At 30.5% G+C, this 57,671-nt stretch carries 45 protein-coding genes, 5 tRNA genes, 3 rRNA genes, 3 pseudogenes and 1 other annotated feature (1 of these 57 running past the window's edge); of the genes and pseudogenes, 10 read left to right on the top strand and 46 right to left on the bottom strand.

Annotation, left to right across the window (positions count from 1 at the left end; translation table 11 throughout):
• Nucleotides 1-98, top strand: the final stretch of a protein-coding gene (locus CLOPA_RS00290; RefSeq protein ID WP_015613486.1) for a ferredoxin hydrogenase. 1,627 nt of this gene lie to the left of the window's left edge; the window shows 98 of its 1,725 coding nt (coding positions 1,628-1,725); its start codon lies beyond the left edge, outside the window; it ends in the stop codon at nt 96-98.
• A gap of 474 nt (nt 99-572) precedes the next feature.
• Here CLOPA_RS00290 and CLOPA_RS00285 read toward each other — a convergent pair whose 3' ends face one another.
• From CLOPA_RS00285 to CLOPA_RS00255, 7 genes are all read right to left on the bottom strand, one after another.
• Nucleotides 573-782: a hypothetical protein gene (locus CLOPA_RS00285; protein WP_015613485.1), complete on the bottom strand. Its 210-nt coding sequence runs from the start codon at nt 780-782 to the stop codon at nt 573-575.
• Nucleotides 779-1,561, bottom strand: coding sequence for a COG4280 domain-containing protein (locus tag CLOPA_RS00280; protein WP_015613484.1), 783 nt, complete (start codon nt 1,559-1,561; stop codon nt 779-781). The genes CLOPA_RS00285 and CLOPA_RS00280 overlap by 4 nt, the downstream gene beginning before the upstream one ends.
• 161 nt (nt 1,562-1,722) lie before the next feature.
• Entirely contained in the window at nt 1,723-2,868 is a 1,146-nt protein-coding gene (locus tag CLOPA_RS23480; protein ID WP_015613483.1) for an ABC transporter ATP-binding protein, read from the bottom strand.
• A complete protein-coding gene (locus CLOPA_RS00270; protein WP_015613482.1) occupies nt 2,868-4,721 on the bottom strand; it encodes an ABC transporter permease in 1,854 nt (617 codons plus the stop codon). Before CLOPA_RS00270 ends, CLOPA_RS23480 begins: the two co-directional genes overlap by 1 nt.
• Nucleotides 4,678-5,739 carry an ABC transporter substrate-binding protein gene (locus CLOPA_RS00265; RefSeq protein WP_015613481.1) on the bottom strand — a complete coding sequence of 354 codons (1,062 nt, stop codon included), beginning with the start codon at nt 5,737-5,739 and terminating at the stop codon, nt 4,678-4,680. The genes CLOPA_RS00270 and CLOPA_RS00265 overlap by 44 nt, the downstream gene beginning before the upstream one ends.
• 476 nt (nt 5,740-6,215) lie before the next feature.
• Nucleotides 6,216-6,755 (bottom strand): Chromate resistance protein ChrB, encoded by a 540-nt coding sequence (locus CLOPA_RS00260; protein ID WP_015613480.1) that lies wholly within the window; start codon nt 6,753-6,755, stop codon nt 6,216-6,218.
• 121 nt (nt 6,756-6,876) lie between these two features.
• Complete coding sequence (locus CLOPA_RS00255; protein WP_015613479.1) at nt 6,877-7,767, bottom strand: fatty acid desaturase; 891 nt, start codon at nt 7,765-7,767, stop codon at nt 6,877-6,879.
• Between the two features lie 1,247 nt (nt 7,768-9,014).
• Here CLOPA_RS00255 and CLOPA_RS00250 point away from each other — a divergent pair.
• From CLOPA_RS00250 to CLOPA_RS00235, 4 genes are all read left to right on the top strand, one after another.
• Entirely contained in the window at nt 9,015-10,814 is a 1,800-nt protein-coding gene (locus tag CLOPA_RS00250) for a multicopper oxidase family protein (RefSeq protein ID WP_015613478.1), read from the top strand.
• Between the two features lie 811 nt (nt 10,815-11,625).
• Nucleotides 11,626-12,165, top strand: a complete 540-nt coding sequence (locus CLOPA_RS00245; RefSeq protein WP_015613477.1) for a sigma-70 family RNA polymerase sigma factor — start codon at nt 11,626-11,628, stop codon at nt 12,163-12,165.
• Between the two features lie 19 nt (nt 12,166-12,184).
• The gene (locus CLOPA_RS00240) at nt 12,185-12,430 is read left to right on the top strand and encodes a BhlA/UviB family holin-like peptide (protein WP_015613476.1); all 246 of its coding nucleotides are present in this window, start codon (nt 12,185-12,187) and stop codon (nt 12,428-12,430) included.
• A gap of 30 nt (nt 12,431-12,460) precedes the next feature.
• Nucleotides 12,461-12,823 (top strand): hypothetical protein, encoded by a 363-nt coding sequence (locus CLOPA_RS00235; protein WP_015613475.1) that lies wholly within the window; start codon nt 12,461-12,463, stop codon nt 12,821-12,823.
• Between the two features lie 348 nt (nt 12,824-13,171).
• Here CLOPA_RS00235 and CLOPA_RS24040 read toward each other — a convergent pair whose 3' ends face one another.
• The 13 genes and pseudogenes from CLOPA_RS24040 to CLOPA_RS00185 all read right to left on the bottom strand — a co-directional run.
• On the bottom strand, nt 13,172-13,456 hold the full coding sequence (locus CLOPA_RS24040; protein ID WP_431602561.1) for a hypothetical protein: 285 nt from the start codon (nt 13,454-13,456) through the stop codon (nt 13,172-13,174).
• On the bottom strand, nt 13,392-13,559 hold the full coding sequence (locus tag CLOPA_RS26715; protein ID WP_431602560.1) for a hypothetical protein: 168 nt from the start codon (nt 13,557-13,559) through the stop codon (nt 13,392-13,394). Before CLOPA_RS26715 ends, CLOPA_RS24040 begins: the two co-directional genes overlap by 65 nt.
• Nucleotides 13,546-13,770: a HypC/HybG/HupF family hydrogenase formation chaperone gene (locus CLOPA_RS00230; protein ID WP_015613474.1), complete on the bottom strand. Its 225-nt coding sequence runs from the start codon at nt 13,768-13,770 to the stop codon at nt 13,546-13,548. The genes CLOPA_RS26715 and CLOPA_RS00230 overlap by 14 nt, the downstream gene beginning before the upstream one ends.
• Before the next feature lie 213 nt (nt 13,771-13,983).
• Nucleotides 13,984-14,538, bottom strand: coding sequence for a twin-arginine translocase subunit TatC (tatC, locus tag CLOPA_RS00225; RefSeq protein WP_242834247.1), 555 nt, complete (start codon nt 14,536-14,538; stop codon nt 13,984-13,986).
• A gap of 23 nt (nt 14,539-14,561) precedes the next feature.
• The gene (tatC, locus tag CLOPA_RS00220; RefSeq protein WP_015613473.1) at nt 14,562-15,314 is read right to left on the bottom strand and encodes a twin-arginine translocase subunit TatC; all 753 of its coding nucleotides are present in this window, start codon (nt 15,312-15,314) and stop codon (nt 14,562-14,564) included.
• A 13-nt stretch (nt 15,315-15,327) separates the two neighbouring features.
• Complete coding sequence (locus tag CLOPA_RS00215; RefSeq protein ID WP_015613472.1) at nt 15,328-15,543, bottom strand: Sec-independent protein translocase subunit TatA/TatB; 216 nt, start codon at nt 15,541-15,543, stop codon at nt 15,328-15,330.
• Between the two features lie 43 nt (nt 15,544-15,586).
• Nucleotides 15,587-16,246: a hydrogenase nickel incorporation protein HypB gene (gene hypB, locus CLOPA_RS00210; protein ID WP_015613471.1), complete on the bottom strand. Its 660-nt coding sequence runs from the start codon at nt 16,244-16,246 to the stop codon at nt 15,587-15,589.
• A 3-nt stretch (nt 16,247-16,249) separates the two neighbouring features.
• The gene (hypA, locus tag CLOPA_RS00205; RefSeq protein ID WP_015613470.1) at nt 16,250-16,591 is read right to left on the bottom strand and encodes a hydrogenase maturation nickel metallochaperone HypA; all 342 of its coding nucleotides are present in this window, start codon (nt 16,589-16,591) and stop codon (nt 16,250-16,252) included.
• Nucleotides 16,592-16,600: 9 nt separating this feature from the next.
• Nucleotides 16,601-17,074: a HyaD/HybD family hydrogenase maturation endopeptidase gene (locus CLOPA_RS00200; RefSeq protein WP_015613469.1), complete on the bottom strand. Its 474-nt coding sequence runs from the start codon at nt 17,072-17,074 to the stop codon at nt 16,601-16,603.
• A 2-nt stretch (nt 17,075-17,076) separates the two neighbouring features.
• Complete coding sequence (locus CLOPA_RS00195; RefSeq protein ID WP_015613468.1) at nt 17,077-18,495, bottom strand: nickel-dependent hydrogenase large subunit; 1,419 nt, start codon at nt 18,493-18,495, stop codon at nt 17,077-17,079.
• Between the two features lie 39 nt (nt 18,496-18,534).
• A complete protein-coding gene (locus CLOPA_RS00190; protein ID WP_015613467.1) occupies nt 18,535-19,416 on the bottom strand; it encodes a hydrogenase small subunit in 882 nt (293 codons plus the stop codon).
• A gap of 702 nt (nt 19,417-20,118) precedes the next feature.
• Nucleotides 20,119-20,286 carry a Spo0E family sporulation regulatory protein-aspartic acid phosphatase gene (locus CLOPA_RS24035; protein WP_015613466.1) on the bottom strand — a complete coding sequence of 56 codons (168 nt, stop codon included), beginning with the start codon at nt 20,284-20,286 and terminating at the stop codon, nt 20,119-20,121.
• A 75-nt stretch (nt 20,287-20,361) separates the two neighbouring features.
• Nucleotides 20,362-21,003, bottom strand: a pseudogene (locus CLOPA_RS00185) (twin-arginine translocation signal domain-containing protein); the annotation flags it as partial.
• A gap of 366 nt (nt 21,004-21,369) precedes the next feature.
• Here CLOPA_RS00185 and CLOPA_RS24030 point away from each other — a divergent pair.
• Together CLOPA_RS24030 and CLOPA_RS24025 are read left to right on the top strand one after the other, a co-directional pair.
• Nucleotides 21,370-21,543, top strand: a pseudogene (locus CLOPA_RS24030) (DJ-1/PfpI family protein); the annotation flags it as partial.
• A gap of 115 nt (nt 21,544-21,658) precedes the next feature.
• Nucleotides 21,659-21,864: pseudogene (locus tag CLOPA_RS24025) on the top strand (PhzF family phenazine biosynthesis protein); the annotation flags it as partial.
• 214 nt (nt 21,865-22,078) lie between these two features.
• On the opposite strand, the gene CLOPA_RS00180 reads toward CLOPA_RS24025, so the two are convergent.
• From CLOPA_RS00180 to CLOPA_RS00155, 6 genes are all read right to left on the bottom strand, one after another.
• Nucleotides 22,079-22,155 (bottom strand) — tRNA-Arg (locus tag CLOPA_RS00180).
• 96 nt (nt 22,156-22,251) lie between these two features.
• On the bottom strand, nt 22,252-22,953 hold the full coding sequence (gene srtB, locus CLOPA_RS00175) for a class B sortase (RefSeq protein ID WP_015613464.1): 702 nt from the start codon (nt 22,951-22,953) through the stop codon (nt 22,252-22,254).
• Nucleotides 22,950-24,113, bottom strand: coding sequence for a YibE/F family protein (locus CLOPA_RS00170; protein WP_015613463.1), 1,164 nt, complete (start codon nt 24,111-24,113; stop codon nt 22,950-22,952). Before CLOPA_RS00170 ends, srtB begins: the two co-directional genes overlap by 4 nt.
• A 229-nt stretch (nt 24,114-24,342) precedes the next feature.
• On the bottom strand, nt 24,343-26,493 hold the full coding sequence (locus CLOPA_RS00165; protein ID WP_015613462.1) for a purple acid phosphatase family protein: 2,151 nt from the start codon (nt 26,491-26,493) through the stop codon (nt 24,343-24,345).
• Between the two features lie 286 nt (nt 26,494-26,779).
• Nucleotides 26,780-26,870: transfer RNA gene (locus CLOPA_RS00160), tRNA-Ser, on the bottom strand.
• Nucleotides 26,871-26,904: 34 nt separating this feature from the next.
• Nucleotides 26,905-26,995, bottom strand: a tRNA-Ser gene (locus CLOPA_RS00155).
• A gap of 922 nt (nt 26,996-27,917) precedes the next feature.
• Here CLOPA_RS00155 and CLOPA_RS00150 point away from each other — a divergent pair.
• Genes CLOPA_RS00150 through CLOPA_RS00140 form a run of 3 tightly spaced genes read left to right on the top strand, consistent with a single transcriptional unit; the run spans nt 27,918 to nt 31,223 of the window.
• Nucleotides 27,918-28,598, top strand: a complete 681-nt coding sequence (locus CLOPA_RS00150; RefSeq protein WP_015613461.1) for an ABC transporter ATP-binding protein — start codon at nt 27,918-27,920, stop codon at nt 28,596-28,598.
• A complete protein-coding gene (locus CLOPA_RS00145) occupies nt 28,588-29,910 on the top strand; it encodes an ABC transporter permease (RefSeq protein WP_015613460.1) in 1,323 nt (440 codons plus the stop codon). Before CLOPA_RS00150 ends, CLOPA_RS00145 begins: the two co-directional genes overlap by 11 nt.
• Before the next feature lie 14 nt (nt 29,911-29,924).
• The gene (locus CLOPA_RS00140) at nt 29,925-31,223 is read left to right on the top strand and encodes an ABC transporter permease (RefSeq protein ID WP_015613459.1); all 1,299 of its coding nucleotides are present in this window, start codon (nt 29,925-29,927) and stop codon (nt 31,221-31,223) included.
• Nucleotides 31,224-31,688: 465 nt separating this feature from the next.
• On the opposite strand, the gene serS is transcribed toward CLOPA_RS00140, so the two are convergent.
• The 20 genes from serS to dnaA all read right to left on the bottom strand — a co-directional run bounded on the left by serS (nt 31,689) and on the right by dnaA (nt 57,268).
• Nucleotides 31,689-32,969, bottom strand: a complete 1,281-nt coding sequence (serS, locus tag CLOPA_RS00135; RefSeq protein WP_015613458.1) for a serine--tRNA ligase — start codon at nt 32,967-32,969, stop codon at nt 31,689-31,691.
• A 530-nt stretch (nt 32,970-33,499) separates the two neighbouring features.
• Nucleotides 33,500-34,741: a DUF1015 domain-containing protein gene (locus CLOPA_RS00130; protein ID WP_015613457.1), complete on the bottom strand. Its 1,242-nt coding sequence runs from the start codon at nt 34,739-34,741 to the stop codon at nt 33,500-33,502.
• Between the two features lie 17 nt (nt 34,742-34,758).
• A complete protein-coding gene (locus CLOPA_RS00125) occupies nt 34,759-35,676 on the bottom strand; it encodes a D-2-hydroxyacid dehydrogenase (RefSeq protein WP_015613456.1) in 918 nt (305 codons plus the stop codon).
• Between the two features lie 122 nt (nt 35,677-35,798).
• Nucleotides 35,799-36,872 carry a pyridoxal-phosphate-dependent aminotransferase family protein gene (locus CLOPA_RS00120; RefSeq protein WP_015613455.1) on the bottom strand — a complete coding sequence of 358 codons (1,074 nt, stop codon included), beginning with the start codon at nt 36,870-36,872 and terminating at the stop codon, nt 35,799-35,801.
• Nucleotides 36,873-36,990: 118 nt separating this feature from the next.
• Nucleotides 36,991-37,189 (bottom strand) — a binding site (T-box leader).
• Between the two features lie 378 nt (nt 37,190-37,567).
• Nucleotides 37,568-38,434, bottom strand: a complete 867-nt coding sequence (locus tag CLOPA_RS23475) for a L,D-transpeptidase (protein ID WP_015613454.1) — start codon at nt 38,432-38,434, stop codon at nt 37,568-37,570.
• Between the two features lie 108 nt (nt 38,435-38,542).
• Nucleotides 38,543-41,239: a UPF0182 family protein gene (locus tag CLOPA_RS00110; RefSeq protein WP_041710670.1), complete on the bottom strand. Its 2,697-nt coding sequence runs from the start codon at nt 41,237-41,239 to the stop codon at nt 38,543-38,545.
• Between the two features lie 69 nt (nt 41,240-41,308).
• The gene (locus CLOPA_RS00105) at nt 41,309-41,824 is read right to left on the bottom strand and encodes a transcription repressor NadR (protein WP_015613452.1); all 516 of its coding nucleotides are present in this window, start codon (nt 41,822-41,824) and stop codon (nt 41,309-41,311) included.
• Between the two features lie 59 nt (nt 41,825-41,883).
• Nucleotides 41,884-42,372, bottom strand: a complete 489-nt coding sequence (locus tag CLOPA_RS00100) for an HDIG domain-containing metalloprotein (RefSeq protein WP_015613451.1) — start codon at nt 42,370-42,372, stop codon at nt 41,884-41,886.
• Nucleotides 42,373-42,669: 297 nt separating this feature from the next.
• A tRNA-Ala gene (locus CLOPA_RS00095) sits at nt 42,670-42,745 on the bottom strand.
• A 3-nt stretch (nt 42,746-42,748) separates the two neighbouring features.
• Nucleotides 42,749-42,825 (bottom strand) — tRNA-Ile (locus CLOPA_RS00090).
• Nucleotides 42,826-42,828: 3 nt separating this feature from the next.
• Nucleotides 42,829-42,945 (bottom strand): 5S ribosomal RNA (gene rrf, locus CLOPA_RS00085).
• A gap of 119 nt (nt 42,946-43,064) precedes the next feature.
• Nucleotides 43,065-45,965, bottom strand: a 23S ribosomal RNA gene (locus CLOPA_RS00080).
• Nucleotides 45,966-46,204: 239 nt separating this feature from the next.
• Nucleotides 46,205-47,711: ribosomal RNA gene (locus tag CLOPA_RS00075) — 16S ribosomal RNA — on the bottom strand.
• Together the 16S, 23S and 5S rRNA genes with 2 tRNA genes alongside form the textbook arrangement of a ribosomal RNA operon.
• Before the next feature lie 555 nt (nt 47,712-48,266).
• On the bottom strand, nt 48,267-50,735 hold the full coding sequence (gene gyrA, locus CLOPA_RS00070) for a DNA gyrase subunit A (protein ID WP_015613450.1): 2,469 nt from the start codon (nt 50,733-50,735) through the stop codon (nt 48,267-48,269).
• A 181-nt stretch (nt 50,736-50,916) separates the two neighbouring features.
• Complete coding sequence (gene gyrB, locus CLOPA_RS00065) at nt 50,917-52,827, bottom strand: DNA topoisomerase (ATP-hydrolyzing) subunit B (protein ID WP_015613449.1); 1,911 nt, start codon at nt 52,825-52,827, stop codon at nt 50,917-50,919.
• Nucleotides 52,828-52,850: 23 nt separating this feature from the next.
• Entirely contained in the window at nt 52,851-53,114 is a 264-nt protein-coding gene (gene remB, locus CLOPA_RS00060) for an extracellular matrix regulator RemB (protein ID WP_015613448.1), read from the bottom strand.
• An 11-nt stretch (nt 53,115-53,125) separates the two neighbouring features.
• Nucleotides 53,126-54,226: a DNA replication/repair protein RecF gene (recF, locus tag CLOPA_RS00055; protein ID WP_015613447.1), complete on the bottom strand. Its 1,101-nt coding sequence runs from the start codon at nt 54,224-54,226 to the stop codon at nt 53,126-53,128.
• Between the two features lie 69 nt (nt 54,227-54,295).
• Nucleotides 54,296-54,502 (bottom strand): RNA-binding S4 domain-containing protein, encoded by a 207-nt coding sequence (locus CLOPA_RS00050; RefSeq protein ID WP_015613446.1) that lies wholly within the window; start codon nt 54,500-54,502, stop codon nt 54,296-54,298.
• 63 nt (nt 54,503-54,565) lie between these two features.
• On the bottom strand, nt 54,566-55,666 hold the full coding sequence (gene dnaN, locus CLOPA_RS00045) for a DNA polymerase III subunit beta (RefSeq protein WP_015613445.1): 1,101 nt from the start codon (nt 55,664-55,666) through the stop codon (nt 54,566-54,568).
• 255 nt (nt 55,667-55,921) lie between these two features.
• On the bottom strand, nt 55,922-57,268 hold the full coding sequence (gene dnaA / locus CLOPA_RS00040) for a chromosomal replication initiator protein DnaA (RefSeq protein ID WP_015613444.1): 1,347 nt from the start codon (nt 57,266-57,268) through the stop codon (nt 55,922-55,924).
• Nucleotides 57,269-57,671: the final 403 nt, after the last annotated feature.

The raw sequence follows: 57,671 nt of genomic DNA, 5'->3' as shown, positions 1-57,671 counted from the left end.
ATACAAATACTGCATTGCTTAAAATGTATAAAGATTATTTTGGTAAACCTGGTGAAGGACTTGCTCACGAAATACTACATTTTAAATATAAAAAATAGCGAAAAGCTATATTTTTCTGTGAAACTATAATGTTATAGAAAGATTTACTCACATCTCTTTATGATAAAAGCTATTTAGTCAAATTTTATGACTAAATAGCTTTTATATTTATATGTTAAAATAAATAATCTCCAATATGAAATTTTTTTAATGACTAGCCATTGTGATATCACACCACTCTAAATAGGAAGCTAACAAATACAAAATAAATTTTTTTGCGTATTTTTCTAAAAATGTAAATATAAGCAGTATATCCCTGGATAATTCATCTAGACTTAGTTTCCACTAAGTAAGATTTATTGATAATTTTGGTTATATATGCACATATAAACTGTACTATATCTGTTAAAATTTTATCAAACTGTACTATAATACTTAACTACAAAATTAAATATTTTTACTATAGAATATATTTCCCAAAAATATAATAATATAAAAAATACACTCTGTTATCAAGAGTGTATTTTTTATAATCAAACATTAGCTTCTTTTTTAAGAGCACTTACTAAACTTAATGAGACTCCAACCATAAAAATAATACCTGCTATGGCTCCAATATATGTCACTCCAAGTTGCTCTATTAACTTTACTACAATTAAGGTTATTACTACACCCCAAAATATTATCCAGTCACCACAGAAAAAGTCAAATATTTTTTTGAGTACACTAGTAATTATGTTCATTTTGCTATTCCCCCTAGTTCTGTTTTGTATTTCTCTTCTGCTATTTTATAACGTTTAAGCCACCACACAATTACGCCACTTAATGCAACGAAGAATACCATTAGTATTAGTAGGAATACATCAGAAAATAACCAACTTACTCCAAGACCTTCTCCTGCCCAAAATGTTCCAAAAGATGTAAGCATTATTCCAACTACAAATTTTAGCGTGTTCTCTGGAATCTTAGTAAGAGGTGTACGAACTATAAACCCGAGTATAGACACAACTGCAAATGCTAAAATGGCTCCAATAGTTGCTGCCCATATACCGTCAATTTTATTGCTTGTAGCAGTGGACCCAAAAGTTATAACTATAAATGCAACTTCTAGACCTTCCAGAAGCACACTTTTGTAGGAAGTAACAAAACCAAAACCATTAAACTCATTAGTATTTACATTACCAAGTTCTTTTAGTTCTTTCATCTTTTTTTGATATATAGCTGCTTCATCGTGTAAATCCTTAAAACCACTATAACGAAGTAGTGCTTTTTTAAGCCATTGCAAACCAAATAGTACAAGTATTATTCCTATAACAACTCTTAATACCTCAATTGGAATAAATAGTACTAATGTTGAACCAAAGATTGCAACAAGTACTGCTAATGTTACAAATGCAGCAAGCCCTCCCAATAAGCTACTTTTCCAGTTAATAGTGACACCTACAACTAGCACAATGGTCAAGGCTTCAACAAATTCAACTATTGAAGCAAAAAAAGATGGTAATATAGAAGACCAGATCATAATAATTCTCCTTTCAATTTCTTTTACTTTTATATATTCTAGTAAATAATTTATATCAAGTGTAACAAGTGTTACATTTAATATAAATTATAATCTATATTCTAGAAAAAATCTATATATTTATGAATTTTTAACACTATATTATTTGTATTCAAAGAAGTTTATGCACCTTTTTCCTTAGAAGTAGAAGAAATCTCAACTTCCTGTAATAACCTAGACAATTTAACTTGAACTATTAAATGAACTATTTCATCAATTTTATATTTCACTGATGAGGAAAATTCAAAACGCAATTGCTGCTTTGATTCTTCAACTATCTCTAAGGTAATCAAGGTACCAATGTAACGCCAAACCCCTCCATGAAATGATCTAAATAGTATTTTTGTTAAGAAGACATTATTTGTTGATTTATCAAAACTTGATTCTAAATTATTCTCTACAGTTACTAAATCACATGGACGACACATCCATGTCACAGTTTGCCCTTCCTCAACATTATAGGTATTAAATGCCTTAATAATTCCAATTGAAGATTTTACATAAATATATTCTGAATTTATTCTTGAAACTTTTCCACAAATTTCATTAGTTACATCTAAAAAACGTGCTGCAAAAGATGTTTTGGGGAAATTATACATATTCTCAGGAGAATCAATTTGTTCAATATATCCATTTTTCAATAATACAATTTCATCTGACATACTCATTGCTTCTATTCGGTCATGAGTAACATAAATTGTAGTGATTTTAAACTGCTGAAAAATACGCACTAATTCCCAGCGCATCTCTTCACGAAGCTGTGCATCTAAACTAGATAAAGGTTCATCCATTAAAATTAATTTTGGGCGTGGTGCAATGGCTCTTGCCATAGCAATTCTTTGTTTTTGTCCACCTGAAAGTTCTGATGGAAAATGATGTGCATATGATTCCATGTGAAATATTTCAAGAGTCTCATACACTCTTTTTTCAATTTCTTTACTCTTCATTCCATTCATTTGTAAGCCAAAAGCAACATTTTGATATACGGTCATATGTGGCCAAAGTGCAAAATCTTGGAATACCATTCCAATTTTTCTCTTTTCCGGTGGAAGATTTAAGGATTTTGAGGAAACCGTAATTCCATCCATTAGTATTTCACCCTCATCTAATTCTGTAAGCCCGGCTATAATATTGAGCAATGTAGTCTTGCCACAACCAGAAGGCCCTAATAAGGAGATAAAGGAACCATCTTTTACTTCAAAAGAAATTTCATGTAAAATATTCTTATTGGAATATCTTTTGGCTACTCTTTTAATTTCTAAACCCATTAATTTATCATCTCACTTTTAGTTTTATTTACATAATTTACAGGTTGTAATGATTCTTGTATATTATTACTTTCAGACTTTTCTATTCTTTTTCGTGAATTATTTGAATGTGATGAATAGGACACAGAAAGAAATTTTTTTGAAGCAGCTTGCCCTATGGAATATAAAGCAATTGTAGCAATTACCGCTATTATAGTTAATGCCGCTCCATTCTCCCATTGATTGTTTTGATATAGAGTATCTAAAACCGTAGAGAAAGGTGGTGAACCAGGCGGATATAACAATTGTGACGCTGGCAATTCAAACAGCGTATGAACAAAAGCTAAGAAAAAAGTTGATATTGATGTACTTGCAACCAGTGGAATTATAATTTTCCTAAATAGAGATAATGGTGATGATCCATGTATACGTCCTGCAGTAATTAGAGCTGGACTAATCTGAGTTAATGCACTAACATGAAGTCTAACAGAATAAGGTAAAACTTCTGCAATATACGCCAAGTAAAGACAAGCAATTGTTCCATAAATGGCTAGATGAAGTGGAACCAACCATATAGCATTAAATGCAAATACAAATCCTGCTGCTAGTACAATACCTGGTATAGCAATTGTAGACATGGTAAGAAAATATAACACTTTTTTACCAGGAACTTGAGTATATTGAATAATATAAGCCAATAATAGCCCGAGAATAACTGCTACCACTGCTGCTCCAAGTGCAAGTTCCATAGATAAACTAATAGCATTCCATGAATCCCCACCTATATTAAATGCATTCATGTAATGATCAAATGTAAAATTATTTGCTTCCAATCCATGACTTATTGTTTTCATCAAAGAAGCTATTAATGTAGTCACTATCGGAACTACATAAGATATTATTAAAATAAAAGCTACTACTGGATACAACCATATCTTATTAAGTCCTGTCCTTATTTTGCTAGAAGCACTAATTTGATTTTTAATAATACTATATGAACCTCTTTTTAAAAACCATAGTTGAAAAATTAGAGTAATACTTATTATAATTATTAATATAAATGACAACGCACCAGCCAGGGGATAGTTAACTGGGGATTGATTTAAAGCTGCAAAAATAGCATATGTAATAACAGGTAAATGAGTACTACGAACAATAGAAGCCGTAAGTCCAAAATCTCCTATACCCTCAGCAAAAACAATAGCAGCACCAGCTAGCATAGCAGGTACAAGCAATGGAATATTTATTCTAAACCAAGAAGTCAATTGAGAGGCACCAGATAAACGTGATGCATTCTCATACTCTGAACCAAGACCTAGCAAAGCATTGCTAACTGCAATATAAACTAAAGGAAAATGCTTTAATCCCATAATAATAACTAAAGTTACTGGAGTAAAAAACCAATTAGATATAGAATTAGATGCAGGAATTACTTGACTCAAAATACCATTTCTTTGTAAAAGTAAAATCCATCCTTGAGCTATAAGATACGATGGAGTAATAAAAACAAGCCACGCAAATAAATCCACAACTTTTAGGAACTTCATATCACAGCGCTTATTTATAATTGCCAGACCAGTACCAATAAAAGTAGCAATTACAGTTGAAAAAAATCCTATCAAAAGTGAATTCATTATTGCCTCATAAGTATATTTCTTTGTAAAAACATTATGTATCACACCAAAAGATGGTTTTAACGATGGCGTCACATCGAATATATTTGGGAAAAGACTTTGTAGTAGGATTGTGGTTAAAGGATAGACCACAATCACAAATAAAACTACAAAGGCAATAATAGCTGGCATGATTTGACGTAAATTTTTAATATGCTTAATTTTGAACAATATTTTCATGGAACCAAGTTTTAAATTCATTTTCATGGTTTGAAGACCATACAGGATCCTCTACATTCCACTTAACATCCTGTTGACGCCCAGGTTTAGCTTGTATATCTTTAATAAGAGGCTGAAAATTAGAAGCTCCGCCCTTTGTTTTAACCATAATATCCTGTGCTTCTTTGGAAAGAATAAAATCTGTAAATTGTTTTGCTGCATCCATATTAGTTGCATTCTTTCGAATTCCTATAGCACCAGTGGCCATGGAAACTCCAGATTTTGGATAAACTATTGCAATAGGATTTCCTTTTTGTATTAGATCAAGTGCTCCTGTATCTTGTAGTACAGCTACTTTTACAGTACCAGCTACAATTGCTTGAGTAGCAGTTCCACTTGAAGGGAAAAATTTACATCCATTATTTTTTAAATCAGTAAAGAAAGTATGTGCTTTGTCTGTACCCAGTTCCTTAAATATACCAGCTATAAAAGGATATGCTGGTCCAGAAATGTTAGGGTCATTCATAGAAATAGAATTTTTAAATTTAGGATCCAACAGATCTGTCCATTCCTTCGGAGCTTGTTCTGGTGTAACCAGTTTAGTGTTATACGCAATTATACCAGCTGCAGATGTTCCAGTTGGAATATAAGATTTATCCTTTGGAATAAGACTCTTTCCAAGATCAGTATAATTTTCTGCATTCTTTGGTGTCCAGCCCGTCAATAACATTCCTTGCTTATTTAAGCTTTCCATTGCTCCGGTACCTTCAATCCACATCATATCCCACTGAGGATTATTTCTCTCAGCCTGTGCTTTAGCTAATAAGTTTCCTGCCGAATCGTCAACTATTTTAACTTTAATTCCCGTTTTACTCTCAAACACTTTAGCAACATCAGCTGTATAACCTGCAGAAGAGTAAACAACAACTTCCTTAGATTTATTATCTGACGTTCCAGAAGATGTATTCTGAGATGCATTCTGATTAGAACCACATGCCGTTAAAGAAGCAAGAGTTAAAAAAGATGCTAGTACCGCAGTTATCCATTTACTTTTGTTCATTTCTAAACCACTCCTTAAATTTATGTATAAATTTTAAAGTATAAAAAGTATAATTCCGATTTTATTTTTAACTGAAAACTATAAACACCTCCTCGTAACGTTTGTTACATGCTAAATTATATCAATATGTAACAAGTGTTACAAGTTAATCTTCGTTAACTCCTGGTTAACCTTTGTTAAGTAATATTGTAGAAAATTTAATATTTGAATTAATAAAAAGATGTGTGTTTGTTTCTCTTCAATTAATTATAATTTATTATCCTCAGTAATTAGAAATAGGACAGCCTAATTATAATTATGTTTAAATAAGATCTTGATGACATGAATACTAAAGATAATGAAATAAGTTTAGATATCCTCCTTTTGATATTTATACTATTATGAAAGAAAATTTTTATATCTATCAAAAAGAGGATTTTTTATTATACTTGAATATGTACTTGTAAGCACCATTAGAATTGAATTTTAATTAAATTTTAGTCTTCTCTTTCATTTTCATAAACCTTATTATTGAATTCTTCAAATACATTTTTGCATTTTTCTAGTATTTCCTCAGTAGACTTTCTTAAAGATGATCCATAAATATCTCTTAATTTTATTTTTTCAAACCATGCTAAAAGTTTCTCTAATTCCTCTTCGTTTTCTTCTGCCTCTGCAAAAGTAAAGTTCTTTCTGCTTGTTTCTCTTTCTATCTCTGCAAAGTAATCCTCACATTTATCAATTATTTCTTCATATTCAATTTGTCTTGCTTTATTAAAATATTCTATTACTCTTTGTTCAAATTTCTCCTCCATAAATACAGATTGCATAATAAACGTTTCTCCATTATTATTCTCAAGCTCTTCAGATAAGGAATCTAAGACTGAATGGTTTTTTTCACTAAAAGGTAAAACCCACATTGACTGGTTAATATTTATAGCACCAAGTTTTTTTAGCTTTCTCCATGCTTTGACCCGTAGCTTTGAAGGCTCTGATGGTAAATTATAAGTAATAACAAGCCATTTATTAGCTGTCATATTTCCAACTCCTTTGTAAATTTAGTTGTATTTTATCATGTTGTAATAACTGTTACAATACACTTTAGCGTTAAAATTTTGTTAATACATGTTCTCTCTACTTTCAATATTACTTCTATATTTATATTTTTTCAGATAACATAACCCAAAGTATTTTCATATAATCCTTTAAATTAATATACATACTTTCAGCAGGCATTGGAACTTTTCTAGGAAAAGGTCTTGAATAAACACCTGGAAGTGTATGATGTAATACGTGTTCCCTAGAATCTCCATGAGTTAAAAAAAGAAATATTTTCTCAAGAATACCATCATTGCTTAAATTCCTGGTTTTCACATTTCTTTCCTTGTAATTTCCTTCTAAAACTAAATTGCCATGTTCGATTAATTGAGAATGATGCAGTACAAAAGAAACTATCCACAAATTCACAATATATAGTATCACAATGGTTGAATAGCCAATATTAAAAGCATAGTGGCATGCTAACACTAACCCTCCATAAATTATTATATACATAATTATAGATAATACCTGGCTTCTGCGACTGTATTTGTTTTTAAAATCTTTATGATAAGGCAGTATACTGTTAACTACAAATGAAACAAAGGCGATTCCAAAAATAATTTCCATCAAATTATATAAACGCCTGAGTAAAGTATTTTTAATCTTACCCAAAGGATGAAACTCGATATCCTCCCAACTGTTAACCTTGGAATGATGAATACCATGAATAAGGTTATATGTTTGAGGATCATTCAATAAGAACCATGAAAAAACTTTGTAAAAAACTTTATTATTTATTTCCGGCACATATTTATGCCAACATTCATGCATTAAAAATCCTAACCAAGTAAATAAATAAGCTCCAGGAAATATCATTATTATAACTGAAAAGTAGCCAATGTATTTATATGCCATAGGCATTAGAAACAGATACAGCGGCCATGCTAAGAGTACAAAATAAAACTTCCACTTTTCTCTACAAATTTTATTCTTAGATATATACTCCATATTTGTTCCCCCATCTTCAATTTATAATTTTTATATATTTAAGATAATTATTGAATATTCCGACAATTAACAGCGCTTCTTAACAAAGAACGTCCACAAAATAGTAGTACAACTAGGAATTAGTTGGCATTGTTTCATTTGTCTAAACAACTAGAGTTATACGATAACACCCTATTTTCATTGTCTCAATTTCTTACTTGTATTATATCAAATTTTTTTAAAAATAAATATATGTTCTCATAATTTATAATATTATTTTCTTCTTATATCAATAAAAATAAATAGACTTACAGCAATTATAATTGCAACAAATGCCAACATTTTTTATTTTATAAACAAACTATGAAAATATTAAAAGTCTGTGAAATCAATATCACAGGCTTTATCATGGTGCGTCAGAAGGGATTCGAACCCCCGGCCAACTGGTTCGTAGCTAATATATTGATGAAAATATATAAAAATATAAAATTTAATAAACTAATGTAAATATTGATATAACTAGGTTTTACGCATTTAAAATAATATTTCACAAAATAAAAAAATATAATTTTGCCAACAAAAGTGCCAACATATAATTTGTTCCTTATACTTCGTCCTATTTCAGTTAGTAGCAGTAAGCGAAATAAAATATGAAAATGTAATACACAAAACCCAAATTTCACACAATTTAATATGATATGTATCAAAATCGATTAGGAACTGAATAATTATTTCATTCAGTAATTTCTCACACTAGCAAGTAAGCTGTTCGGTACTTGGCGGTTCAATAAGAATTTGTAAGCATGGTTTCAATTATTGGGCTATTGGCTATTCGCCAATAGCTTTTCCTTGTATTTGCATATTCCTATAATTTGTATTCATTAATTCTAAACCTTTAAAATTATCATGCTTAGTTTTAATCTTTTCCCACTGCTTCCAAAAGCAAGTTCCCAATCTTTTTCTAGTCCATATAAGGTTACAAATTGTTTCTTAAAGTCTTTTTTATATATGTATACAAATTAATTTAAGAAATGAGGTTATGAAAAATGGATTAAATAGTTTTAGAAGTACAACAACGGTTAAATGACACTCATGGAAATAACTCAAATTACACACCTTTAATGGGTAGTGGGAACATTCATGTTATGCAAAAATCCCCATATCCTTTGAACTTAATGACACTGATGCTCCCACTAACCCGAGAACACAGAAACAAGAATTTTGTTATGTGTTTATTATAAAAATCATTTTTTAGGAGGGTTTTCATTATGACAATCTCACTTGATCCAAAATCAATACCAAAGTATAGTGAACAATTAGTAATACCGCCTGTTTATGAACCAACTGTGATAGCAGATACTCAAACAGGGAAAATAAGCCACAACTACACCGTAGATGTAAGCGAGTTTTCGCAACAAATTTTACCTTCTGGCTTCCCAATGACTACTGTATGGGGATACAGCGGGGCAGCAAAGGATCCATTGACAGGTACTTTATTTCCGAATTTTAAAAACGCTCCAGGTGCCACCTTTGAAGCAATAAGAGGTATACCAATTAATATCCAATGGGTTAACAGCCTTACAGAAACTCATCCTTTACCTGTTGACCCTACACTGCACTGGGCAGATCCTAACGGATTAGGTATGGTAGATCCAGCAACAGTTCCAACTTTTCCACCAGGTCTTGCGGCAGCACAAAGTCCTGTTCCTATAGTTCCACATTTGCATGGTGGGGAAACCGAGTCTTCATCAGATGGACATCCTGATGCATGGTTCACTAATAAAGAAGCTATAAAAGGTTCGACATTTGCTAAATCACTTTATACCTATCTTAATACGCAATTGCCATCTACTCTTTGGTATCACGACCATACATTAGGATTAACAAGACTGAATGTTTTAATGGGTCTTGCAGGTTTTTATCTTCTTAGAGATCCTAAAAATCCATTAGATAAGCCAAACTCTGTTTTACCAAAGGGCAAGTATGAAATACCTATAGTGATTCAAGATAGATCATTTAATACAGACGGTTCCTTTGCGTTTCCAAGCCTTGGAATAAACCCTGATATACATCCTTATTGGGTACCAGAATTTTTTGGTGACACTATAACGGTTAATGGAAAAGTATGGCCAAACCTTAATGTAGAAAGAAGACAGTATCGTTTTAGAGTATTAAATGGATCAAATTCAAGATTTTATAATCTCCAATTCTCTAATAAAATGACTTTTTCTCAAATAGGTAGTGATGGTGGATATCTCCCAAGTCCAGTAAATCTTACGTCCCTACTTTTAGCACCTGGAGAACGTGCTGATATACTTGTGGACTTTTCCGGAGTTGCTGCGGGTAACAAGATTATTCTTGGTAATGATGCAAATGCCCCGTTCCCTACAGGGACTCCTGCAGATCCTGAGACCGTTGGGCAAATTATGCAGTTTACTGTGTTGAATGTTCCAGCAATTTCTCCATCTGCATCTGTACTTCCAGCAAAGCTTAACACTATTCCAGCTCTAAAAAGCGATTCTCCAAAAAGAACCCTTGTATTAATTGAATTAATGGGTTCTGCTGGGCCTGTGGAAATTCTTCTTGATGGTCAAAAATGGAGCGCACCAATTTCAGAACTTCCAAAGGTTGGTTCAACCGAGGATTGGGAAATAGTTAATTTAACTCCAGATGCACACCCAATTCATTTGCATCTTGTACAATTTCAGGTTGTAGCACGTCAAACTTTCCAGGCTGAACAATATAAAACTGACTGGATGGCAATAAACGGCACGCCTCCATTTAGTAGCCCAACTACTGTGTTACCTGTTACACAATATCTGGAGGGTAATCCAGTCTTGCCTGCACCTAACGAAGGTGGATGGAAGGATACTGTTAGAGCTAATCCTGGAGAAGTTACTACAATTAGGGTTCGTTTTGCTCCACAGGACACTTCGGTTGATGACTCTTCGCCAGGCGTTAACTTGTATCCTTTCAGGCCTGATCTTGGACCAGGATACGTTTGGCACTGCCATATAATAGACCATGAGGATAATGAAATGATGAGACCATATAAAGTAATATTATAAAAATATTAAATTACAAAATCTGATAAGAGAATCTTCAAAAGAAACGTAGAAAAAGTTAAAGTTCCTTTATTTATAACTATAAATAAAGGAACTTTAATATAAATTTTTACAGTGTATATTTAGAGTTCCCCTTAAGCAACTTTTACAGTTTTAAAAATAATCCCAATAGATATATTACTTTGAGTATACTTATAAATTGATTGAATATTATCTTTTTTAACTCTATTTCTTCAAATTAATAACTCTTTAATAAGAAAATCATTAACATTTTCTTGAATTGAAATATAGCAATGATTCGTATAAAAACAGCCTTAAGCCATTATTTACCGTATAAAAACAATTTAAATGGCCATTTACAAACCATATCTTCATAAAAGGTAAGATTTTGTGTAAAAGGTTTAAATTAAATGTTATTTAATATCAGTAATTTATATAATTATGTCATTGTTCACTATTTATTGTATTAGGATGAGTGAAAATTAGATATTTTATTAATCATATCTCTTAATGTAGTTTCTATAAGCAATATTGATAATACCTCAATATATATCTGCTTCTGATTTCATTAAAGAGTCTAACTGTCCATTTAAGTTTTGATTTTAGATGATTATTCTTTCATATAACAAATATCATAAAATCAAATTTATTTAGATTTAACATTATTTTTATAATATAATAGCAAATTATTTTACTATTATATTGAATTAATTTATTATTTTAATTTAATTATAATAAATTTGTAAAAATATGTTACAAATAATACCAAAATACCCTTCTTATATAGTATAAATGAAAAAAATGGAGGGGTTTTATGAGAAATTTATTTAATTTAGTAAAAGAAGCACAGTTAGACAATAAGGATTCTATGTTAGCTATTATAGAAAAATTTAATCCATTAATAAAAAAATATAGTAGAAAATTAAATTATGATGGTGCAAATAGCGATTTAATAATAGCTTTAATAGAAACAATAAGAGCTATTCCTATATTTACAAATGATGCTTTGAAAAAAGAACAATATATAGTTGGATATATTAATACTTCTATTAGACGTAAATATATTAGACTTTCTAAAAAAAATATAGAGATAATTAATAAAGAAACGGAATTAGATATAGATATTCTTTTAAAAAATACAACAGAAGAAAGTCAAGATTTAATAGATAATTGTATTTTTTTAAACGCTTTATTAGACAATCTATCTCAATATCAACATGATATTATAAATAGACTTTTTATTTGTAATATATCGGAAGTTGATTTGGCGAGACAACTAAATATATCTAGACAATCTGTAAATAGAATAAAGAACAGGGCTTTAAATAATTTAAGAAAATTAGCTCTTGAATAGTGTGGTGAATTAAATCAGAATGGAAAGTAATATATTAAAACTAGCTGCATCTCAAGGAATATGGGCATTATTAGCTGTAATATTGATATATTATATTTTAAAAGCTCAAGAAAAAAGGGATTTAAATCAAGAGATTAGAGAAAAAAATTATCAAAATATAATTTTAAATTTAACAAAAGAATTTGAGGCAATAGAAGATGTAAAAAAAAATATTATTATAATTAGAGAACATATAGATAAAAAAAATAAGGATTATATTTCTTAATAAGAATATTAAGAAGATGGAGTGATTAATATGTTAAAAGAAATAGATAATCAAGTACTATCTATAATTATAAAATCAATAATTTCCATAATAGGTGTTGTTATTACTATATTATCAACTCATATTATTAATTTTATAAAGTTAAAAAATAATGAATTAATTAAAAATATAGGAATAACAAAGTATAATGAAGATAAGAAATTTGCTTTGGATATATGGAATATAGTTGAAGAACACTTTAGATTAAAAGAAATAGCTACTAATGTTATTGATAATAAGATTGATATGTTTAATCATGAATTAAAAAGGAAATGTCCATATTTAACTCAAGAAGAAATAGACTTTTTAAGACAAACTATTGCTGGTGAAATTAATAAGGACAAATTGAATTAATAAATTTTTAGTTTACGGAGTAATGTGAGCATCTCTGCAACCATTGTCAAAGTAAGTGATTACTGGTAATTTGACGTGATTCCAATATTACACAGCAGAGTTTTGTAAAATTCATTTTATAGATTTTTCAATAGGTTTCAGTTTTTTATATAAAAACTTGAAAATTTCTATTTACTTTGCACTTGGTGGCACGGATGCTCCCTTTACCCATATAACGAAATAAAATTAATATTTACTCAAAATGAGTTAATTAACAATTAAAATAAAATTAAACTTCATTTTTTGTTCAAATTTCATAATCACTTTTATAAAATAATTTATAATCTTTCATGTTTCCTGCTATTAAATCTATGTATTTTCAAAACGCAACATCTTCCAAATCATGTATGATACTCCCCATGATATAATAAATAAACCTACAAGTAAATATCCAATTCCACTATAATCAATATTTTGTATCCGTCTCCAAATTCCAGTATTTAATCCAAATTTAAACCTAAGTATCTGAGCTAATTCAATAAATCCTATACATAACGCTGCTACAATAGATAGTCCAGTAACTGATAAATTATAGTAAAATTGACATAATAAACACCACAGATGAACGTCCAATGGAAAAGAAAAAACCAACACCTATAGGTTCTTCTTTTTGTTGTACTAATTTACGAATAGTGTTATCAATGGAAGCTATATGATCTGCATCAAAAGCATGTCTAAATTCATCAACATATTTCATTTTCTGATAGCTCCTTTATTATTTCCAGAGTTTTTGCTGCTTCTTCCTCATCAATTGTTTCAATTGCGCAGCCTGCATGAACTAAAACATATTGTCCAACCTTTATATCAGGAATAAGGTGCATAAATACTTCTCTTTTCATATTTCCTATTTCTACAACACCTTTATAGTTATCTATTTTTAAAACCTTGCCTGGAACGGCTAAGCACATACTAATCCCTCCAATATTAATGCATTAAATTTCGCTTTTTTTCTTTTCTAACCTTTTTTCTGTAAAATAAACAATCCATATGCTGATCTCATACAATATCAGTACAGGAGCTGCAACAAGTATGCAAGTAATTAAGCCTGCATTGGAAATAAATAATCCTTCAAGGGTCAGCGTAGCTATAATAATATACTTTCTACACCTTCTAAGACGTTTTCAATTTATTAATGACAACTTACCCAAAAGTATAATTATATATGGAATCAAAAATACAATTCCGGTAAAGAAACAAAAAATACCAATAAAATTGAAATATGTACTGCCTGAAAGCAGTGGATTCATGTAATCTTGTCCATAGGATATTAAAAAACTAAGAGCATAGGGCAGTACCAATATATATCCAAAAGCCATGCCAGCAAGCAGTAAAATTGCTATAAAGAATAAATTTTTATATAATAGATTTTTCTCTTTTTTAGACAATCCAGGGTTAATAAAAGCAGCCAATTCATATAATATAATTGGACTTACAATTATATTCCCAGCGAACAGTGATATTTCCATTCTGGTCATAAAACCTTCTGTTAAAGAAAAATATACAAGCTCCAATTTAAATTTAGCTATAGGCAGCATTAAAAATTTGATTAAATAATAAGCTTTTTCATAAATAACTCCAGTGGCAGCAGCTATTGCTATTATAATAATTATCAATCTCTTTCTAAGCTCACTAAGATGATCTACCACAGACATATCTCTTATATTTTCATTAGTCATATATTCACCTCTAATGTTGATATTTAAGCACTTTCCTTTAATTTAGATAATTGCTTCTTTTTATCACTCTTTTCTAATAGATATACACACCAGATACTGATTTCATATAGTCCTATTATTGGCAAAGTTACTAAAATAAAAGTCATCGCATCTAATGAAGGTGCTACAAATGCTACAGCTATAAGTGAAACCATCAAAGCAATTTTTCGTTTTCCCTTTAGCATTTTTGAATTGACAATATTTATTCTGGATAAGGCTATTAACACTAGTGGAAGCTCGAAAATTAGACCTACAGCTAAAAGTATAGTCTCTATAAAAGAGAAATAATTATCCCCAGACAAATTTGCTTTCATAAATTCATTTCCAGAACTCATCAAAAAACCAATTGTAGAAGGAAGTAATAGCTTATATCCAAATAAAATTCCACCAATAAAAAGTAATACTGCAACTGGAGTTACAAAAAAATAAAGGATCCTTCTTACTTTTACAGTTAATTTTGAGCCTGTTTGATAAATTAATAAATATGCTATAAAGGGAAATGAAATTACTATTCCTCCTAAAAAGGCAATCTTCATTTTCACCATTATTCCTTCGGCTGGCGCCATAAAGTATAAATTAACTCCATGAATAGGCTTTTCTAAAATACCTATTATAAAATCAGCCTCAAAATACATAAGTGAAGCAGCAATAATAACAATGACAAGCATTGTTATTATTATCTTCCTAAATTTCTCCAGCGACTTTGCAAAACCAACGATTTGTTCACTTTTTATCATAATATACCTCTAACTACTCTGCTTTCTTTTCTTCTGCCTTTGCTTCTGCCTTTGCTACAGTAGCGTTACCCTCAGTAGTACTTCCTTTGGTAATTTCATTTGAAGCTTTCTTGAACTCATTAATTGCCTCTCCTATTGATTTTCCTACTGTTGGAAGCTTTCCCGGTCCGAAAACCACTAAAGCTATTACTAAAATAACAATTAACTCTGGAAATCCTATTCTTGGCATAATATTTTACCTCCTAAAATATCTATTTATATTTAAAATTTTATTACTTTCTCTTCTCAATAATCCTGTCTTTCAGCCATACACACAATTCATCTAATCCTTCATCTTTTACACAGCTTGTTTCAAATGTGATAGCATTAGCATTTAAAGATTTTACGTCTCTATAAAATTCTTCTCTATTAAAATTAGTAAAGGGCATTAAATCTATTTTATTTAAAATAACTGCGCTGCTTTTTTCAAACATCAGCGGATATTTAAGTGGTTTATCATTTCCTTCAGTAGTACTTAAAACGCATATCTTTATGTCCTCACCAATCTCAAATTCAGCTGGGCATACAAGATTACCTACGTTTTCTATAACAAGCAGATTAACCTCATCTAAATTTAATGAATTAAGTGAATTCTTAATCATATCTCCATCTAAATGGCAGGCTCCGCCTGTATTAATTTGTACAACTGGTACTCCCTGTGCTTCAATTCTCTCTGCATCCTTTGTTGTGTAAATATCTCCTTCAATAACCGCAATTTTTATATCATCTTTAAGTTTTGAAATAACTTTTTCAAGTATTGAAGTTTTACCTGAACCAGGTGAACTCATTAAATTGATTACATATATGCCTTTTTCATCTAATATTTCTTTATTCTTTGCAGTTATTTCGTCATTGGTTTGAAGTATATTTGTTACTACCTTAATTTCACTCATTCTTTATTCTCCTTCAATTGTATTAACATAGAGTTCATATCCACTTAAAATGTTAGTTGAAAACTTATTACACTTTGGACATAATTTATTAAAATGATCTATTTCAAATGTAATACCGCAGTCATCACACATAGCTGTGGCATCAACTTTCTCTATTAAGAACTTTGCACCTTCAGCTATAGTTCCTTTAGATAAATTGTTAAATGCAAATATTAATGAATCAGACATTACTCCAGAAAGTTCTCCAATTTTTATAGTAATTTTAGATATATTCTTTAGATTATTTTCTTTAGCCTTTTCTGAAATAATATTTATTGTATTTTCCATGATTGAAACTTCGTGCATATTTATCACCTAATTTACATTTCCTTGCTTTTCTTTAAGATCTAACTCCATCTTAAGAAGTTTTATAACTTCAGGTATTTTATTCTTCATAGTTTCTGTCATTTCCGTATCTAAACATATTTTTTCAGGCTCTATTCCGAATATTGTAACCTTAGGAAACTTACCTAACATATTTGCTATTTTGGCTACATCCAAAATTTGAACATCATGTATAGACAAATTTTCACTTTTATAGCTTTTTATGTATTCTGGATTAATCTTATATATAGTACCAGGTTCATATCCAGCTTTTAAACAGTCTACAATAATTACTTTTTTATAATCTAGAAAATAACTTAATGTATCCAGTGTAGAAGTACCTCCATCTACTAATTCTATAGTAGATGGAAGCTTTTCATTCTCTAACTCTCTTATTGTATAGACTCCTACACCGTCATCTTTTAAAAGTATATTACCTATTCCAAGGATGACAGTATCTTTCATAATTAAACTCCTAAAGGTTGTACTATAAACTTAGACATTTCTACTCCTTCTGGTGACATTACGTGTACTGAACATCCTGTACATGGATCGAAGGAGTGAGCTATTCTTAGTAATTCTACCGGCTGAGTTGTGTCAGCTACATGCGTTCCTATTAACGCCTGTTCTATTGGACCAACATTTCCGCTGTCATCTGCTGGTGAAGCATTCCAGCAGGTTGGAGTAACAATCTGATATTTTGATACTGTTGAATTTGATACTGATACCCAATGTCCAAGAGCTCCTCTTGATGCTTCTGTTAATCCTATTCCACTTCCAGAAGTTGGAGTTCCCAAATTCACATATCCGCTTGTACCAGTTACTACTTGGTTAATCCATGTGCTCATATTGCTTACAAGCTTAGCTGTTTCAGTATATTTTGCCATATGTCTGTCCATAACTGATACGCCATGTCTATAATCTCCGCTTACCCAAGTTCTTGCTAGTGAACCTGCCTCGTAAGGTTGTCCATTATATCTTGGTGCCTTAAGCCAAGTATATGCTCCTGATTTTCCGTAGCTTGGTGTTGTTGTTTCACTAGCTGGATTTACTCCAGATGGTGAGGAATACCAGGAATAGCCTACATATTCTTTTATATTAGTCTGACTAAAGCTTCCTACTGTTCCATTAGTTACTGTACCTGCTGGGAACAGTTTGCCTCCATTAGTATCTGTATCAAAGACACCATAAGCTATTAAATTACCGTAACCAACACCTACACTATAGTAATCACCATAGGTTGAAGCTAGTTTATTAGCATCAGCCTGATAAGTATTTGTAATAAATGATGTTATAGTATTTAAATAATTCTTGAAATTGCTTATATCTGTTGAGGATGGTATTGCAGTTACACCACCTGGTACAACATTAGCAACGTGTGGAAGCTTTCCTCCAAATATTGCTCCCATTTCGTGAGCTTGTCTTCTTATTGATAATGCTGTTATATAATTGTTAACCAGGTTTTGGTTATCTGTTGAACTAAATCTATAATCCTGGCTGTATCCTGGTGTCCATGGAGACATTTGTGGTCCTTGAACATAATCCATTAAAGATAGATGATAGAAATGCAGAAGATTATCTGCTATATAGTTGGAACCCTGGATAAGATCTCTTAAAAGTAATCCCTGTAAAGTAGGTGTAAATCCAGCTGCTTGCTCTATTGCCTTTGATGAGGCTATGGCATGAGAAACTGGACATAATCCGCATATTCTCTGTGTTAAAAAAGCTGCATCCTTTGGCACTCTATTTAAAAGCATATTTTCAAAATCTCTGTAAAGGCCACCTGAAGCCTGTGCTACTGTTACATTATTATTTGAGTCAAGTGTTACATTAATTTTTAAGTGTCCTTCCAATCTTGTAATTGGATCTAATACTAATGTACTCATTTATATATCATCCCTTCCTTTTTTAATTATTAATCATGATTACCACAATGGATTTGTAGGAAAAGTTGGATTGGCACAACCAATACATGGATAATTTGATATGGTACAAAAACTTACTCCATTATTCCACTTCATAGTAGCACATACATTGTCAGTGTTTGGCCCTTTACATCCTATGCTTTTGTAACATCCATATACACCTGGCTGACCTGCAGCTCCTGTTCCAAGTCTAGGACAGTCACTGTGAATAGCCCTTCCATAGTACTGAGTTGGTCTATTATTGGAATCTAAAGCTGGCATTCCAGTTAAGATAAGATCAAGTAAAGTTTGTACCATAACAGTTGGATGAACCGGGCATCCTGCAAGATTTATAACTGAATTAGTAGTTTTACCGCTTAATAGTGTTTCTACTGATTGACAGGAAGTACTATTAGGGCTAGCTGCTGACACGCCTCCAAAAGATGCACAGGTTCCTGCAGCTACAACATATTTAGCCATAGGGCCATATTTTAATACTGCCTGCTGCATTGTTAAAGGTGTTCCATTTTGCTCACCAATTACACAATAGTTTCCACTTGAACCTGTTGGTACTGCACCTTCAATTACAAGTATAAATTGTCCATTGTAGGTATTTGCAGATTGATCAAGAGTCTGGATTGCAGAATCCCCTGACTGTGTCATAAGTGTAGTATCATACTTTAAACTTATCTTGTTTAAAAGTACGTCATCAATAGTAGTTGGATTAGTAACATTTAAAGTTGATATGGTACATCCTGAACATCCAGCTCCGTTTAACCAGATAACTGGAGGATCTGTTTCTGCTGCAAGTACAGTATTTACTTTACCCATATCTAAATCAAGATTTAGAGCTACTGCTGTAGCTGCAGACCACTTTAGAAAGTCTCTTCTGCTAATTTTCATAGTAATACTCCTTTAAATTTATTTTTTATAATTCCATGCATGGATTAATATTATTGTCCAAATTGAAGATAAAAATATAAATTTATTTTTTATAATACTATGCATGGGCTATAACATTGTTATTTAAGTTAAATAACAATATAAATTCATTTTTACAGCATAACATAACACAATAATTGAATACATAAACTTGTATAATTTTCATTTATATTTCATTTATATTACATTTTATTGTTTTGTATTGTATAATAACAACATGTTAAAAAGTCAAGTATGAGAATATGTATTTAGTAAACATATTGTCTAAAATTTACAATATTTATATTACATTCCCCTATTCTACCGAATAATGGCATATGTCTAATACTATGATATACCACACTGCATATTTATAAGTTACTAAATAATTAATTTATTTTTAATTTTTAATTAAATTTAATTATAATTTATATTATACAAAAAATACGGATTTATAAAACAAAGATGCAATAGAGCTTCTGTCATTTTTTTATTGTTGTTCATAAATATTTATACATAATGTAATTTAATAGCATAAATTATTATTCAAATCTTTATTTTCAGCCAACAATTTTATTAAGTTTTATATTAAATTGCATTTTTAATATAAATCTATCTTCTTAAAAAATTTATAATAAAAATATAACTTTTCTTTTAAACTCTCAGGTATTTTATCCATAGTATTTACCTATTTCTAATATATTGAACTATTGCAATATCAAGTTCTTCACTAATATGCAAAATTTCCTCATTATTAAGATTATATAAATTATTATCAATGCATTTGTTAAGTTTTTCTTTTAAAAATTCTATTCTTCTCTCAATTTTTAATTTACATTTCAAATTTTTCAAAAGATCACTTCCTAAATGTATTTCTTATAATATTTAAATGTTTATCTTTAGCAATATTGTAATAATACAAAATTAAGTTGGTTCATTGTAAGTATCTAATGTTGGCATACGAGTTAAGACAAGATTAAGTAATGTTTGTATATAACAGTTGGATAAACCGATCATTCTGCAAGACTTATAACTTGATTAGTAGTTTGTCTGTTTTTACTGGTTAGCAGGAAGTACTATTAGAACTAGCTGATGGTACTCCTCCAAAAGTTGCACAAGTTGATGCTGCTACAACATATTTAGCCATGAGACTATGTTTAATAAAGCCTGTTGCATTGTCAAAGGTGAACCATTTTGATCACCAATTATACAGTAGTTTCCACTTGCATCTGTTGGTACTGCACCTTTAACTACAAGTATAAATTAACCTTATAAGTATTATCATATTGATCAAGAGTCTGCATTACTAAATCTCCTGAGGAATGTCATAGAAGTGGTATTATACTTTAAGATTATCTTGTTTAAAGGCACGTCATCAATAGTAGTTGGATTAGTAAAATTTAAAGTTGCTATGGTACATCCTGAACATCCAGCTCCATTTAATCAGATAACTGAAGGATCTATTTCTGCTGCAAGTACGGTATTAACTTTACCCATATCTAATTCAAGATTTAGAGCTACCGCTGTAGCTGCAGACCACTTTAGAAAGTCTCTTCTGCTAATTTTCATAGCAACACTCCTTAAATTTATTTTTTATAATTCCATGCATGAGTTATAACATTGTTATCCAGATTGGAGATGCTACATCTTATCATGTGCCATTGATTATAATAATGCCATATCAAAAATTAAGTATAAGAATGAGTATTTAATAAGTATATTGTCTAAAATTTGTGATATTTATATTTTCCTCTAATGTAAAATAATAACATGTATTTAATACTATAATATATCATCCTGATATTTATACGTTATGGAATGGTTAATTCATTTTTAATTTTTAGTTAAATTTAATTATAATTTTAATTATAATTGATATTATATAAAAAAATACGGATTTATCTGATGACTAGCCTCTGTAACTAATCAAGATGAGTAAAGGATTGTAACATATACACATCTTCTGGGGTATCGGCTGGAATAGATATGACATTAGGTTTTATAGAAGACCTTATGGGAAAAGAAAAAGCATTAGAGATTAGTCAAAGTATTGAATACTTCTGGAATGTAAATAGCAAATATGACCCATTTTCTAAGATTTATGAATAATTAATTTATATAAAAAAACTTGATAAATAATATTCGTATCAAGCGTATGTATCTATGTTTTACGATATATACACTTTGCTAAGTAATTGATTTACATTTGAAAGTAAGGTTTAATATGAAATATTATATTGTTGATGCTTTTTTAAGTGAAATCCTGCAGGCGTATGTGTTTTAAATGAATGGGTAAATGATAATATAATACAAAAGATTCCTGTTGAAAATAATTTATCAGAAACAGATTTCGTAGTTAAAAATGGTGATAATTATGATTTAAGGTGGTTCACTCCAAGATCAGAAATAGATTTATGCGAACATGTTACATTTAATGCTATAATTATGCTTACGTTGAAGCTTTTATAAAATCAAATAGAGGTCATAAAGATTACAAAAATAGGATATTATGACTTTATAATATTGTATAGAAAGATGTTATTATGATTACTTTTCATGACTATATTTGCCAACACCTTGAATTTTTCGGCAACTTTCAAAAAATGGAAAAAGCCTTGAAGCATAGTGTTATCAAGGCTTTTCATGGTGCGTCAGAGAGGATTCGAACCCCCGGCCAACTGGTTCGTAGCCAGCTACTCTATCCAACTGAGCTACTAACGCACATAATTATTAACATAACAGATTTTATCACATTACATAAAGAAATGCAAATAAATTTCCGTAATCCAATAATATGATTCTTAACTATCTTTCTATTTATTTTAAAACTGCGCATACGATAGTTCTCGCTCCATTAAATTCATAGCTGCAAGTATATAAAGTTAATATATTATTGTAATTATTTTCAATATCTTTTTTATACATAGATTTTTGTTTCAAATAATTAATATAATTTATGTAATCTTGATCTGAAACAAAATTAATTTTCAAGTCAACATAATTTTCATTTACTGTAAATACAGAAAAAACTTCATAAGTATATTCTTTATTATTCTTTAAAATTTTTATCGTTCCATTTTTAAAATTATCTTCTTTTTTAAAATCATTTATTTTATTAAACATAGTTCCATTTTTCATATTATGGCCATAAATAATAATATTTTTATCTGAATCGATATTATTTCTATAATCAATAAAAATAGTTCCAGAGTCGCTCTTTTCTCTATAAAAATTATTATGTAGATAAAATTCATTATCTTTTCCTTGTACAACGGGATAGTTTATATCTGTACCAGTAACACTAAACCACATTTTATAATCTGAATTAATACGCTTTAAATTGTCTTCATTAGAATTGTCTCCAGCATTTTGTTGTACCTTTGGTTTAAAGATTTGAACTTTGGAATAATTTTTACTATCTCTATAGTATTGAAAATATTTATAACCTATACTAAAAATACAAATTACTATTACCAAAGTTAAAACTACATTTATAATGATTTTTACGCGTCTATTCATATTTTACCTATATATAAATCTTTTATAACTTTACTTTTAAGTAATTTTGATGTTATAAAGGACACTAGAGGCACTGTTAAAATAACCGCTATACTTCCAGAAATTCCTTGCATAACCTCTATTCCAACGGAATACATATTAACAATTTGATTATATTTCATATCATAGGAATAGATTAAAATTAAAGTATTAATAGCACCACCAGTAAAAGCTAATATAAGAGTATTTGACATAGTGCCCATCATATCTCTACCCACATTTATTCCAGATGCAAAAAGTTCTCTACTTGTTAATTCAGTATTTTTATCATAAATTTCATTTATAGTTGATGCAACTGAAATACTGACATCCATAACTGCACCTAATGAAGCTATAAGTATTCCTGCAAATAGAATACCACCTACATCTAAATGTGCCTTAGCTCCCAAATATACTAATTCCTCAACTTCTGTTACATTATAACCTGATATTTTTGCAAAATAGCCAAATCCAGTGGCGAAGATCCCCGCTATAACTACACCCATAACTGTTCCTAAAATAGATGCTATTGTCTTTACACTTAAACCAGCAATTAAGTACATTGTAACTATAGTAGTTAAAATTCCTACAATGACAGCAGCTAAAAATGGTGAATATCCTTTATACAGCATTGGTATGAATAAAAATATTACGCAAATAAATGTAAATATAAGGGCTATAGCTGATTTAAATCCTTTTCTACCTCCAATTAGCCAAAGTATTAGAATAAATAATCCAACAAAACCATATAAAATTGGTTCTCTATCATAACTATAAACAGAAGCTGCATAATTATTTTGCGATTTACTTAATGAAACTATAACCTTCATGTTTTTTTTACAATCTGCCCCATAGAGATATCCTGAAAAACTAGTGGCATTTAATATTTTCCCTTTCATAGCACCACTTAACATCTTAACTCTTACATCTTGGTTTCCAACACGTGATCCATCCTTTTGTATATTATCCTTTACAACCTCTTCGACCACAGCTTTATCAAAACTTGTACCCTTTTGATTAGTTAATTCTACCTTATTCACTTGATTAAAAAAATATAAGAATATAAAAAATCCTAATGCTAATATAATTATAATTATTCTTTTAATATTAATGAATTTATTACTAAATACTTTTGAAAGCATAATTTAATATCCTCCAGTTTTATTTAAATTACATGGTTCTCCAAAAAATATTTTATAACTAAAATTTATAACTAAACTCTCATAATTCTAAAAACACTATGAAATTCATATAATTTTGATTCTCATAGTGTTTTTATTATTTTGAATCTAATTTTAAATGTAGTTTTAAAAATCTTTTATAATTTTTAGGATATGCATTAATTATTAATTAATATTTAAATGTAAATATCTATTTTGCCAGCTTATATAATTTCTTTCTATTTACATAAACTAATCCTGCTACGGCTACACCAGCTACAGCAACTATAGGATATACATTAAAATTATCACCAGTTTTAACACCTTCTAATTTTGTATTATTACTGTTAGAACTCTGTGCATTTGTTGCATTTTGATTATTGTTTGTTACAACTGGATCTTGCTTAATAACTGCTGCTTTGAAGCTTTCTACTGAAGATTCTAAAGTATCAACGGCTGCATCTACTGCTGATTGATTAGCATCATCTGATCCTAAAACAGTATTAGCTGCTGCAATTGCTGCACTAAATTTGTCTTTTGCTTCAGATGGATATTGACCTTTGCCAGTTCCTACAACTGCACTATTTAATAGAGCATTTGCATCACCTATTGAAGTCTTAAGTTTTGAGTTGTCACCCTTTTGCTCAATACCATTAATTCCTTCTTTTAAATTTGTATAAGCATCAGCAATTTCTTGTGAAGTAGCAGATGGTTTGCTTGAAACTACTTTTGCAGCTGTTAATGCTTTTTCTAATTTATTAAAGGTTGAAGTAGTATAAGTATCTTTAGCATTAACTTTTTCTTGACCTGCAGCAATTAATTCATTTAAACTTGATTTGTCAATAGATTTTATAATTGAATAAGTATTGTCAATCTTTTCTCCATTATCTGTTCTATAAGTATTTATTGTAAAGCTTACTTCATCAATATCAATAGTAGAATAGGTTGGAATATTCTCTTGCCATCTTGCTGCTATATAAGATTGTTTCTGCTGTACTAAATTATAGTATTTACTACCTGATGCTGAGTTAGCAGTCATATATAATATACCAGTTGGATCCACTACATTTCCGTTTTTGAAAGTAACATCTTCTGTAACAGGTTGAATTGCCTCAGAATCATTAATATTATTTAAATAATCCTTATATGCTTGAGTTGTTGGTTGTCCATTTACATCATTAGCATATTGAGCATTATAGGTATTTTGATCTATCATTTTAGACTGATCGTTTACTCCACCCTTTAATATTAGAGATCTTGAATAAGTATGATCATGTCCTGTTAAAACAACATCAATTTTATTAGCTTCAAGTATAGGAGTTAAAGTATATCTCAAATTAATTACTGATATTTCATTGGAATGTGAATCACCAGATCCATATATATCTTGATGTATTGTTACTATACGCCATTTTGCATTTGGATTTTCGCTAATAGCTTTTTTAATAAGTTGATCATGCTCTACTACATTTGTGTTATTAGTATTTAAAGTAATAAATAATGTATTGCCATAGGAATAATAATAATCTCCACCTGCTCCTGTTGCACCTAAAGTAGATGCATTTGGATTATTAAAATGGTATGAATAGTTTGGACTTTTTGAATCATGATTACCAATTGTTGTAGCAACAGGTAGTGATTTTAATGCATCTGGACTTAAATATCCCGCATATTCAATGTCCTGTTCATTACTTGTTGGACTTGATGTTTGAACTTGATCTCCTGCTGAAAGCATAAAGCTTACATTTGGATGTGTTTTTAAAGCTGAATTTATAGTGTTGTTCCAGTTAAAACTATCGTTTCTTACTGCAGCATCTTGGCCTTGAGCTGTAGCAGCGCCGTTAGCAGTATTACTACTTGAAGAACCTATTTGTGGGTCTCCAACATATAAAAAACTGAAGCTCTTTGTGCTTTGTGTTTTATAAGGAGTAGCTTGTCCCCAAACACCATTTATCTGATAGCTATAATAATAAGTTGTATTTTCCTCTAAGCCCACAGCAGTAGCCTTATTACTATTATATCCTGTAACAGCAGCCGTAGTATTTACAGATAATTCTTTTGCATCGCTAAGATCCTGCTTTTTACCAATTTTAAATTTTGGATTTGGTTCAGTAACCTTTGAGTACCAAGCAAAATTCAATTCACTTGCATTTTTACCAGGTGTCAATGATATTTCTATAGGATCTTTTTTTACTGTTTCCCAGGTTTGCACCCACTTATCCCAAGCCCCATTTTTAGCTGCATCTGTAAGCTTAGCTTCAGTCCAATCATCAGTAACTCCTGCAAATGCAGTAATACTTGTTGTAAATAGCATGGTAGTTGTTAATAATAAAACCACTATTCTTTTTACTCTTTTTAACATGTTATATTACCCCCTAATAATGTAGTACTTTTCAGCAAATAACTTAAGTAAACATTATCATATATGTATGCTTATAAAATATTTATGAACAAAGTTATGTTTAGAGATTAGTTTACTTGGTTATTGCCAAATTGAAACTTATTTAAAGTATAATTTATAAACTTACTTTTACACATGATTATTAAGGAGTATTTACTCTAAAATTCATAACTTTACATTATTTAACATTGAGTTAACATTTTGTACAAAAAATAATAAAACATCTAACAAAAGTTAGATGTTTTACTGGCGGAGAAAGAGGGATTTGAACCCTCGCGACGGTTACCCGCCCTACGCCCTTAGCAGGGGCGCCTCTTCAGCCACTTGAGTATTTCTCCATGCCCTCAAAATAAATTATTTTATAAATTAAAATGGCGGAAAGATAGGGATTCGAACCCTAGGTACGATCACTCGCACGCCGGTTTTCAAGACCGGTGCCTTAAACCAACTCGACCATCTTTCCACGTCTTACGACATGTATTATTATATCAGGTCATATATATGATGTCAACAATTTTTTCATGAATATTTATACTAACTCTGATATGCAATATGTAGCTCAATTTCATATCTTGTTTATTAAAACAATTTTTTTCAATAAAATAAAGTTTAAATATTATATGATTTTCAATTTGAAGCAAATATTCTAGTTATCAACTATTATGTTTTAATCAAACTGAAAAATATCTATGTTCTTGTACTGAAAAAGAGAAGGTAAAGGCTATAATGCTATATAATAGATTAAAAAAATTTAAATACTAAATTAGAATAATATAAGTATTTTAAAATTCCATGGGATTTTATCAATTCTTATCGTCTATACAATTAAAAGATTTAATCTTACAAACTTGTAATATTAAACTTATAACTGTAAGTTATAAGTCATGTAAGTCAGAATACACAATCTATATAATAATCTTAGTAAGCTTAATTTATTATAACTTTCTTCTTAAAATTATATGTAATTTATTTACAAAAATTTTATCTACATATGATTAAATAAATTTATCTTGATCAATGAAGTTTATATTACATTTAAATATTATCCATGAAATTTATAATTCTAATCACAAATTATATATAGCTATTCTAATTTTAATAAGTAATTTTTGATGCATTATTATAACTGTATTTATCTGTGAATCTTCAACAAAAATTAAACCTTACTAAATATTTTCTAAACTAAAGCTTAATATAAAAAATATTATTAAATGAACTTATTAACAAATATAATTGACATTGATATTACTGTAGTGTACTATTTATATATAACACAATATTATATTTATTGAAACCAAGTTTATTAATTAACTATTAATATTTAACTTTACTTACTCACTAACAGTAATAAAATAGTAAATTTTAAAATTTTCAGGAGGTATATTATGATAGAAGTAAAAAATGTTTCAAAAACTTACAAAATGGGAAAGGAAATAGTTACAGCTCTAGATAATGTAAATGTTAGAATAAACGATGGTGAATTTGTAGCTATTGTTGGACCCTCTGGTTCCGGTAAATCCACTCTTATGCACCTAGTAGGAGGTCTTGATACCCCTACCTCAGGAAGTATTTATGTTGACGGTAAAGATATTAGTAAATTAAAGGACAAATATATGTCCATATACAGAAATGAAACAATAGGCTTTGTTTTCCAAGCTTTTAATCTTGAAAATACTCAGACAGCACTGGAAAATGTAATGATGCCTCTTATATTTGCAGGAGTAGGAGGAAGAGAAAGAAAAGAAAAAGCTAAGAACGCTCTTGAGATGGTTGGCCTAGGAGATAAAATAAGGCACAGACCTACTGAAATGTCTGGTGGACAAAGACAGAGGGTAAGTATTGCAAGAGCTCTTGTAAATGAACCAAAAATAATTTTTGCTGATGAACCTACTGGAAATCTTGACTCTAAAAATGGTGAACTTATAATGAATCTCTTAACAGATTTAAATGAAAAAGGTTATACCATAATTATGGTTACACATAATATGGATGAAGCAAAAAACTCTAAAAGAATAATAAAAATTAAAGACGGACAAGTTCAGGAGGTGTCAAAGGATGAAATTTAGCGACGGATTAAAGCTGGCATCAAGGGATCTAGGAAGAAGAAAACTAAGAACATTTCTTACTGCGCTTGCAATTGCAGTTGGTACTATGCTTATAGTTACTCTAGTAAGTCTTGGAACTTCCGGCGAAAATCTTATTTTAAGTAAATTTGAAAATAATGCTTCGTTAAAAAAAGTAACTGTGGCACCCATGAAATACTTTGACGATCAAAACACTGATTTTTCAGAGTTTGACATGAATTCAATGTATAAAAAAATTGACAATAATTTAGTAAAAAAACTTTCTGACATATCCGGAGTAACTGATGTAAAAGCTACTATAACTTCCCCTATTGGCAGTATTAAAATAGATAATTATGAAAGTAAAGATGCTACTAAAATAGTAGGATTATACAATAACAATAGTATTTTTAGTAATGATTCAATTCAATCTATCAGAAAGGACAATAATGACAATAATTTAAATCCTATAATTGAAGGAAGAAATTTAAATAGTTCAGATAAGAATTCAGTATTGGTAGGTAAAAATTATCTTAATAATATGGGTATAAAAGATTATAAAAGTGTCATAGGAAAAGATATAACTATAATTCAAAATAAAACAGAAAATCCAAATATCACTTTAACACCACTTCAAGTTAAAGCAAAAATAGTTGGAGTCATAAATGATAAGTTTGAAACTAAAGATGTGTTAGTAACATCTATGGATACAGTAGATAAAGTAAAAAGTTATTATTCTTTTCAAGAAAATTATATTGACAATAATGGCTATGATTCTGTTGATTTATATACTGATAATATGAATAATATATCAAATATATCAAATTCAGTAAAAAATATGGACTATTATTCTGCAAGTTATCAAAATATAATAGAACAGATTAAAGGATCCTTTAAAGTAATAAAGGTTATACTTGCAGTTTTAGGACTAATAGTGTTGTTTGTTGCAGCTGTAGGTACAATAAATACTATGGTAATGGTTATATATGAAAGAACTAAGTCCATAGGAATTATGAAATCTATAGGTGCAAATAGAAGTAATATCCACGGAATATTTTTAATGCAGTCCGGTATAATAGGCTTTATCGGAGGTATAATGGGCCTCATATTCAGCACCATTAATATAAATATAATTCAATTGGCACTGAGAATATTTTTACAAAGTAAAAATATAAAAGAAACAATTAATTTTGTTATGCCTTCCTGGCTTATACTAGGCTCTCTTCTATTCTCAATTTTAATATCAATAATAGCAGGCATATATCCATCAATAAAGGCTTCAAAGATGAATCCTGTAGATGCATTAAATTCATAGGGAAGGTGATTTAAATGAAATTAATTGATTGTATAAAAATGGCTTTCAGTGATCTCAATAAGAGAAAGCTACGAACAAGCCTCACTTGTTTTGGTATAGCTATAGGTACTCTTCTAGTAATAGTAATGGGAGGGCTTGGACAAGGAATTCAAACAATAAGCAGCGATCAAATAAAACAAGTGGATTCATTTAGAACCATATCAATAAAAAATTCTGGAAATGATACTAAAAGTAAAATAGTAGATGTGAGTAACCTTAATAAATTTAAAAATATACAGGGAGTTTCAGAAGTTACAGCATCTATAAATACAACGGCTACGGAAATCACTTTACAAAATAAATCTAGTAAAAAAGTTGATATAAATGGTAATAATTTAAATTTTTCTATATTTACTGATGGAGAAAAAAATGAAATTAAAGCTGATAAGAAAAAGGTTGCAAAATATGGTTCAAACCCCATTATTGCTGGGGAAATATTGAAGCAAAGCAATAAGGATTCTATACTTATAGGCCAGAGCTTACTGGATAAAATGGAAATAAAAGATTACAAAAATGTTATTGGAAATGATATTGAAATAAAAGTTTCTTTTCCAGAAATAGAAGGTGTTCCACAAAAAAATCCTCTTATAATAAAGTCAAAAATAGCTGGTGTAGTGAATAGAGCTTTTAAAAGTGGTGGATATACTATTATTGCTTCTGATGAATTAGCTTCAAAAATTCAAGATTACTACATGAATGATAGCGATTATTTAAATAAGCATGGATATACAAATGCACAAATTGAAGCTAAATCTATGGAAGAAGCTTCACCAGTAAATGATTCTATTACAAAATTAGGTTATAAAACTCAATCAAATGTTTCCCAAGCAAATCAAATGAATAATATGCTGACTATTGTTAAAGTTCTTCTCACAGCTGCTGGAGTTATAGTTCTTTTAGTTGCTTCCATAGGAGTTATCAATACCATGTCTATGGCAGTATATGAAAAGACAAAATCTATAGGAATAATGAAAGCACAAGGAGCTTCTAGAAAAAATATAAGAAGAATGTTTATAGTTCAATCTGGAAGCCTTGGCTTTGTTGGAGCTGCTTCAGGTACTATAGTTGCCTTAATAATTGGAACTGTCATTAATAAAATACTTGTTGCAAATAAAATAGGCGGTTTTGAAGCAGGTATGAAAATAGTTGATATAAGAATATCCACTGTATTGTTTACAATCATATTTACTATAGTAGTTGCCATGATTGCAGGCATCATACCTGCTAGAAAGGCTGCTAAATTAAATCCTATAGATTCCTTACGATTTGAATAAAAACATATAAATCTATTTTACTTAGCCAATGTAAATTACACTTTAATTTAGAAAGTAATCCATTAAGATATTAATAATACTTAATATTTATAAAAAATTTTTTATAGATACCTCCAATAATTTAAGCACCTATATGAATTACTTGCCGAATACAGATTAAATATATAATTTCAATTTTCATAAAATGTTTATATTACAAAAAGTATATTCAATAAAAATTCCCCCTATATGCTATGGATCTTTCACTTGAAAAAAACTACAAATGATATAGTGAAAATCTAATTTACAGCTTTTGTGATTTAATCATAAAATAAAAATCACTATGAAAATCAATAAAAAACTACATGATTTTCATAGTGATTTTTTAATTATATATATTGCAATAAATCATATTCATTGCATCTAAGCAGATTCTAACTAAACTTCATTTATTAAATGGACAATTTTGATTGCAAATTATATATATTATTTTATTAAATCTTTTCCGCCCATATATGCTCTTAAAGCTTCTGGTATAGTTACAGTTCCATCTTCATTTTGATAATTTTCCAGTAAAGCAGCCACAGTTCTACCTACTGCCAATCCTGAACCGTTAATAGTATGAACAAATTGTGGTTTAGATTTAGCATCTTCTTTATATCTTATATTGGCACGTCTTGCCTGGAAATCTTCAAAATTACTGCAGCTTGAGATTTCAACATATCTATTGTAACTTGGCATCCAAACTTCAATATCATATTTTATTGCAGCAGTAAACCCTAAATCACCTTTACATATTCTAACTACTCTATAAGGAATACCTAAAATCTGAAGTATTTCTTCTGCATCTGCAGTAAGTTTATCAAGCTCCTCATAGGACTGCTCAGGTTTAGCAAATTTAACAAGCTCTACTTTATTGAATTGGTGTTGACGAACAAGCCCTCTAGTATCTCTTCCAGCTGAACCAGCCTCTGATCTAAAACAGGCACTATATGCAGCAAATTTTATAGGTAAATCTTCTCCCTTTAGCGTTTCATCTCTAAATAGATTTGTAACAGGTACTTCTGCTGTAGGAATTAAGAAAAACCCATTGTTTTCAACCTTAAACGCATCCTCTTCAAATTTAGGAAGTTGACCGGTTCCAGTCATACTATCTCTATTTACCATATATGGTGGTAAAATTTCTGTATAACCATGCTTTTCAACATGTGTATCTAAGAAAAAGTTTATAACTGATCTTTCCAGTCTTGCACCTAGACCTTTATAAAAAGTAAATCGTGATCCAGTCACTTTTCCTGCTCTTTCAAAATCCAATATATTAAGATCTTTTCCAATATCCCAATGTGCTTTTAATTCAAAATCAAACTTTCTTGGTTCTCCCCATTTTCTTATTTCAACATTGTCCTCATCAGATTTACCTTCCGGTACACTTTCATGAGGTATATTTGGTATTCTCATCATTATATAATCTAATTCTTCATCTACTTTTACTACTTCTCCATCTAAAGTTTTTATTTCTTCAGAAAGTTTTTTCATATCAGCCATTAAATTATCTGCATTTTCACCAGCCCTTTTTAGCTTTGCAATTTCAGCAGATTCTTTATTTCTTTTACTTTTCAAATTTTCAACTTCTACAAGAATTTTTCTTCTTTTCTCATCTAATTCTACTACCTTATCAATATCACCCAAATCAAAATCCTCACCTCTATTAGTGAGTAATTTCTTGATCTCCTCTGGATTTGTTCTTATTCTTTTTAAATCTAACATAATGTTACTATAAAACTTTACTCTAAGTTTTATAGATTCCTCCTTCCGCTTAAGGGTATTAAAAATATTATATAAAAATTTTTATTATTTTAAACTTAACAATTAAATTTGTATATATTACAATAAATTGTCTTTAAATAAAAAGTTATTTTGATTATAGCTTGCAATAAACTATCTTTAATTATAAAAAATAACTATTTTATTTAGTTATTACCAAATTACTATTATTAACTAAGCATATAATTTTTTATTGCAATTTGTATAAAATTTATTAATTACATTAATTACATTAATTAATAAACAATATTACACATAGATTATTAATTACAATTTATTACTAAAATATTTACAATGTTTTAACTCACCATGTTAGTTTATCATTTATATACTAAAAATTCAATTATAATACCAAATCAAACGTATAAAGGACACTACTTTTAGAATTTTTTATATACAAGGCATATTCAAAGAAATAACTAGTCAGTATGCTATAAATCTTCGACTTATTATTTCTTTTCACATGCCTAAAACTAATTCAAGGTGTGTATAAATATCCCACTTCTTATTTTAGGCTCAAACCAGGTTGATTTTGGAGGCATAACCTTTCCTTCATCTGCAATCCTCATAAGTTCATCTATGGTAGTAGGATACAATGAAAAAGCTATTTTCATATCAGTTCTTACTCTTTCAACCAAGCCATCAAGACCTCTTATACCACCTACGAAATCAATTCTTTTATCTTTTCTTGGTTCATTTATACCTAAAACAGGAGACAACAAATTATTTTGAAGAATAGAAACATCAAGTGACTCTACAGCATCCTTATCACTAAAAGTACCATTTTTAGCTTTTAATTTATACCAAGAGTTTTCAACATACATACCAAAAGTATGTTTTTCACTAGGTTTAAATGGAGTTTTATCATCTAATTTATCTATTTCAAAATTTTCGGATATATCATTTAATAACTTTTCTAATGTTAATCCATTTAGATCTTTAACCACTCTATTGTAATCAAAGATTTTCAATTCTTTATCAGGATATAAAACTGATAAAAAATAATTAAATTTTTCATTTTTATAATTCACATTTTCTTTTCTTCTCTCTATACCAACTTTAACAGCTGCTGCTGCCCTATGATGACCGTCTGCAATATATAAAGAATCAATTTTTTCAAATAAAATAGTCAATTTTTGTATTATTTCCTCTTTCTCTATTACCCATGCAATATGTGTAATTCCATCTTCTGTATTAAAATTATATAATGGACTGTTTTTTGTTTCATTGTCAATTATATTATTTATTTCTATATTCTTTTTATAAGTTAAAAATATAGGACCTGTATTTGCATTACAACTATCTACATGCTTTATTCTGTCCTTTTCCTTATCTTCTCTTGTATGCTCATGTTTTTTTATAAATCCATTTATATAATCATCTATGGCTGTACAACATACTATTCCAGTTTGAACTCTTCCATTCATTATCTGTCTATAGATATATATATTAGGTTTATCATCTTTAATAAATATATTTTTATTTATTAAATTATTTAGATTATCCTTTGCTTTTTCATATACTTTTGCGTTATATGGATCTATTACTTCATTAAAATCTATTTCTGCTCTATCCACATGAAGAAATGAATAGGGATTTCCTTTTGCCATGCTTTTAGCTTCTTCATAATTCATAACATCATAAGGAAGAGCAGCTACCTTTTCAACAAATCTATTTTGGGGTCTTAGTGCATTGAAAGCTTTAATTTTAACCACTTTAACTCCTCCTAAAATCAGTTTTTCTCATTAAAAAAATCTTCTACAATACTTACAATCTCTTCTCCTATTCTACCTTGTGCTTCTATTGTAGCAGCACCTATATGTGGAGTTAAAGATATCTTTGCATTTTTTATTATTGCTTCATTAGCAGGAGGTTCTTTTTCAAATACATCTAATGCTGCTCCAGCTATTTTACCTTTGTCTAAAGCTTTAACCAATGCATTTTCGTCAATAACTCCTCCTCTGGCACAGTTTATTATATAAGCACCATTATTTATAATTTCAAATTCCTTTTCTCCTATAACATAAGGTTCTCCTTTTTTATAAGGAACATGAAGTGATATAAAATCTGATTCCCTTAAAACACTCTCTTTAGTAGTACAGATACATTTTTCAGTATTCTCTGTAGTACATATATCATAATAAATTACCTTCATACCAAAGGCAACGGCCCTTTTTGCAACTTCCTTGGCTATTCTTCCAAAACCAATCAATCCTAAAGTTTTCTCATATAACTCAGTACCTTCATACTTTTTCTTTTCCCATTTACCTTCCCTCATTGTTACATTGGATAAATGGATTTTTCTTGCAACAGCTAGCATATGTCCAAAGGTCATTTCTGCAACTGATATACTGCTTGCATTAGGAGTATTATTAACCTTTATGCCCTTTTCCAATGCATAAGCAGCATCTATATTATCAATTCCAACTCCACCTCTTATTACAAGTTTAAGTTTTCCAGTACTGGCTGCTATATCTATTAAATCTTTTCTAACTTTAGTAGCAGATCTAACCACCAAACAATCTATATTTTTTATTTGCTTTAAAAGCTCATCACCCTCAAGATGATCCTTTAAAACTTCATAGCCCTTTTCTTCTAAAGCTTCTATTGCCCCTTTTTCCATTCCATCATTAGCCAATATTCTTACCATGTTTTTGCCCCCCAAAATTTATTAATTTATTATTCAATTAAGCAAGTAATCCAAAAACATTGGCGCTAATTAAATATTTTTTAACTTTCCACAGTTAAAAAGATTACTTGCCTATTTTAGGTTTATTTCAATTTCAGTATGTCATTTATATTTTCTATAAGATCTTTGATATCATCTAATGAGCATTCTGCCATGTGAGCAATTCTAAAAGTTTTATCTTTTATTTTTCCATAACCATTTGCAAGAGTAAGACCTCTTTCTCCTAGGGCTTTATTCAAATCAGCTATACTAATCTCTCTTGTATTTTTTATTACAGTAACAGTATTGGAAAGATGTTTTTTATCTCCAAACACATCAAAATATTTTTCAGCCCAATTTCTTACATAGTTTGCCATATCTATATGCCTTTTAAATCTATTCTCCATACCCTCTTCTAACATTTTATCAAGAGCATAATCTAAAGCATACATATGAGAAATTGATGGTGTTGATGGATATTGATAATTTCTCTTTATAATAGCTTCATGTAATTTCAAAAGATCAAAGTAAAAGCCTCTATTTTCAACTTGTTTTGCTCTTTCTATTGCTTTAGTTGAAAATGAACATACTGCTATTCCAGGAGGTAATCCTAAAGCTTTTTGTGAAGATGTTACGCAGATGTCAACTCCTAATTCATCTACATCAATTCTAGTACCAGCCATAGAACTTACAGTATCTAAACACCAAATTATATCTGGATACTTTTTAACTACCTTAGCAATTTCTTCAACTGGATTCATTATTCCTGTAGAAGTTTCATTATGAGTAATAGTAATCAAATCATATTTTCCTGTTTTTAAAACATCATCTACAAATTCAGGTTTTAATGCCTCTCCCCACTCAAATTCATATAAATCCGCAGGTACACCATTACACTTGGCAATTTCATACCACTTTTTACCGAATGCTCCAATTGAAAATATTGCTGTTCTCTTTTTAGTACAAGATCTAACTGCACCTTCCATAAGTCCACTTCCAGATGATGTAGAAAGTAATATTTCTTCTTTTGTATTGAATACTATTTTTAATTTTTCACTTATTCTCTTCTGAAGCTCTGATGCCTCTTTTCCTCTGTGACCAATCATTGGTGTTGCCATTTTTGAAAGTACATCTTCACTCACCTCTACAGGTCCTGGAATAAATAATTTTTTATGCATATTTTATTGCCCCCTTAATAAATAATTTTATAATATTACCCAAAATATTATATATTTTGGAATTATTAAAGTAGACCTTTTTATTCTCCGGAAAATAAAAAGAGCCTTTCGTCCAAAATAAAGGGACGAAAGGCTCCGCGTTGCCACCCTAATTGATCAAATAAATTGATCCTCTTAATTTAAATAACGGTTATTAACACCGTATTGCTCATCGCAATCCCTCTGAGGTGGATTCACTAAATGACAATTATCGATTTACACCAGCCATCGACTCTCTAAAAATTTCATCAAGCTACTATTCTCTTCACAGGTTTTATAAATTTATTATCATTATATGCTCACAAAAATACTATGTCAACAATAATTTATATTTATTTTTCTAGTTTTAGTTTACATAATAAACATATTTTTATTAATATATATCTATTTGAATATAATTTATCAATTATTTTATAGATAAAAGCTAAATTCAAAAAATAATATTAATTATTTTATTATCCTAAAAATTTTATAAATATAAAATTAAAGCTATTTCACAATTATTTTATAGATAAAAATAGTTTGATACAAATATACTATTTTGTGTAATATTTAAATAATATTTATTAACACATGATAATTATCTACAACAAATACACAAACACTTACATTAACAATTAAATTATAAATTAAATTGTAAGACCATTAAAATAATTTTAGTAATGTATATAAACCTCAGCATTTTGTGGAGTATTGTTATATATCCATTTTGCATCATCCATAGATACCCTAACACACCCATGAGAAGCAGGCTTCCCAAGTTTTGATTTCTCTACTTTATTTTCTTCTTGTTCTACTTTATTATTATGATGAGTTTCATCAATTGGAACCGAATGTATTAAATAATTTGAAAAAAATTGCACAGGATACATTACTGTTTCCTTTGTTCCATCATTATTATTAAGCTTAAGCCCATTTGGATAAACTAATTTTTTCTTTACTTTAAAAATACCAACTGGAGTTTCGGTGTCTGCATTATTTAATATACCAGTAGAACAAGCAATATTTTTTCTTACAACATTTCCATTGCCGTATATATTAATAATCTGTTTTGTCAAATCTACGTCTATTATATAGTTACTAAGACCAAGAGGCATAGCCTTTAAATTGTTATTATCTTTCTTTACCCATCCTTTAACTGAAAAATTATCTTCACAATAAATATATCCATCTTTTTCTTCATAGGCTACAATTTCACTATCTCTGTCTAAACATTTTATTAAACTACTTTCATCTCCAATTTTTTTGTACATTTTTACTCCATTTTGACTTATGTAATATGTTTTTTTAAAACAATCATCAAGTGAAAATATAGATATATTATCTTTTGTCTGATTTTGCATATCATTTATTACTTGCTTTTTAATAGAAATTTCATCTACAACTTTTGCAGAGGTTTCTATTGCTTTATCTTGATTTGATACAGATCCAAATAAAAATGACGGAACCATAATAAAAAAACAAGCCATAATTCCAGATATTAAACATGATAATAAAAATCTACTAATCCCATTAAACCTCATCCTAATATTCTCCAATACTATAATATATTTAACATTATTAACCATTAAATAAATTTTAAACATATTAGTATAGAGGTCAGGCTATAAGTTAAAGTGTGTGCTGGACTTTTATTTATTATTCTCTAGTACATTTCCTAAATCTTTAATATACTCATCATAATTTGTCCAATCTCCATTTTTTTGAGCCTCAATTGCTTTATCATAAATGTCCTTGGCCTGTTTTAATTTTTCATCACTTATAGCAGCTTTATTTTGATTTGTATCAACCGAATTATTATTATTAAATAATTGTTTTAAAGCACTACCTATATCAGGTGCCATGACAAATTTCTCTCCTGAAGATAATATAACTCTTTTTACTTCCGGTATACTATTTTTACCTTGAGCTCTTAAATACAGCGGCTCCACATAAAGTAGTGAATTATCTATAGGAATAATTGACGTATCTCCAAATTGAACTTCCGACCCCTGAGTGTTCCAAAGTGCTATTTCCTTAGATATATCCGGATTCTGATTTATTCTTTGTTTAAATAAATAAGGACTATATATAGTTTTTTCTGTTGGGAGACTATACATAATTAATTTTCCATAGTGATTTCCATCTATTCTTGCTGCAAGTATACCTACCATATTTTCTTTGTTTTTCATGTTAAAATATTCAAGCAAAACAGTTTCTTCCTTTTTCTCATCTGGAAGTTTCATAATAACATAAGATGAGTCATTCACACTTTTTGCACCATTTATACTTTTTTGATTTTCAGAAACAGACCACAAATCTTCGCCATTATAAAAAACATTAGGATCTGTTACATGATATTTATCAAGTATATTGCACTGCATATTAAATAGTTCCTCTGCATATCTAAAATGTTCTCTTATTCCTTGCGGAAGTGTATTTACATCTTTAAATAATCCTTTAAAAATTTTATTATAGCTATTAGCCACAGGATCATCTCTATCTATCTGGTAAAAATTAATATCACCATTGAAAGCATCAACCACAACTTTTACTGAATTCCTTATGTAGTTTATATTATTTATAGGCTGAGAAAATGGATATCTATCGGAGGTAGTATAAGCATCCATTATCCAATAAATTCTTCCATTGTATGCAATGGCATATGGATCTTTATCATAAGTTAAAAAAGGTGCTATTTTTTGTGCTCTGTCTAGTATATTTCTATTGATTAAAATTTTGCTATTTGAACCTATAGAACTAGAAACTATAAAATTGAAATTTCTTTTATTAATTGTAAACAATAATCTATTTATAAAATTGGTCTTTAATCCAGCTTTTCCATTATAATTATAAGTAGTATCTGAACTATCATTTGGATAATCGAATTCCCCTAATTTATTATTAACAATAACATAATCATTTGTATTTTCTCCAAAATAAATTCTTGGATTATTTAAAAAAATACCAGAATTATTATTAGTAGGTATGTCCTTCATTAAAAATTCTGGTTGTCCTTCACTAGTAATAGAATTTACTTTACTCATTACTAAGCCATATCCATGAGTATAACTAAGATGCTTATTTTGCCATGTTCCAGCGTTGCCCATTAGTGCGTTTTGATCTATTTCTCTTGGTGATACAAAAACCTCTGTCTGTTTTCCATTTATATTATATCTATCCACATCAATATCATTAAAATTATAATAATATCTATATACTTGAACTTGATTATAAAATTCTAAAGATTGTCTAAATGAATTTAGTTTTATATTATTTATAGTATCCATATTATTATTTATATCTTCCTGTGATAAGTTATCATTAATATCATATGGCTTTACTTGAATTTTATCTAAATTAAATGCTTTTTTAGTAAAATCCATACTGTATTTTATATATTTATTTTCTAAAACTCTTTCATTTGATTTTACAATTACATTTTGTAATATAAATGAAATGGCATTTTCAGAAATTACAAGAACAATTATTAAACTAATGGAAATAATTATGGGTTTTACTTTAGTTTTTAATAAACTTACAAAGGTAATAACTGACGAAATTAAACATACTAACGCAATTAATCTAAAAAACAATAAAGACACATTTATATCCGTATAACTAGCCCCAAAAGATATTCCTCTAGAGCTGTAAACTAAATTCCATCCCTTTATAATATATCCAACAGCTAACATTAAAAATATTATGGTTGAAACTATTGCAAGTTGCCTTCCTGCAAATTTAGTCATGCCACCTTTTATATGTTTAAAATTATAAACACTATTAAATTTATTTTTTCCATAGATATATTTATCTCTAGTAAATAATACAAAATATACACTAACTGTGATGACAACTAAAAATATTAATAAAATCATAATAACTCTATATAGTGATTCTATTAATGGTAATTTAAAAATATAAAAGGATATATCTATATTAAAAATTGGATCTTTTATATTAAAAGGTGATGAACTTTGAAATTGTAATATTTTATACCAATATCTAGAAGAAATATAGAAGGAACTCATAAAAGATATTATAAAATCAATTATAAAAAAAATTCTTTTTTTAATTTTATTTTTCTTAATATGAATATTTAATTCCTTTTTATAGGTGACAAAACTCTTTCTAATGCTTTCATAATATAAATAAAATACGAAATACAAAACGACAAACGTAGGAATCATGAGTTTTAGTACAGCCAATAATTTTGTAAAATATATGGATAAATATCCTACTTCTCTATACCACTGAACATTTATTATAAAATTTACTATCCTGTCAGAGAATATTAAAGCAACTATTATAAAAAAAATAGTAGTTACAAGTATAATCTGCTTTTTCAAAACATCACTCTCCACTAATTTATAAATTTGATCAATTATATCTATCTTAATCATACATTATATATTATATTAATCAGATACTAAATATTTCTTTTTATTTAATTCATTTAATATATTTTTTAGAGAATTTTCATCTTCTACACTTATAGTATGAAGATGGACCCCACCAGTTAAAATTGATAGAGGTTCGGCATCATATTTATTTAATTTTGATATAAAATTTTCAACATCAAAAATAGTTTTAATCATTAATATTCCTCTTATTTCTCCATAAAGCTTATGTTCAATAATCACATCCTCTATTATTCCACCAAATTTTACTATAGTTAAAAGCTCATCTTCTATTTCCTCTGACTTATGACATACTGCTATAACCTTTTTTATTCTATTACTTTTATTTTTAGATATTATATATCCTTTTGGAGTGGAAATAATATCACTTCCAGCTGCCCTCAGTATAGCTATATCCTTAACTATTATTTGCCTTGTAACTCCAAGTTTTTCTGCTAACATATTACCCTTTAATGGATCTTCCTTTTCCTGTAAGATACCTTTTATATAATTTCTTCTTTCATAAGAATTCATAAATTCACCTCCAAAATATTTTACCCTTTATTCAATTAGTAAAATAATTTATTGAATAATTAATTTTTATTATCACAAAATTTAATTATATCTAATTCTTCATCATCTATTATGTTATGATGATTTTCAATTAAATATAAAAACCTTTTATTATACCCATATTTTTTTAGAATATCTGCTCCTATTTTACCATGATTATAATATATATTAATTTTTTTTACACTATTAAATTTTCTTATTTTTCCTTTAGATAAATAATCTAAAATCACCAAAATAGATTTATCTATAATATTTAAATTTCCTTTTATCTTTCCTATATCATGCAATAATGCTATTTTTATTAAATAAGAAGAATTTATTTTCTTATTATAACAAATTTTTTCAACATCTTTGGCTACATTTATACAATGCTTTTGCTCATGCATAGAAAGATTTTTAAACAGTATTAACTCATTATCATTTAACTTTGATACTATATATTTTAAATCATATTCAGTAGGCTTTGCATTAATATATAAAATGAATTGTTTTATTCTATAAAAAAGCATTAAAATTTACCTCACTTAAATTAATAAAATATACTGGCTTTTATTTCTTTTAAAAATATTATATATTTTAATATAAATAAAAGCCAGTATTATGGGAAATAGATACGACTTCACATTAATACTGACTTTAAAATAATCATTAATAAACAATATTATATTCCTTTATATAGATTAAAATTATACATTTGATTAATAGTATTTAAATAAAATAGTTATTTTACTAGTTAAGATAATTTATTGTAGAATATATTAGTTTTAAATTTATAGTAAAATAAAAAACAGTCCATCAGGACTGTTTGGTGGAGATAAAGAGACTCGAACTCTTGACCCTCTGCGTGCAAGGCAGATGCTCTCCCAACTGAGCTATACCCCCATATGGTGGACCTTCAGGGACTCGAACCCCGGACCAACCGGTTATGAGCCGGTTGCTCTAACCAACTGAGCTAAAGATCCATTACCCAGCATCGACCTACTCTTCCACAGGGCTACCCCTGCAGTACCATCAGCACATAAGAGCTTAACCTTCGTGTTCGGAATGGGAACGGGTGTTACCTCTAAGTCATAGACACTGGATATATTAAATTGAGAGTTAAAATTAAGAATTAAAATGTACTCTCAAAATTGCATAGTAAAGGGTAAAAGTAAAATATAATATTGTATACTAATATACACTTTAGTAATTTATTTAAATATTGGTCAAGCCCTCGACCTATAAGAATCAGTCAGCTGAATACATTGCTGCACTTACACCTCTGACCTATCAACCTGATGTTCTTTCAGGGGTCTTACTAGCTTACGCTATGGGAAATCTAATCTTGAGGTGGGCTTCACGCTTAGATGCTTTCAGCGTTTATCCCATCCCGACATAGCTACCCAGCTGTGCCACTGGCGTGACAACTGGTGCACCAGAGGTCAGTCCATCCCGGTCCTCTCGTACTAAGGACAGCTCCTCTCAAATTTCCTACGCCCGCGACGGATAGGGACCGAACTGTCTCACGACGTTCTGAACCCAGCTCGCGTGCCGCTTTAATGGGCGAACAGCCCAACCCTTGGGACCTACTTCAGCCCCAGGATGCGACGAGCCGACATCGAGGTGCCAAACCTCCCCGTCGATGTGGGACTCTTGGGGGAGATCAGCCTGTTATCCCCGAGGTAGCTTTTATCCGTTGAGCGATGGCCCTCCCACGAGGAACCACCGGATCACTAAGCCCGACTTTCGTCCCTGCTCCACTTGTTTGTGTCGCAGTGAGGCTCCCTTATGCCTTTGCACTCTACGCGCGATTTCCAACCGCGCTGAGGGAACCTTTGGGCGCCTCCGTTACTTTTTTGGAGGCGACCGCCCCAGTCAAACTGCCCATCTAGCAATGTCCCGTGACCAGCTTCATGGCCTCCGGTTAGAATTCCAGTACTGTCAGGGTGGTATCCCAAGGACGACTCCACAGCAGCTGACGCCGCTGTATCCCAGTCTCCCACCTATCCTGTACAGACAATACCGAAACTCAATGCTAAACTACAGTAAAGCTCTACGGGGTCTTTCCGTCCAATCGCGGGTAGCAAGCATCTTCACTTGCACTACAATTTCGCCGGATTCGTTGTTGAGACAGTGCCCAAATCATTACGCCATTCGTGCGGGTCGGAACTTACCCGACAAGGAATTTCGCTACCTTAGGACCGTTATAGTTACGGCCGCCGTTTACTGGGGCTTAAGTTCACCGCTTCGATTACTCTAACGGATCCCCTTAACCTTCCAGCACCGGGCAGGCGTCAGCCCCTATACATCAGCTTACGCTTTAGCAGAGACCTGTGTTTTTGCTAAACAGTTGCTTGGGCCTATCCTCTGCGGCCTACGTTAAGTAGGCACCCCTTCTCCCGAAGTTACGGGGTCAATTTGCCGAGTTCCTTAACAACGATTCTTCCGATGGTCTTAGGATTCTCTCCTCACCTACCTGTGTCGGTTTGCGGTACGGGCACCTTAATTCCTTGATAGAGGCTTTTCTTGGCAGTGTGAAATCAGATACTTCGCTAAAAATTAGCTCCCCATAACACCTCAACTAAGCAGGCGGATTTGCCAACCTGCACGTCTTAGTGCTTAGACGCACATCCAATAGTGCGCACATCTTATCCTTCTGCGTCACCCCATCTCTCAAAACGGAAAAAGGTGGTATCGGAATATCAACCGATTATCCATCACCTACGCCTTTCGGCCTCGGCTTAGGACCCGACTAACCCTGAGCGGACGAGCCTTCCTCAGGAAACCTTAGGTTTTCGACCACTAAGATTCTCACTTAGTTCTCGCTACTTATGCCAGCATACTCACTCCTGTATAGTCCACCGCTCCTTACGGTACGACTTCAATCCATACAGGAAGCTCCTCTACCGCTCTTACGAGCCCATAGCTTCGGTGGTAAGTTTTAGCCCCGGACATTTTCGGCGCAGGATCTCTTGACTAGTGAGCTATTACGCACTCTTTAAATGAGTGGCTGCTTCTGAGCCAACATCCTAGTTGTCTTAGAAATCCCACATCCTTTACCACTTAACTTACACTTAGGGACCTTAGCTGATGATCTGGGCTGTTTCCCTTTTGACTACGGATCTTATCATTCGCAGTCTGACTGCCGAAATAAAAGTATATGGCATTCGGAGTTTGATAGAGTTCAGTAACTGTTGTCAGCCCCTACCTCATTCAGTGCTCTACCTCCATAACTCAATTAATCGACGCTAGCCCTAAAGCTATTTCGAGGAGAACCAGCTATCTCCGAGTTCGATTGGAATTTCTCCGCTATCCACAGCTCATCCCATGGTTTTTCAACACCAATGTGGTTCGGTCCTCCACGGAATTTTACTTCCGCTTCAACCTGGCCATGGATAGGTCACCCGGTTTCGGGTCTACAGCATGCAACTAGTCGCCCTATTAAGACTCGGTTTCCCTTCGGCTGCGCACCAGAAGTGCTTAACCTTGCTGCATACCGTAACTCGCTGGCTCGTTCTACAAAAAGCACGTCGTCACACATAAAAAGTGCTTCGACCGGTTGTAGGCACACGGTTTCAGGTTCTATTTCACTCCCCTTCCGGGGTTCTTTTCACCTTTCCCTCACGGTACTGCTTCACTATCGGTCACTAGAAAGTATTTAGCCTTGGGAGGTGGTCCTCCCAGCTTCCCACAAGGTTTCACGTGTCTCGTGGTACTCTGGAATAGATCCGGCCATTTTCTCTTTTAATCTACAGGACTGTTACCTTCTACGGTAGAGCTTTCCAGAACTCTTCGATTAAGATATTAGGCTTTAATGATCTATCCACAACCCCAGGAACAAAGTTCCTGGTTTGGGCTCATTCCATTTCGCTCGCCGCTACTAAGGAAATCGATATTTCTTTCTCTTCCTCCGGGTACTTAGATGTTTCAGTTCCCCGGGTATGTCTCTATATACCTATGTATTCAGTATAAAGTACATGTCGTTAAGACATGTGGGTTGCCCCATTCGGAAATCTCCGGATCACAGGCCATTTGCGCCTACCCGAAGCTTATCGCAGCTTGTCGCGTCCTTCTTCGACTTCTAGTGCCAAGGCATTCACCATGCGCCCTTTGTAGCTTGACCTGTTATACTCTTAAGCGTTAGCTTTTCGAGTTTAGTCTTTTATTTTGTTTTAATCTTCATTTTATTAAAGATAAAGATTAATTATACAAAGGATATTTGTTTTATTATTTTACTTTACTTTTTGTTTCACTATGCAATTTTCAAAGTACATTTAAGAGATATTGATCTCTCAAAATTAAACAGAGATAAGAGTTAAACAACCATATCACAGTAGTTATCCTACCATGCTTACTCCTTAGAAAGGAGGTGATCCAGCCGCAGGTTCTCCTACGGCTACCTTGTTACGACTTCACCCCAATCACTAATCCCACCTTCGGCCGCTGGCCCCATAAAGGTTACCTCACGGACTTCGGGTGTTACCAGCTCTCATGGTGTGACGGGCGGTGTGTACAAGGCCCGGGAACGTATTCACCGCGACATTCTGATTCGCGATTACTAGCAACTCCAACTTCATGTAGGCGAATTTCAGCCTGCAATCCGAACTGGGATGAGTTTTCAAGTTTGGCTCCACCTCGCGGTATTGCATCTCGTTGTTCTCACCATTGTAGCACGTGTGTAGCCCTAGACATAAGGGGCATGATGATTTGACGTCATCCCCGCCTTCCTCCCGGTTAACCCGGGCAGTCTCACTAGAGTGCTCAACTTAATGGTAGCAACTAATGATAAGGGTTGCGCTCGTTGCGGGACTTAACCCAACATCTCACGACACGAGCTGACGACAACCATGCACCACCTGTCTTCCTGCCCCGAAGGGCTTCACGTATCTCTACGCTATTCAGGAGATGTCAAGTCTAGGTAAGGTTCTTCGCGTTGCTTCGAATTAAACCACATGCTCCGCTGCTTGTGCGGGCCCCCGTCAATTCCTTTGAGTTTTAATCTTGCGACCGTACTTCCCAGGCGGAGTACTTATTGTGTTAACTGCGGCACAGAAGGAGTCGATACCTCCTACACCTAGTACTCATCGTTTACGGCGTGGACTACCAGGGTATCTAATCCTGTTTGCTCCCCACGCTTTCATGCCTCAGCGTCAGTTACAGTCCAGAAAGCCGCCTTCGCCACTGATGTTCTTCCTAATCTCTACGCATTTCACCGCTACACTAGGAATTCCGCTTTCCTCTCCTGCACTCTAGATACCCAGTTTGAAATGCAGTCCCCAGGTTAAGCCCGGGGCTTTCACATCTCACTTAAGTATCCGCCTACACATCCTTTACGCCCAGTAAATCCGGACAACGCTTGCCACCTACGTATTACCGCGGCTGCTGGCACGTAGTTAGCCGTGGCTTCCTCCTTTGGTACCGTCATTATCGTCCCAAAAGACAGAGCTTTACAATCCGAAGACCGTCATCACTCACGCGGCGTTGCTGCATCAGGCTTTCGCCCATTGTGCAATATTCCCCACTGCTGCCTCCCGTAGGAGTCTGGACCGTGTCTCAGTTCCAATGTGGCCGATCACCCTCTCAGGTCGGCTACGCATCGTCGCCTTGGTGAGCCGTTACCTCTCCAACTAGCTAATGCGCCGCGGGTCCATCTCAAAGTGGATTACTCCTTTAATTACTGCTTCATGCGAAGCTGTAATATTATGCGGTATTAATCTCCCTTTCGGGAGGCTATTCCCCTCTTTGAGGCAGGTTACCCACGTGTTACTCACCCGTCCGCCGCTAGAAACCCGAAGGTTTCTCGCTCGACTTGCATGTGTTAAGCACGCCGCCAGCGTTCGTCCTGAGCCAGGATCAAACTCTCAATTTATAAGTTTGATGTTAGCTCATCGCTTCTCTTCATTTTACTGAAGAATTTGTTACTCTTGATTTTAATTTCTTAAAATCTAAAGAATTGCTGGTTTGTTTTATTCTTATACTCTGTTTAATTTTCAAAGATCAATTTCTGTCATCTGACAGCTTTTATAGTTTATCATCATCAATGCAATTTGTCAATAACTTTTTACTGTGATTTTTATTGATTAGATATATTATTTTTCAACAACTTTTACTATTCTATCATCATACATTTATACTGTCAATATTTTTTTATTGTAAATATAAATGTTTGAGTTTGCTAATAAAAATCATCTCAGAGAACGAAGACTATTTTATCAAATTTAATGACTTATGTATTTAATTTTTATGTGCTTTATCAAAAATAGTTTCATATTTCTTATAATTTCACTGTTTTGCTCATTATATTTAGTATTGATACACCTGGAGAATTGTATGTTATAAAATAATAAATAAGCTCTTACTTAGTTATTATTTTTAATTAACTAAATAAGAGCTATTTTATATTTTACTTATTTAACTCATAAATTTATTCATGATTAGAATCCAAATTTGTTTCTTCTACCTCATAATTTTCATTTACATCTGTATCTATCTTGGCTATTGCTACTACCTTTTCTTCATCAGTACTTCTCATTAAGGTTACACCCATGGCATTTCTACTAGTGGTAGATATATCTGATACATTTATTCTAATTACTATATCATTACTATTAATAATCATCATTTCATCTGCATCTTTAACCATTCTGGCACCTACAAGTTCTCCGGTTTTTTCAGTTACTTTGTAGGTTATTACACCTTTTCCACCTCTTTTTTGAACAGAATACTCAGCTATATGGGTTCTCTTACCAAACCCATTAGAACTTACTACAAGAACATCCTGTTCAATGTCTACAACTTCCATTCCAACAACAATATCATCTTCTCTAAGACTTATTCCTCTTACTCCAGATGTATTTCTTCCAAGTGGCCTAGCATCTTTTTCATTAAACCTAATAGCATAACCATTCTTAGTTGCCATTAATATTTCGCTATCACCATTTGTAAGTCTTACTCCAATAAGTTCATCATCTTCTCTTAAATTTATAGCATTAAGCCCGTTCTTTCTTATTGCAGCATATTGGTCAAGAGAAGTTTTCTTTATAACTCCCTTTTTAGTAGCCATAATTAGATAATTATCTTCTTTAAATTCCTTCAAAGTTATGACAGCTTGAATTTTTTCACCTTGATTTAATTGGAGAAGATTTATTAAATTTGTCCCCTTAGCAGTTCTTCCTGCTTCATGTATCTCATAAGCTTTAAGTTTATAGACTTTTCCCTGATTGCTAAAGAACAAAATATTATTATGAGTAGATGTTATAAATATATGTTCTACGAAGTCATCTTCTTTAGTAGCCATTGCCTGTATACCTCTTCCGCCTCTTCTTTGGGCTGTATATGTATCTGCTGGCAATCTTTTTATGTATCCTGCATGAGTAAGTGTTATTACAACATCTTCATCCTCAATAAGGTCTTCTATGTCTATTTCATTTTCAACACTTTCTATAAGAGTTTTTCTTTCATCACCAAACTTAGCCTTTATTTCTGTAAGTTCATCTTTTATTATATTTAAAATCATATTTCTATCTGCTAATACACTTTCTAAATACTCAATAGTTCTCATAAGTTCTGCTAATTCTTCTTCTATCTTTTCTCTTTCAAGACCAGTAAGTCTTCTAAGCTTCATTTCTACAATTGCTTCAGACTGCTTTTCTGAAAGATTAAATTTATCCATAAGTCTTTCTTCTGCTTCATTAACCGTTTTTGATGATCTTATAATATTTATAACCTCATCAATGTGATCAAGTGCAATTTTAAGACCTTCTAATATGTGAGCTCTAGCTCTAGCTTTATCTAATTCAAATTGAGTTCTTCTTCGTATTACCTCTTCCTGAAATATTACATAATGCTGTAACATCTGTTTCAAATTAAGGTATTGAGGCTTTCCATCTACTAAAGCTAGCATTATAATTCCAAAAGTATCCTGTAATTTTGTATGCTTATATAGTTGATTCAATAAAACCTGAGGATTTGCATCCCTTTTCAGTTCTATAACTATCCTCATACCCTCTCTGTCAGATTCATCTCTAAGATCCGATATTCCATTTAATCTCTTATCCTTAACCAAATCAGCCATATTTTCAATAAGTTTAGCTTTATTAACTTGATAAGGTAATTCAGTTACTATAATTCTATGCTTACCATTATTTTCTTCAATCTCACATTTTGATCTTACAACCACCTTACCCCTACCTGTTTCATAGGCACTTCTTATTCCAGATTTACCAATTATCATTCCTGATGTAGGAAAATCTGGTCCTTTTATTTTGGTCATAAGCTCCAATATTGTTACATCATTGTTATCGATAAGCATAAATATTGCATCAATGACCTCATTTAAATTATGAGGAGGTATATTAGTTGCCATACCTACTGCAATACCAGCTGATCCATTAACTAATAAATTTGGAAATCTTGATGGTATTACGGATGGTTCTTCTTCTTCACCATCAAAATTAGGGACGAAATCCACTGTATTTTTTCCTATATCTCTAATCATTTCAAGTGCTATTTTGCTCATCTTTGCTTCTGTATATCTCATAGCAGCTGCTGAATCACCATCTACTGATCCAAAATTTCCATGACCATTTACAAGGGGATATCTTAGGTTAAAGTCTTGAGCCATCCTAACTAATGCATCATATACAGATGAATCACCATGTGGATGGTATTTACCAAGAACATCTCCAACTATTCTAGCGCATTTTCTATATCCCTTTTCTGGAGTTAAACCTAATTCATGCATTGAATAAATAATTCTTCTATGCACTGGTTTAAGACCATCTCTTACATCTGGTAATGCACGGTCAATAATAACACTCATTGCATAATCTATATAACATTTTTTCATCTCACTACTTATATCTACTTGTAAAACCTTACCTTCATTATTCATGTAACACACCTCTTTTATCGTGCTATATCTTATAGCTGCTAACTGTTATATTCGCATTATATATAAACAAGTTAACTACAACAGTTAGCTTGTTAGATAATTACCCTAAATTTAGCATAGTAAATTCCAACTAAACAAGATTGCATTGATAATATTGACTATTTTATTTATATGTTAAATTTTAAATATCTAAATTTATAACATTCTTTGCATTTTGCTGTATGAATTCTCTACGTGGTTCTACTTTGTCTCCCATAAGAATTGTAAATATCTCATCTGCAACCATAGCATCTTCTACTGTTGCTTTCAAAAGTATTCTTCTTTCAGGATCCATTGTAGTCTCCCAAAGTTGTTCTGCATTCATTTCACCTAAACCTTTGTATCTTTGAATACTTGTATTATTATCTTTACCACCAAGCTCTTCTAGAACCTTATCTAAATCTTTTTCAAGATAGCAATATACTTCCTTTTTACCCTTAGAAACCTTATATAATGGTGGCTGAGCTATATATATATGTCCCTGCTCCACAAGTTCTCTCATATATCTATAGAAAAATGTCAATAACAATGTCCTTATATGTGCACCATCTACATCGGCATCAGTCATAATAATAATTCTATGATATCTTATTTTTTCTATATCAAAATCCTTGCTTATACCAGCACCAAAAGCAGTTATCATAGCTCTTATCATTTCAGAGTTTAATATCTTATCTATTCTCTGCTTTTCTACATTCATAATCTTTCCTCTTAAAGGAAGTATAGCTTGAAATTTTCTATCTCTACCCTGTTTAGCTGATCCACCAGCTGAATCACCCTCAACTATATAAATTTCGCATTCTGCTGGATCTTTTGAAGAACAATCCGCCAGTTTACCTGGAAGGGCAGTAGTTTCAAGTACAGATTTTCTTCTTGTAAGTTCTCTTGCCTTTTTTGCTGCATCTCTGGCTCTTGCTGCAAGCAAAGCTTTATCAATTATTATTTTACCTATTTGTGGGTTTTCCTCTAAAAAGGCACTTACATTTTCACCTAAAATACTATCAACAATTCCTCTTACTTCACTGTTTCCAAGTTTTGTCTTTGTCTGACCTTCAAACTGAGGATCTGAAAGCTTAATTGATATAACTGCTGTTAATCCCTCTCTAATGTCTTCTCCAGAAAAATTCTTATCATTTTCCTTTATAAAATTAAATTTCCTTGCATAGTCATTTAAAACTCTTGTAAGTGCTGTTTTAAAACCAGAAAGATGAGTTCCACCTTCAACTGTATCAATGTTATTTGCAAAAGAAAATAAATTTTCTGCATAACCATCATTATATTGAAGTGCCATTTCCACTACATAATCACCTTTGTATCCCTCAATATAAATTGGTTCTGGAAAAATAGCTTCTTTATTTCTATTTAGATAGCTAACAAATGATTTTATTCCACCTTCATAATGGAATGTTTCTTTTTTGTCCTGTCTTTCATCTGTAAAATTAATCTTTATTCCCTTATTTAAAAATGCTAATTCTCTTAGCCTTTGAGCTAATGTATCATAGCTAAATTCTATTTCCTCAAATATTTCACTGTCTGGCTTAAAATTAGTCTGAGTACCATGTTCTTCCGTATCACCTATTTGTTCAAAAGGACTAGCTACATTTCCTCTATGATAAAGCTGCCTCCAAATATGGCCATCTCTTTTAACTATAACTTCGCAGGTTTCAGATAAAGCATTAACAACTGATGCTCCAACACCATGTAGACCTCCTGATACTTTATAACCACCACCGCCAAATTTTCCTCCAGCATGAAGCACTGTCATTATAACTTCCACTGTTGGCTTATTCATTTTATGATGTATTCCTACAGGCATACCCCTTCCATCATCAACTATGGATACTGAGTTATCCTTATGAATTACAATATCTATGTTTTTACAAAAACCACCTAAAGCTTCATCTATGCTGTTATCAACTATTTCATAAACAAGATGATGAAGACCCCTTAGAGAAGTGCTACCTATATACATTCCAGGTCTCTTTCTTACCGCTTCTAATCCTTCAAGAACCTGAATTTGACTTTCATCATAAATTTCATTATTTTGTGACATTGAAATCCTCCTATCAAAAAACTCTATGGTTCTAAATAAAACATTTCACTTCTCTTGCTAAGTGTAGCAGAAGATATTGGAGATAAATATATCTTGCTTTTTTGATTTACCTCAGCAATTATAAATGATTTTGGCTTCTCATTAGTTATTCTTTGAACAAATCCATCTTCTTCTGCCATTCTTAAAAACTGGCTAGTATCTGAACTATACATAGTAGTTTCTATATCAAAAATTCCTATAATATCTTTTATTGGAACTACTACACTTTCACCTAAATGCAAAAACATAAAAAACCTCCTTATAAGCTATCAACCTCTGATATTTCTCCATCTTTAACATTAAAAACCTTAAATTTTCCACTTATATAGCTGCTTATATTATTAATTCCTGTACACGTAATGATAGTTTGTATGTCATTTATAGAATTTAAAATATATTTTTGCCTGGAAGTATCAAGTTCTGATAAAACATCATCTAATAAAAGTACAGGCTCCTCTTTTGTATATTCTTTTAAAATATTTAAAGTTGAAAATTTAATAGTTAATATAGCTGTTCTTTGCTGTCCCTGTGAACCATAACTTCTTGTGTCTATATTATTTATTAATATACTAAAATCATCCTTGTGGGGTCCTATGGATGTATTTCCTCTGTATATATCCTTATTTCTATTTTTTTCATAACATTTAAATAAATCAGTTTCTATATTATCTGTATTTTTAACACACATAATATATTTAAACTCTATATTTTCTTTTTTACTGGTTATATCATTATGTATTATATTTCCAAAATAATTTAATTTATCTATATAATCTAATCTGTATTTTATTAATTTGCTTCCATATTTACTAAGTTGCTTATCATATATTTCTAAAATATCAAAAGTATCCTTGCTATTATTTCTAAGTAATGCGTTTCTTTCATTTAAAACTTTAGTATACTGAACCAATTCAAAATAATATCTTGAATTTAGTTTAGAAAGTTCTATATCCAAAAACTTTCTTCTATAAATTGGAGAATCTTTTACAATTTTCAAATCTTCTGGTGAAAAAATTACAGCATTAAAAACTCCAAAAAGCTCAGATATCTTTCTTAACCTTATAGAATTAACATTAATGCCTTTTTTACCTTCTTTAAAAATTTTTATTTCTATTCTTTTATCTAATCTTTCTTTACAGACATATAAATTTATATATGAGCTTTCCTTATTCCATTGAATAAGCTCCTTATCCTTATTTGTCCTATAGGATTTACCTACACTACAGTAATAAATACTCTCAAGTATATTGGTTTTTCCTTGGGCATTATCTCCAGTAAATATATTTATATTTCTATCTAATTGAATATTGAGCTTTTCATAATTTCTAAAATTATTAAGTATTAAAGATCCTATATGCATAACTACACACCTTATATTATAACACAAGTATATAAACTTATGGCAAATCTAATTACGTAATCAATACAATTATATTATTTTATATTGATTACCATTAAATTCTATCAAATCCCCTTTTAATAGTTTTTTACTCCTTTGAATTTCAACAACTCCATTAACCTTAACTTCTCCATTTTTTATAAAAAATTTAGCTTCTGAACCTTGACTAATAATACCTGCCCATTTTAGAAATGAATCCAATTTTATTATTTCAGTATTAATTTTAACTTCTTCCATAATTTTATTTTGTAACCTAAGTTACACTCCTCTCTTTTTAATTATAACCAACTTTATAATTAATTAACTATTTAATAATCTCACAGGTAAAATAAGATAAGTATAGTTATTATTTTCTTTACTTTTAACTAAACATGGAGTTATATTACTAGAAAATTCCATACATATTTCTTCTTCCTCTATTATTTTTAATAAGTCTATTAGGTATTTTGAATTAAATGCAATTTTTAAATGTTCTCCTTGCAAAATTATATTCAATTCTTCTCGGACGTTTCCCAATTGAGAATTAGAAGTTATTACCATATAATCATCTTCAATATCAAATTTAATAAGACTTGTATTTCCGTCCTTTCCTACTAACGATGCTCTTTCTATACAATTTAAAAGTTCTTCTCTTTTTACATTTACTCTTAAATTATATTCTTCAGGAATTATTGATGTATACCTTATGAATTCACCTTCCAAAAGTCTAGATATTATTTTAGTTTTTTCAAGATTTATAAGAATATGATTTGAAGTAAATGTTATATTTACAATTCCCTCATCTTGCAAGATTTTAACTACTTCGTTTAAAGTTTTTCCAGGAATAACGGCACTTATAGAATCGTCATTTTCTATGGATTCACTTCTAAATGCAAGTCTATATCCGTCTAGAGCTACTAGATTAATTTTTTTATCTTTTACTTCAAATAAAACCCCTGTAAGTATTGGTCTTGACTCATCTTGTGCAATTGCAAATATAGTAGATTTTATCATATTTTTTAGTGTTTTTTGATCTATAGAAAAAATCATATCATCGTTAATGGATGGAAGACTTGGAAAATCATCTGCATTCATATGAACCAAAGTAAATTCAGACTTTTCACAAATTAATTTAATTGAGTTATTGTCCAATGAATTTATTTCTATATATGAATTTGGAAGTTTTCTTATTATATCTCCAAATAGTTTAGCATCAACTACAATTTTTCCAGTTTCTATAATTTCAGCTTCTAGTTTAGTTTCTATACTTAAGTCAATATCGGAACCTATTATTGTAATCTGTCCTTGTTCTGCAATTATAAGTAATCCTTGTAGTATAGGCATTGATGATTTTCCAGTCACTGATTTTTGTGCTATAGATATAGCCTCTTGAAGTTTATTTTTTTCACATTTAAATTTCATAATTGTATGTCCTCCTTATACACAGATAAAATGGCTTATATAGTAGATTAGATAATATAATAATATTATAGTAATAGTAGTAGGGGCTGTTGATATGTTAGTAACTTCTAAAAGCAAGCATATTGGCTAATTAGACTAAAAAATAATTGTGGATAAGTAAATAGTAAAAATTTAGCTTTATCCACATTATTAAGACTAAATATAAATAATTTTTTTATCCACATGTTTATTTTATATTATTATAAACATATGTTATTATTTTTGATTTATCTTTTTAGTTATATCGCTTATTGCATTCTTTAGAGATTCGTCTTTTTTTAATCCACCAGATATTTTTTCATAAGCATGAATAACAGTTGTATGATCTCTTCCTCCAAATTCTTCACCTATCTTTGGCAAAGACATATCTGTGAGTTTTCTACATAAATACATAGCTATTTGTCTGGGATAAGCTATATTTCTAGTTCTTCTTGCAGACTTAAAATCTTCTATTCTAAGGCTATAGTAATTTGCAACTATATCCTGGATTAATCCTACAGTAACCTGACGTGATTGTTTATTTGAGATTATATCTTTTAATGCCTCTGAGGCTAAATCTACGCTTACTTCTTTGTTTGTTAAGGAAGAAAAAGCTACTATTCGTATTAATGCTCCTTCTAATTCTCGTATATTTGATTTAATCTTTGTAGCTATATATACCATTACTTCATTTGGTATATTTAAATTTTCTACATCAGCTTTCTTTTTTAATATAGCTATTCTTGTTTCAAAATCAGGTGGTTGAATATCAGCTATAAGTCCCCATTCAAAGCGTGAGCGCAATCTGTCTTCCAATGTTGGTATTTCTTTTGGAGGGCGATCACTGGAAAGGATAATTTGCTTATTATTTTCATGAAGAGTATTAAAGGTGTGAAAGAACTCCTCTTGTGTTCTTTCTTTACCACCAATAAATTGAACATCATCTATTAAAAGTACATCAACATTTCTGTACTTAGTTCTAAATTCTTCATTTTTATCATCCTTTATAGAATTAATTAGTTCATTAGTAAATTTTTCAGAAGAAACATATACTACCTTGGCCTTAGGATTATTTTGTAATATATAATGTCCTATAGCATGCATAAGATGTGTTTTTCCGAGTCCAACTCCACCATATATAAATAATGGATTATATGCTTTAGCTGGAGCTTCTGCAACAGCTAAGCAAGCAGCATGAGCAAATCTATTGCTATTACCTATGACAAATGAATCAAATTTATATTTTGGATTTAACATTGTATACATTTCATCATGAGAAGATATATTATCTTTAGATTTATCTTCGTATGATTCATCAACTTCAGCAGTTTCTTCTGACAATATGTTAAAAACAAGAGAATACTTTTTTGTAGTAATGACTTTTAAAGAGTTTGAAATTAAATCTTTATATCTACTTTCCAAAATTTCTTTAGTAAATTGATTAGGGACCCCAAATTTTATAAAATCATTATTCATAGATAAAGGAGATATACTTTTAATCCAAGTATTAAAACTCACTTCAGTTAATTCACTTTTTATTATATTTAAAGTTTTTTCCCATATATCTTTTAGTTGGGTGTCCATATGTTATCCTCCAGTAAATTTTTTATCTTGAAATAAGTTAGTAACAAAAGTAATAACAAAATATAGTTGTTATTTAAGGTTGTTGACAAATTTATATTAAATTATACACATGTGAATAATTTTGTTATATAATTTATAAAATAAAAATTATTCACATATAGTAAGAAAAATATATTAACATTGTAATATACCTTATAAATGTTGGATTTTAGACAAAAATAAAAGATAATAAATGAAATTATTAACTAAATAAATAAGTTATCAACATTTTTGTCCACAACCTGTGAATAACTTTATATTTTTAAAATAATTCACAGGTCATGTTTAATAATATCAAAACATCAGTATCTATTCAAGAAGTTATCCACAAAAAAGTATTTTACATTGAAAAAATATCAACAAA

Origin of the sequence: Clostridium pasteurianum BC1 (assembly GCF_000389635.1) — a bacterium.
GTDB classification, from domain to species: Bacteria; Bacillota; Clostridia; order Clostridiales; family Clostridiaceae; genus Clostridium_I; species Clostridium_I pasteurianum_A.
The sequence above is the reverse complement of the archived record's forward strand: the minus strand, read 5'-3'. Positions and strand labels throughout refer to the sequence as shown.

What these genes read in the sequence shown, in the direction of transcription:
- srtB (WP_015613464.1), bottom strand. Translation starts at nt 22,953, where the DNA reads ATGAATAGACGCGTAAAAATCATTATAAATGTAGTTTTAACTTTGGTA.
- remB (WP_015613448.1), bottom strand. Translation starts at nt 53,114, where the DNA reads ATGTTTTTGCATTTAGGTGAAAGTGTAGTAGTTCCAATAAAAGATATT.
- serS (WP_015613458.1), bottom strand. Translation starts at nt 32,969, where the DNA reads ATGTTAGATTTAAAAAGAATAAGAACAAATCCAGAGGAGATCAAGAAA.
- CLOPA_RS00235 (WP_015613475.1), top strand. Translation starts at nt 12,461, where the DNA reads ATGTTAAAAGAAATAGATAATCAAGTACTATCTATAATTATAAAATCA.
- CLOPA_RS00245 (WP_015613477.1), top strand. Translation starts at nt 11,626, where the DNA reads ATGAGAAATTTATTTAATTTAGTAAAAGAAGCACAGTTAGACAATAAG.
- CLOPA_RS00120 (WP_015613455.1), bottom strand. Translation starts at nt 36,872, where the DNA reads ATGCATAAAAAATTATTTATTCCAGGACCTGTAGAGGTGAGTGAAGAT.
- CLOPA_RS23475 (WP_015613454.1), bottom strand. Translation starts at nt 38,434, where the DNA reads ATGAGGTTTAATGGGATTAGTAGATTTTTATTATCATGTTTAATATCT.
- CLOPA_RS00100 (WP_015613451.1), bottom strand. Translation starts at nt 42,372, where the DNA reads ATGCTTTTTTATAGAATAAAACAATTCATTTTATATATTAATGCAAAG.
- hypA (WP_015613470.1), bottom strand. Translation starts at nt 16,591, where the DNA reads ATGCACGAAGTTTCAATCATGGAAAATACAATAAATATTATTTCAGAA.
- CLOPA_RS00200 (WP_015613469.1), bottom strand. Translation starts at nt 17,074, where the DNA reads ATGAAAGATACTGTCATCCTTGGAATAGGTAATATACTTTTAAAAGAT.
- recF (WP_015613447.1), bottom strand. Translation starts at nt 54,226, where the DNA reads ATGCATATAGGATCTTTAATACTTAATAATTTTAGAAATTATGAAAAG.
- CLOPA_RS00140 (WP_015613459.1), top strand. Translation starts at nt 29,925, where the DNA reads ATGAAATTAATTGATTGTATAAAAATGGCTTTCAGTGATCTCAATAAG.
- tatC (WP_242834247.1), bottom strand. Translation starts at nt 14,538, where the DNA reads ATGACTAATGAAAATATAAGAGATATGTCTGTGGTAGATCATCTTAGT.
- CLOPA_RS00230 (WP_015613474.1), bottom strand. Translation starts at nt 13,770, where the DNA reads ATGTGCTTAGCCGTTCCAGGCAAGGTTTTAAAAATAGATAACTATAAA.
- hypB (WP_015613471.1), bottom strand. Translation starts at nt 16,246, where the DNA reads ATGAGTGAAATTAAGGTAGTAACAAATATACTTCAAACCAATGACGAA.
- CLOPA_RS00145 (WP_015613460.1), top strand. Translation starts at nt 28,588, where the DNA reads ATGAAATTTAGCGACGGATTAAAGCTGGCATCAAGGGATCTAGGAAGA.
- CLOPA_RS23480 (WP_015613483.1), bottom strand. Translation starts at nt 2,868, where the DNA reads ATGGGTTTAGAAATTAAAAGAGTAGCCAAAAGATATTCCAATAAGAAT.
- CLOPA_RS00270 (WP_015613482.1), bottom strand. Translation starts at nt 4,721, where the DNA reads ATGAATTTAAAACTTGGTTCCATGAAAATATTGTTCAAAATTAAGCAT.
- CLOPA_RS00195 (WP_015613468.1), bottom strand. Translation starts at nt 18,495, where the DNA reads ATGAGTACATTAGTATTAGATCCAATTACAAGATTGGAAGGACACTTA.
- CLOPA_RS00285 (WP_015613485.1), bottom strand. Translation starts at nt 782, where the DNA reads ATGAACATAATTACTAGTGTACTCAAAAAAATATTTGACTTTTTCTGT.
- CLOPA_RS00190 (WP_015613467.1), bottom strand. Translation starts at nt 19,416, where the DNA reads ATGAAAATTAGCAGAAGAGACTTTCTAAAGTGGTCTGCAGCTACAGCA.
- CLOPA_RS26715 (WP_431602560.1), bottom strand. Translation starts at nt 13,559, where the DNA reads ATGAAATATGTTGATGAATTTAGACATGCTTTTGATGCAGATCATATA.
- CLOPA_RS00125 (WP_015613456.1), bottom strand. Translation starts at nt 35,676, where the DNA reads ATGGTAAGAATATTGGCTAATGATGGAATGGAAAAAGGGGCAATAGAA.
- gyrA (WP_015613450.1), bottom strand. Translation starts at nt 50,735, where the DNA reads ATGAATAATGAAGGTAAGGTTTTACAAGTAGATATAAGTAGTGAGATG.
- CLOPA_RS00260 (WP_015613480.1), bottom strand. Translation starts at nt 6,755, where the DNA reads ATGACAGCTAATAAATGGCTTGTTATTACTTATAATTTACCATCAGAG.
- CLOPA_RS00215 (WP_015613472.1), bottom strand. Translation starts at nt 15,543, where the DNA reads ATGCCAAGAATAGGATTTCCAGAGTTAATTGTTATTTTAGTAATAGCT.
- CLOPA_RS00265 (WP_015613481.1), bottom strand. Translation starts at nt 5,739, where the DNA reads ATGAACAAAAGTAAATGGATAACTGCGGTACTAGCATCTTTTTTAACT.
- gyrB (WP_015613449.1), bottom strand. Translation starts at nt 52,827, where the DNA reads ATGTCACAAAATAATGAAATTTATGATGAAAGTCAAATTCAGGTTCTT.
- CLOPA_RS00280 (WP_015613484.1), bottom strand. Translation starts at nt 1,561, where the DNA reads ATGATCTGGTCTTCTATATTACCATCTTTTTTTGCTTCAATAGTTGAA.
- CLOPA_RS00255 (WP_015613479.1), bottom strand. Translation starts at nt 7,767, where the DNA reads ATGGAGTATATATCTAAGAATAAAATTTGTAGAGAAAAGTGGAAGTTT.
- dnaA (WP_015613444.1), bottom strand. Translation starts at nt 57,268, where the DNA reads ATGGACACCCAACTAAAAGATATATGGGAAAAAACTTTAAATATAATA.
- CLOPA_RS00240 (WP_015613476.1), top strand. Translation starts at nt 12,185, where the DNA reads ATGGAAAGTAATATATTAAAACTAGCTGCATCTCAAGGAATATGGGCA.
- CLOPA_RS00050 (WP_015613446.1), bottom strand. Translation starts at nt 54,502, where the DNA reads ATGGAAGAAGTTAAAATTAATACTGAAATAATAAAATTGGATTCATTT.
- CLOPA_RS00250 (WP_015613478.1), top strand. Translation starts at nt 9,015, where the DNA reads ATGACAATCTCACTTGATCCAAAATCAATACCAAAGTATAGTGAACAA.
- CLOPA_RS00165 (WP_015613462.1), bottom strand. Translation starts at nt 26,493, where the DNA reads ATGTTAAAAAGAGTAAAAAGAATAGTGGTTTTATTATTAACAACTACC.
- CLOPA_RS00150 (WP_015613461.1), top strand. Translation starts at nt 27,918, where the DNA reads ATGATAGAAGTAAAAAATGTTTCAAAAACTTACAAAATGGGAAAGGAA.
- CLOPA_RS00105 (WP_015613452.1), bottom strand. Translation starts at nt 41,824, where the DNA reads ATGAATTCTTATGAAAGAAGAAATTATATAAAAGGTATCTTACAGGAA.
- tatC (WP_015613473.1), bottom strand. Translation starts at nt 15,314, where the DNA reads ATGATAAAAAGTGAACAAATCGTTGGTTTTGCAAAGTCGCTGGAGAAA.
- CLOPA_RS00170 (WP_015613463.1), bottom strand. Translation starts at nt 24,113, where the DNA reads ATGCTTTCAAAAGTATTTAGTAATAAATTCATTAATATTAAAAGAATA.
- dnaN (WP_015613445.1), bottom strand. Translation starts at nt 55,666, where the DNA reads ATGAAATTTAAATGTGAAAAAAATAAACTTCAAGAGGCTATATCTATA.